The sequence below is a fragment of the Sphingomonas leidyi genome (assembly GCF_011761945.1).
GTDB classification, from domain to species: domain Bacteria; phylum Pseudomonadota; class Alphaproteobacteria; order Sphingomonadales; family Sphingomonadaceae; genus Sphingomonas; species Sphingomonas leidyi.
On sequence record NZ_JAASQV010000003.1, the window covers coordinates 111,538 to 167,067 of the forward strand.

The 55,530-nt window shown below is 67.6% G+C and carries 54 protein-coding genes and 1 tRNA gene (1 of these 55 only partly in view); 22 read left to right on the forward strand and 33 right to left on the reverse strand.

Going from position 1 to position 55,530, the window contains the following annotated elements; all coding sequences use genetic code 11:
* Positions 1-5 precede the first annotated feature (5 nt).
* The 5 genes from FHR20_RS15865 to FHR20_RS15885 all read left to right on the forward strand — a co-directional run bounded on the left by FHR20_RS15865 (position 6) and on the right by FHR20_RS15885 (position 11,516).
* Positions 6-6,203, forward strand: coding sequence for a BapA/Bap/LapF family large adhesin (locus tag FHR20_RS15865; RefSeq protein ID WP_341786465.1), 6,198 nt, complete (start codon positions 6-8; stop codon positions 6,201-6,203).
* A gap of 120 nt (positions 6,204-6,323) precedes the next feature.
* The gene (locus tag FHR20_RS15870; RefSeq protein ID WP_243857478.1) at positions 6,324-7,634 is read left to right on the forward strand and encodes a TolC family protein; all 1,311 of its coding nucleotides are present in this window, start codon (positions 6,324-6,326) and stop codon (positions 7,632-7,634) included.
* A complete protein-coding gene (locus tag FHR20_RS15875; RefSeq protein ID WP_167300617.1) occupies positions 7,631-9,754 on the forward strand; it encodes a type I secretion system permease/ATPase in 2,124 nt (707 codons plus the stop codon). The genes FHR20_RS15870 and FHR20_RS15875 overlap by 4 nt, the downstream gene beginning before the upstream one ends.
* Positions 9,751-10,938, forward strand: a complete 1,188-nt coding sequence (locus tag FHR20_RS15880; RefSeq protein WP_167300618.1) for a beta-barrel domain-containing protein — start codon at positions 9,751-9,753, stop codon at positions 10,936-10,938. Before FHR20_RS15875 ends, FHR20_RS15880 begins: the two co-directional genes overlap by 4 nt.
* Before the next feature lie 134 nt (positions 10,939-11,072).
* Positions 11,073-11,516 carry a winged helix DNA-binding protein gene (locus FHR20_RS15885; RefSeq protein ID WP_341786466.1) on the forward strand — a complete coding sequence of 148 codons (444 nt, stop codon included), beginning with the start codon at positions 11,073-11,075 and terminating at the stop codon, positions 11,514-11,516.
* Between the two features lie 97 nt (positions 11,517-11,613).
* Here FHR20_RS15885 and FHR20_RS15890 read toward each other — a convergent pair whose 3' ends face one another.
* The 4 genes from FHR20_RS15890 to FHR20_RS15905 all read right to left on the reverse strand — a co-directional run bounded on the left by FHR20_RS15890 (position 11,614) and on the right by FHR20_RS15905 (position 16,633).
* The gene (locus FHR20_RS15890) at positions 11,614-12,909 is read right to left on the reverse strand and encodes an ABC transporter ATP-binding protein (RefSeq protein WP_167300619.1); all 1,296 of its coding nucleotides are present in this window, start codon (positions 12,907-12,909) and stop codon (positions 11,614-11,616) included.
* A gap of 17 nt (positions 12,910-12,926) precedes the next feature.
* The gene (locus FHR20_RS15895; protein WP_167300620.1) at positions 12,927-14,681 is read right to left on the reverse strand and encodes an ABC transporter permease; all 1,755 of its coding nucleotides are present in this window, start codon (positions 14,679-14,681) and stop codon (positions 12,927-12,929) included.
* A 267-nt stretch (positions 14,682-14,948) separates the two neighbouring features.
* Positions 14,949-15,596, reverse strand: coding sequence for a response regulator transcription factor (locus FHR20_RS15900; protein WP_167300621.1), 648 nt, complete (start codon positions 15,594-15,596; stop codon positions 14,949-14,951).
* Positions 15,593-16,633 carry a sensor histidine kinase gene (locus FHR20_RS15905; RefSeq protein WP_167300622.1) on the reverse strand — a complete coding sequence of 347 codons (1,041 nt, stop codon included), beginning with the start codon at positions 16,631-16,633 and terminating at the stop codon, positions 15,593-15,595. Before FHR20_RS15905 ends, FHR20_RS15900 begins: the two co-directional genes overlap by 4 nt.
* A gap of 144 nt (positions 16,634-16,777) precedes the next feature.
* Here FHR20_RS15905 and FHR20_RS15910 point away from each other — a divergent pair, with 144 nt between their 5' ends.
* A complete protein-coding gene (locus FHR20_RS15910; RefSeq protein WP_167300623.1) occupies positions 16,778-18,361 on the forward strand; it encodes a putative bifunctional diguanylate cyclase/phosphodiesterase in 1,584 nt (527 codons plus the stop codon).
* Between the two features lie 159 nt (positions 18,362-18,520).
* On the opposite strand, the gene FHR20_RS15915 is transcribed toward FHR20_RS15910, so the two are convergent.
* Positions 18,521-18,610, reverse strand: a tRNA-Ser gene (locus tag FHR20_RS15915).
* Positions 18,611-18,732: 122 nt separating this feature from the next.
* On the opposite strand from FHR20_RS15915, the gene hspQ reads away from it, so the two are divergent.
* The 6 genes from hspQ to FHR20_RS15945 all read left to right on the forward strand — a co-directional run bounded on the left by hspQ (position 18,733) and on the right by FHR20_RS15945 (position 21,706).
* Positions 18,733-19,113 carry a heat shock protein HspQ gene (hspQ, locus tag FHR20_RS15920; RefSeq protein WP_167300624.1) on the forward strand — a complete coding sequence of 127 codons (381 nt, stop codon included), beginning with the start codon at positions 18,733-18,735 and terminating at the stop codon, positions 19,111-19,113.
* A gap of 118 nt (positions 19,114-19,231) precedes the next feature.
* A complete protein-coding gene (gene rplU / locus FHR20_RS15925; protein ID WP_086130413.1) occupies positions 19,232-19,609 on the forward strand; it encodes a 50S ribosomal protein L21 in 378 nt (125 codons plus the stop codon).
* Positions 19,610-19,634: 25 nt separating this feature from the next.
* A complete protein-coding gene (gene rpmA, locus FHR20_RS15930) occupies positions 19,635-19,904 on the forward strand; it encodes a 50S ribosomal protein L27 (protein ID WP_086130412.1) in 270 nt (89 codons plus the stop codon).
* Positions 19,905-20,078: 174 nt separating this feature from the next.
* On the forward strand, positions 20,079-20,636 hold the full coding sequence (locus FHR20_RS15935) for a GNAT family N-acetyltransferase (RefSeq protein ID WP_243857480.1): 558 nt from the start codon (positions 20,079-20,081) through the stop codon (positions 20,634-20,636).
* 105 nt (positions 20,637-20,741) lie between these two features.
* Positions 20,742-21,350, forward strand: coding sequence for a TetR family transcriptional regulator (locus FHR20_RS15940; protein WP_167300625.1), 609 nt, complete (start codon positions 20,742-20,744; stop codon positions 21,348-21,350).
* Positions 21,347-21,706 (forward strand): hypothetical protein, encoded by a 360-nt coding sequence (locus FHR20_RS15945; protein WP_167300626.1) that lies wholly within the window; start codon positions 21,347-21,349, stop codon positions 21,704-21,706. The genes FHR20_RS15940 and FHR20_RS15945 overlap by 4 nt, the downstream gene beginning before the upstream one ends.
* Before the next feature lie 13 nt (positions 21,707-21,719).
* Here the strand turns inward: FHR20_RS15945 and FHR20_RS15950 are convergent, their stop codons facing one another.
* The 3 genes from FHR20_RS15950 to FHR20_RS15960 form a co-directional block, all read right to left on the reverse strand.
* Positions 21,720-23,684 carry an ATP-binding protein gene (locus tag FHR20_RS15950; protein ID WP_167300627.1) on the reverse strand — a complete coding sequence of 655 codons (1,965 nt, stop codon included), beginning with the start codon at positions 23,682-23,684 and terminating at the stop codon, positions 21,720-21,722.
* 45 nt (positions 23,685-23,729) lie between these two features.
* On the reverse strand, positions 23,730-24,920 hold the full coding sequence (gene spt / locus FHR20_RS15955; RefSeq protein WP_243857537.1) for a serine palmitoyltransferase: 1,191 nt from the start codon (positions 24,918-24,920) through the stop codon (positions 23,730-23,732).
* A gap of 77 nt (positions 24,921-24,997) precedes the next feature.
* Positions 24,998-25,240 carry an acyl carrier protein gene (locus FHR20_RS15960; protein WP_167300629.1) on the reverse strand — a complete coding sequence of 81 codons (243 nt, stop codon included), beginning with the start codon at positions 25,238-25,240 and terminating at the stop codon, positions 24,998-25,000.
* Positions 25,241-25,565: 325 nt separating this feature from the next.
* Here FHR20_RS15960 and FHR20_RS15965 point away from each other — a divergent pair, with 325 nt between their 5' ends.
* Positions 25,566-26,636 carry an alpha/beta hydrolase family protein gene (locus FHR20_RS15965; RefSeq protein WP_167300630.1) on the forward strand — a complete coding sequence of 357 codons (1,071 nt, stop codon included), beginning with the start codon at positions 25,566-25,568 and terminating at the stop codon, positions 26,634-26,636.
* Positions 26,637-26,704: 68 nt separating this feature from the next.
* Positions 26,705-28,330: an NAD(P)/FAD-dependent oxidoreductase gene (locus FHR20_RS15970; RefSeq protein WP_167300631.1), complete on the forward strand. Its 1,626-nt coding sequence runs from the start codon at positions 26,705-26,707 to the stop codon at positions 28,328-28,330.
* On the opposite strand, the gene FHR20_RS15975 is transcribed toward FHR20_RS15970, so the two are convergent.
* Complete coding sequence (locus FHR20_RS15975; RefSeq protein WP_167300632.1) at positions 28,327-29,298, reverse strand: DMT family transporter; 972 nt, start codon at positions 29,296-29,298, stop codon at positions 28,327-28,329. The two genes, FHR20_RS15970 and FHR20_RS15975, sit on opposite strands and share 4 nt — an antisense overlap.
* 88 nt (positions 29,299-29,386) lie before the next feature.
* On the opposite strand from FHR20_RS15975, the gene FHR20_RS15980 reads away from it, so the two are divergent.
* Positions 29,387-29,884 carry an Lrp/AsnC family transcriptional regulator gene (locus tag FHR20_RS15980; protein WP_208413685.1) on the forward strand — a complete coding sequence of 166 codons (498 nt, stop codon included), beginning with the start codon at positions 29,387-29,389 and terminating at the stop codon, positions 29,882-29,884.
* 13 nt (positions 29,885-29,897) lie between these two features.
* Here the strand turns inward: FHR20_RS15980 and FHR20_RS15985 are convergent, their stop codons facing one another.
* From FHR20_RS15985 to FHR20_RS16010, 6 genes are all read right to left on the reverse strand, one after another.
* Positions 29,898-30,206: a DUF1905 domain-containing protein gene (locus FHR20_RS15985; protein ID WP_167300634.1), complete on the reverse strand. Its 309-nt coding sequence runs from the start codon at positions 30,204-30,206 to the stop codon at positions 29,898-29,900.
* 257 nt (positions 30,207-30,463) lie between these two features.
* Positions 30,464-31,369: an NAD(P)H-binding protein gene (locus tag FHR20_RS15990; protein WP_167300635.1), complete on the reverse strand. Its 906-nt coding sequence runs from the start codon at positions 31,367-31,369 to the stop codon at positions 30,464-30,466.
* Positions 31,366-32,472 (reverse strand): glutamate 5-kinase, encoded by a 1,107-nt coding sequence (gene proB / locus FHR20_RS15995; RefSeq protein WP_167300636.1) that lies wholly within the window; start codon positions 32,470-32,472, stop codon positions 31,366-31,368. Before proB ends, FHR20_RS15990 begins: the two co-directional genes overlap by 4 nt.
* A 67-nt stretch (positions 32,473-32,539) precedes the next feature.
* A complete protein-coding gene (gene lptG / locus FHR20_RS16000) occupies positions 32,540-33,637 on the reverse strand; it encodes an LPS export ABC transporter permease LptG (RefSeq protein ID WP_167300637.1) in 1,098 nt (365 codons plus the stop codon).
* Positions 33,634-34,848: an LPS export ABC transporter permease LptF gene (gene lptF, locus FHR20_RS16005; RefSeq protein WP_208413686.1), complete on the reverse strand. Its 1,215-nt coding sequence runs from the start codon at positions 34,846-34,848 to the stop codon at positions 33,634-33,636. The genes lptG and lptF overlap by 4 nt, the downstream gene beginning before the upstream one ends.
* Before the next feature lie 128 nt (positions 34,849-34,976).
* Positions 34,977-35,636: a hypothetical protein gene (locus FHR20_RS16010; protein ID WP_167300638.1), complete on the reverse strand. Its 660-nt coding sequence runs from the start codon at positions 35,634-35,636 to the stop codon at positions 34,977-34,979.
* Positions 35,637-35,737: 101 nt separating this feature from the next.
* On the opposite strand from FHR20_RS16010, the gene obgE reads away from it, so the two are divergent.
* On the forward strand, positions 35,738-36,787 hold the full coding sequence (gene obgE / locus FHR20_RS16015) for a GTPase ObgE (protein ID WP_167300639.1): 1,050 nt from the start codon (positions 35,738-35,740) through the stop codon (positions 36,785-36,787).
* A gap of 96 nt (positions 36,788-36,883) precedes the next feature.
* Here obgE and FHR20_RS16020 read toward each other — a convergent pair whose 3' ends face one another.
* Entirely contained in the window at positions 36,884-37,987 is a 1,104-nt protein-coding gene (locus FHR20_RS16020; RefSeq protein ID WP_167300640.1) for a fatty acid desaturase family protein, read from the reverse strand.
* Between the two features lie 149 nt (positions 37,988-38,136).
* Here FHR20_RS16020 and FHR20_RS16025 point away from each other — a divergent pair, with 149 nt between their 5' ends.
* Positions 38,137-39,294, forward strand: coding sequence for a GNAT family N-acetyltransferase (locus FHR20_RS16025; protein WP_167300641.1), 1,158 nt, complete (start codon positions 38,137-38,139; stop codon positions 39,292-39,294).
* Between the two features lie 135 nt (positions 39,295-39,429).
* Here the strand turns inward: FHR20_RS16025 and FHR20_RS16030 are convergent, their stop codons facing one another.
* The 5 genes from FHR20_RS16030 to FHR20_RS16050 all read right to left on the reverse strand — a co-directional run bounded on the left by FHR20_RS16030 (position 39,430) and on the right by FHR20_RS16050 (position 41,876).
* Entirely contained in the window at positions 39,430-39,708 is a 279-nt protein-coding gene (locus tag FHR20_RS16030) for a hypothetical protein (RefSeq protein ID WP_167300642.1), read from the reverse strand.
* A gap of 95 nt (positions 39,709-39,803) precedes the next feature.
* Complete coding sequence (locus FHR20_RS16035; protein ID WP_167300643.1) at positions 39,804-40,076, reverse strand: hypothetical protein; 273 nt, start codon at positions 40,074-40,076, stop codon at positions 39,804-39,806.
* A gap of 223 nt (positions 40,077-40,299) precedes the next feature.
* On the reverse strand, positions 40,300-41,076 hold the full coding sequence (gene xth / locus FHR20_RS16040; RefSeq protein WP_279589443.1) for an exodeoxyribonuclease III: 777 nt from the start codon (positions 41,074-41,076) through the stop codon (positions 40,300-40,302).
* 14 nt (positions 41,077-41,090) lie between these two features.
* Positions 41,091-41,432 carry an iron-sulfur cluster insertion protein ErpA gene (gene erpA, locus FHR20_RS16045; protein ID WP_167300644.1) on the reverse strand — a complete coding sequence of 114 codons (342 nt, stop codon included), beginning with the start codon at positions 41,430-41,432 and terminating at the stop codon, positions 41,091-41,093.
* A 39-nt stretch (positions 41,433-41,471) separates the two neighbouring features.
* A complete protein-coding gene (locus FHR20_RS16050) occupies positions 41,472-41,876 on the reverse strand; it encodes a VOC family protein (RefSeq protein ID WP_167300645.1) in 405 nt (134 codons plus the stop codon).
* A gap of 127 nt (positions 41,877-42,003) precedes the next feature.
* Here FHR20_RS16050 and FHR20_RS16055 point away from each other — a divergent pair, with 127 nt between their 5' ends.
* Positions 42,004-43,293 carry a hypothetical protein gene (locus tag FHR20_RS16055; RefSeq protein ID WP_167300646.1) on the forward strand — a complete coding sequence of 430 codons (1,290 nt, stop codon included), beginning with the start codon at positions 42,004-42,006 and terminating at the stop codon, positions 43,291-43,293.
* An 82-nt stretch (positions 43,294-43,375) separates the two neighbouring features.
* Here the strand turns inward: FHR20_RS16055 and FHR20_RS16060 are convergent, their stop codons facing one another.
* The 5 genes from FHR20_RS16060 to FHR20_RS16080 all read right to left on the reverse strand — a co-directional run bounded on the left by FHR20_RS16060 (position 43,376) and on the right by FHR20_RS16080 (position 48,998).
* Positions 43,376-44,566, reverse strand: a complete 1,191-nt coding sequence (locus FHR20_RS16060; protein ID WP_167300647.1) for a M23 family metallopeptidase — start codon at positions 44,564-44,566, stop codon at positions 43,376-43,378.
* A 123-nt stretch (positions 44,567-44,689) separates the two neighbouring features.
* Complete coding sequence (locus FHR20_RS16065) at positions 44,690-45,490, reverse strand: ferritin-like domain-containing protein (RefSeq protein ID WP_167300648.1); 801 nt, start codon at positions 45,488-45,490, stop codon at positions 44,690-44,692.
* A gap of 1 nt (position 45,491) precedes the next feature.
* Entirely contained in the window at positions 45,492-45,827 is a 336-nt protein-coding gene (locus FHR20_RS16070; RefSeq protein WP_167300649.1) for an energy transducer TonB family protein, read from the reverse strand.
* Complete coding sequence (locus FHR20_RS16075) at positions 45,827-46,300, reverse strand: peroxiredoxin (protein ID WP_167300650.1); 474 nt, start codon at positions 46,298-46,300, stop codon at positions 45,827-45,829. The genes FHR20_RS16070 and FHR20_RS16075 overlap by 1 nt, the downstream gene beginning before the upstream one ends.
* Positions 46,301-46,310: 10 nt before the next feature.
* The gene (locus FHR20_RS16080) at positions 46,311-48,998 is read right to left on the reverse strand and encodes a bifunctional [glutamine synthetase] adenylyltransferase/[glutamine synthetase]-adenylyl-L-tyrosine phosphorylase (protein ID WP_167300651.1); all 2,688 of its coding nucleotides are present in this window, start codon (positions 48,996-48,998) and stop codon (positions 46,311-46,313) included.
* A gap of 74 nt (positions 48,999-49,072) precedes the next feature.
* Between FHR20_RS16080 and FHR20_RS16085 the strand changes: the two genes are divergently transcribed.
* Entirely contained in the window at positions 49,073-49,246 is a 174-nt protein-coding gene (locus FHR20_RS16085; protein ID WP_167300652.1) for a hypothetical protein, read from the forward strand.
* Positions 49,247-49,320: 74 nt separating this feature from the next.
* On the opposite strand, the gene FHR20_RS16090 is transcribed toward FHR20_RS16085, so the two are convergent.
* The 3 genes from FHR20_RS16090 to FHR20_RS16100 form a co-directional block, all read right to left on the reverse strand.
* Positions 49,321-49,980, reverse strand: a complete 660-nt coding sequence (locus tag FHR20_RS16090; RefSeq protein WP_086130388.1) for a sigma-70 family RNA polymerase sigma factor — start codon at positions 49,978-49,980, stop codon at positions 49,321-49,323.
* 95 nt (positions 49,981-50,075) lie between these two features.
* The gene (locus FHR20_RS16095; protein WP_167300653.1) at positions 50,076-50,213 is read right to left on the reverse strand and encodes a hypothetical protein; all 138 of its coding nucleotides are present in this window, start codon (positions 50,211-50,213) and stop codon (positions 50,076-50,078) included.
* Positions 50,214-50,284: 71 nt separating this feature from the next.
* A complete protein-coding gene (locus FHR20_RS16100) occupies positions 50,285-51,082 on the reverse strand; it encodes a response regulator (protein WP_167300654.1) in 798 nt (265 codons plus the stop codon).
* 283 nt (positions 51,083-51,365) lie between these two features.
* Here FHR20_RS16100 and FHR20_RS16105 point away from each other — a divergent pair, with 283 nt between their 5' ends.
* The 3 genes from FHR20_RS16105 (at position 51,366) to FHR20_RS16115 (ending at position 53,562) form a co-directional block, all read left to right on the forward strand.
* Positions 51,366-51,533, forward strand: a complete 168-nt coding sequence (locus FHR20_RS16105; protein ID WP_275915807.1) for a NepR family anti-sigma factor — start codon at positions 51,366-51,368, stop codon at positions 51,531-51,533.
* 10 nt (positions 51,534-51,543) lie between these two features.
* Positions 51,544-53,118, forward strand: a complete 1,575-nt coding sequence (locus FHR20_RS16110) for a sensor histidine kinase (protein WP_167300655.1) — start codon at positions 51,544-51,546, stop codon at positions 53,116-53,118.
* Positions 53,119-53,427: 309 nt separating this feature from the next.
* The gene (locus FHR20_RS16115; RefSeq protein WP_167300656.1) at positions 53,428-53,562 is read left to right on the forward strand and encodes an entericidin A/B family lipoprotein; all 135 of its coding nucleotides are present in this window, start codon (positions 53,428-53,430) and stop codon (positions 53,560-53,562) included.
* Between the two features lie 54 nt (positions 53,563-53,616).
* Here FHR20_RS16115 and tatC read toward each other — a convergent pair whose 3' ends face one another.
* The 4 genes from tatC to scpB form a co-directional block, all read right to left on the reverse strand.
* Complete coding sequence (tatC, locus tag FHR20_RS16120; RefSeq protein ID WP_167300657.1) at positions 53,617-54,405, reverse strand: twin-arginine translocase subunit TatC; 789 nt, start codon at positions 54,403-54,405, stop codon at positions 53,617-53,619.
* Positions 54,402-54,962, reverse strand: a complete 561-nt coding sequence (tatB, locus tag FHR20_RS23175; protein ID WP_167300658.1) for a Sec-independent protein translocase protein TatB — start codon at positions 54,960-54,962, stop codon at positions 54,402-54,404. Before tatB ends, tatC begins: the two co-directional genes overlap by 4 nt.
* A 56-nt stretch (positions 54,963-55,018) precedes the next feature.
* Positions 55,019-55,252, reverse strand: coding sequence for a twin-arginine translocase TatA/TatE family subunit (locus FHR20_RS16130; RefSeq protein ID WP_086130383.1), 234 nt, complete (start codon positions 55,250-55,252; stop codon positions 55,019-55,021).
* A gap of 72 nt (positions 55,253-55,324) precedes the next feature.
* Positions 55,325-55,530, reverse strand: the final stretch of a protein-coding gene (gene scpB / locus FHR20_RS16135; RefSeq protein ID WP_167300659.1) for an SMC-Scp complex subunit ScpB. The gene runs 400 nt beyond the window's last position; only the last 206 of its 606 coding nucleotides appear in the window; its start codon lies off the right edge, out of view; the stop codon is at positions 55,325-55,327.

Below are 55,530 nucleotides of genomic sequence, written 5' to 3' on the forward strand. Positions count from 1 at the left end.
CGCCGGTGAGCGTCACCGCGCCCGATATCACCCCGCCCGCCGCCCCCGTGGCGAGCGTCTCGCCGGACGGTACGGTCGTGACCGGCACCGGCGAGCCCGGCGCGACGGTGACCGTCCATGACGCCGCCGGCAATCCGCTCGGCACCGGCCCGGTCGCGGCCGATGGCAGCTTCAGCGTCACCCTGACCACGCCCCAGGCCAATGGCCAGCTGCTGGAAGTCTCCCAGACCGATCCGGCAGGCAACGCCTCGCCCGACGTGGCGGTGCACGCACCCGACATCACGGCGCCGCTCGGCCTCACCGCTGCGGTGAACGGCGTCGGCACGGTGGTGAGCGGCAGCGGCGAGGCGGGCGCGACCGTCACCGTCCGCGACCCCTCCGGCATCGCGATCGGCACGGCCGTAATTGCCGCGAACGGCAGCTACAGCGTCACCCTCACCACTCCGCAGACCAACGGCCAGCTGCTCCAGGTCACCCAGACCGACCCCGCCGGCAATGCGTCCACGCCCGTCCCGGCCGCCGCGCCCGACCTGACCCCGCCGGCACTGCCGACCGCGACGGTCTCGGCCGACGGCACGACGGTGACCGGCACTGGCGAGGCGGGGGCGACGCTCGTCGTGCGAAGCCCGGCCGGTACGGTGCTCGGCACCGTGACGGTGGCCGCCGACGGCAGCTATTCGGTCACGCTCTCCGTCCCCCAGACCAATGGCGAAGTGCTGACCGTTCGCCAGACCGATCCGGCTGGCAATCCCTCGCCCGACCTGCACACGACGGCGCCCGACATCACCGCGCCGACCGGGCTGACCGCCACGGTCAACGGCACCGGTACGATCGTCACCGGCACCGGCGAGGCGGGGGCGACCGTGATCGTCCACGATCCGCTCGGCACCGCGATCGGCACTGCGGTGGTCGCCGCCAACGGCGCCTATGCGGTGATCCTCACCACGCCCCAGGCCAACGGCCAGCTCCTCGAGGTCACCCAGACCGACACCGCCGGCAACCTCTCCGCTCCGACGCCGGCGCTGGCCCCCGACATCACTCCGCCTGCCGCTCCGGCTCTCGCGATCAGCGCCGACGGCACCACCGCGACGGGAACGGGCGAACCGGGTGCGACGGTGACGGTCACCAGCGCCTCGGGCGCCGTGCTCGGCACCGGCCCGGTCGCAGCCGACGGGCACTTCTCGATCACCCTCGCCACGCCCCAGGCCAATGGCGGCACGGTCAGCGCCACCCAGGCCGATGCGGCGGGCAACGTCTCGCCTCCCGGCACCGCCAACGCGCCCGACATAACGCCTCCCGCAATCCCCGCCGCCACCCTCGATGCCACCGGCGCAGTCGTCTCCGGCACGGGCGAGCCGGGAGCGACGGTCGTGGTACGCGATCCCTTGTCGACGGTGATCGGAACAGCGACGGTGACTGCGGCGGGGACCTTCTCGGTCGTCCTCTCCACGCCGCAGATCGACAGCCAGGTCCTGAGCGTGACGCAGACGGATGCAGCGGGGAACACCTCCCCGGCATTGTCGCTCACCGCACCCGATCTCACCGCTCCGCCCGCGCCCGTCGGGACGGTCGCAGCGGATGGCGCTTCGATAACCGGCACGGGCGAAGCGGGGGCGACCTTGGTCATCACCGATCCGACGGGCCTGCACATCGGGACCGTCGTCGTGGCTTCGGACGGCACCTTCACCACCACGCTCGTCCCGCCGCAGACCAACGGGCAGCTGCTCGGCCTCGTCCAGACGGACGCCGCCGGCAATGCCTCGCCCCAGGGGAGTGCGGTCGCCCCCGACCTCGTCCCGAACGATTCCCCTGGGGCACCCACCGCGACGGTGGCGGCCGATGGCGCGACCGTGTTCGGCACCGGCCAGGCCGGCGCCACGGTGAGCGTGACCGGCCCCAATGGCGTCGTGATCGGCACCGCAACGGTCACGCCCGGCGGCACCTATGTGGCGATACTCACCACCCCCCAGCTGAACGGCGAGACGCTGCACGTCACCCAGGCCGATGCGGAGGGTGACGTCTCACCGCCGGCCACGGCAATTGCGCCCGACCTGACGCCGCCGGTCGCACCGATCGCGGCGATCGATGCCACCGGCACGATCGTCACCGGCACCGGCGAGCCCGGTGCAACGGTTCGCGTCGCCGATGCGGGCGGCACCGTGCTCGGCACCGCGACCGTCGGCGCCAATGGCAATTACACCGTCGTGCTCGGCACGCCGCAGACCAACGGCCAGCTACTGTCCGTCACCCAGGCGGACGCGGCAGCGAACGTCTCGCCGGCCGTGCCGGTCACGGCGCCGGACACCACGCCTCCCGCTGCTCCCACCGCCACCGTGTCGCCGGACGGCGCCACCGTCGTCGGCACCGGCGAGCCCGGCGCGACGGTGACGATCACCAATGCAGCGGGCACGCCGATCGGCACTGCCACCGTCGCGCCCGGCGGCACCTACACGGCCACGCTCGCGACGCCGCAGACCAATGGCGAGACGCTTACCGCGATCCAGCGGGATCCGGCGGGCAATGCCTCGCCTTCGGTCACGGCGACGGCGCCAGACACCACGCCGCCGGCCGCCCCTGCCGCCACTGTCGATGCGACCGGAACGATCGTGACCGGCACCGGCGAGCCCGGCGCAACGGTGACGGTGCGGGATCCCGGCGGCGTGCCGATCGGCACCGCCGTGGTTGCAGCCAATGGCAGCTATACCGCCACGCTTTCCACTGCCCAGCTCAACGGCCAGCTTCTCCAGGTCACGCAGGCCGATGCCGCGGGCAATGTCTCGCCAGCGACGCCGGCCACGGCACCCGACATTACGCCGCCGCTCGCGCCGGCCGGCACGGTCTCCGCCGACGGCACTGCCGTCACCGGCACCGGCGAGCCCGGCGCCACCGTGCATGTGCTCAACGCCGCCGGCACCGAGATCGGCACCGCCACGGTCGCCGGCAATGGCAGCTTCACCGCGCCGCTTACCCCGGCACAGCTCAACGGGCAGGTACTGACGCTCAGCCAGACCGATCCGGCGGGCAATCATTCGCCGAACGTCACGGCAACCGCACCCGATCTCACGCCGCCCGCCGCGCCCGTCGCGACGGTCAGCGGCGACGGCACGATCGTCACCGGCACCGGCGAGCCCGGCGCCACCGTCACCGTCCGCGACCCCTCGGGAACCGCGATCGGCACTGCGCTGGTCGCCGCCAACGGCGCCTATGCCGTCACGCTGACCACGCCCCAGGGCAATGGCCAGACGCTGCACGTCACTCAGGCCGATGCCGCGGGCAATGTCTCGCCCGCCACTTCGGCGCTCGCGCCCGACTTCACGCCGCCGCTCGCGCCGGCCGGCACGGTCTCCGCCGACGGCACGGCGGTGACCGGCACCGGCGAGCCCGGCGCCACCGTGCATGTGCTCAACGCCGCCGGCACCGAGATCGGCACCGCCATCGTCGCCGGCAATGGCAGCTTCACCGCGCCGCTTACCCCGGCACAGCTCAACGGGCAGGTACTGACGCTCAGCCAGACCGATCCGGCGGGCAATCATTCGCCGAACGTCACGGCAACCGCGCCCGATCTCACGCCGCCCGCCGCGCCTGTCGCGACGGTCAGCGGCGACGGCACGATCGTCACCGGCACCGGCGAGCCCGGCGCCACCGTCACCGTCCGCGACCCCTCGGGAACCGCGATCGGCACTGCGCTGGTCGCCGCCAACGGCGCCTATGCCGTCACGCTGACCACGCCCCAGGGCAATGGCCAGACGCTGCACGTCACCCAGGCCGATGCCGCGGGCAATGTCTCGCCCGCCACTTCGGCGCTCGCGCCCGACTTCACGCCGCCGCTCGCGCCGGCCGGCACGGTCTCCGCCGACGGCACGGCGGTGACCGGCACCGGCGAGCCCGGCGCGACCGTGCACGTGTTCAACGCCGCCGGCACCGAGATCGGCACCGCCACGGTCGCCGGCAATGGCAGCTACACCGCGCCCCTCACGACGCCCCAGGCCAATGGCGAGACGGTGACCGTCACCCAGAGCGATCCGGCCGGCAACCTCTCCCCCGCCACGACGGTGACCGCACCCGACATCACCCCACCCGCGCCGCCCGCCGGCGTGGCGATCAACGGCGAAGGCACCGTCGTCACCGGCACCGGCGAGGCAGGTGCCGCCGTCGAAGTGCGCAGCGCGGGCGGCACGCTGCTCGGCACCGGCACGGTCGCGGCGAACGGCAGCTTCTCCGTCTCGCTGAACGATCCCCAGACCGCGGGTGAAACGCTCAGCGTCGCGTTGCGCGATCCCGCCGGCAACCTCTCCGGTGCGGTTCCGCTCATCGCGCCCTTCGACATCGAGGCGTTCAACAACACGGCCGACGCTTCGATCGATCTTGTGCCGGTCACCACCAACGAGAATCTGGGCAGCGCCAGCTATCTCGCCCTGGTCTCGCTGGGGCTGCTCAATCTCGATGCGCAGGTGCTGGCGACACCCAATGTCCAGTTCACCGTCGCAGCCGGCAATTCCCTTGCCGCGTCCTTCACCTATGACGCGACGCTCGCGATCGGCGTGCTGAGCGGCTACAGCGTGGTGGTCCAGCGCTTCGACGGCACCAACTGGGTCGCGGTGAGCGGCCCCGGCAACAGCTCGCTGCTCCAGCTCTCCCTGCTCAACGGCAATCTCGTCGCGACCGACACGCTCGGCCCGGGCGAGTATCGCGCCTTCGTCACCTTCGACGGCGCCGCCGGCGTGGGCCTGCTCGGCGGCCTCGCGGTCACGGGCGTCAACAGCGACTATACCCATGTCGGCGCCGTGCAACCGAGCGCGGCCGCGGGCAATGTGATCACCGATCCGGGCCCGGGCGGGGCGGTCGACGTCGTCAGCCCGCAAACGGTCGTCCAGAGCGTCACCGTCAACGGCGTGACCACCAATGTGGCTGCAGGCGGCACCTCGATCCATGGCGACTGGGGAACGCTCGTCATCAACCCCAATGGCAGCTATACCTACACGCCCGATGCCAATGCCGCGGCGATCGGCCATGCCGACACGTTCACCTACACGCTGGTCAACCCGACCAGCGGCGAACTGGAGAGCGCGACGCTGACGGTCACGATCGGCAGCCCGGACATTACCGGTACGCCCCTGGCGGTCGACGACGCGGCGATCGCCACGGCGACCTTCGAGCACGTCGTCACCACCATTCTGGCGGCGATCGACTCGAGCTTTGCCACGCCCACCGCGCTGATCATCACCGGCGCGCAGACCGGCTCGGTCCATGACAGCTTCACCGTCGGCGCGAACAGCACCGCCGATGTGACGCTCTCCGCGATCCAGTCGAGCGGGCTCAGCGTGCTGCCCACCTATACGATCACCGTCACCAACGCGCAGGGCACGGTCGTCGGCACGGTCACCCAGACCTCGGTCGCCAATCTCGGGCTCGGCACCGGCGTCGCGCTGGTGCTCCACGACCTGCCCTCCGGCACCTACAACTACACCGTGTCGAGCACCAACCTGCTGGGCACCGGCTATGGCACCAACGTCTATGTCGGCGAGACGGTGACGCATCTCGACCAGTACAGCCTCACCGGCAGTACCGCCGTGTCGGGCGAACTGCTCGCCAACGATACGTTGGGCACCGACTTCCCGGTGGTACGGGTCCAGATGGGCGGCAATTTCGTCCAGGTGGGCGATACGCCGCTGACCATCACCGGCGCCTATGGCACGCTGACCGTCACCGAGACCGGCCATTATACCTACCAGCCGAGCGCCTCGCTGACCTATTCGGGCACCGATCCGGTCGACAGCTTCACCTATCAGCTGGTCCAGCCCAACGGCACGGTCGCGACGGCGCATCTCGACGTGACGGTCGACATCAACAACGGCGTCGCGCCCACGGCGATGATCTTCGAGGCCCCTTCGCTGGCGGATACCGTGCCGCTCGCGATGTTCTCGGCCGAATCCGCGACGGCGCCGACGGCGGCGGCAACGACCGATCACGCGCCGGTCGCATACAGCCTGAGCGACAACCAGGGCAGCGTCGAGGATCTGCTCGGCCAGTTCCTCCACGATCGCCAGGCCGCCTCCGACGCGTCCGCTCCGCCTGTCGCCGCGAGCGCCGCTCCCGCCGCGCCGGACATCGCCGCGGCGCCCATAGCCGACGATCCGCTACATTATCTCGTAACCGCGAACGACCTCGAACAGGATCGCCACCAGTTGAATCATGTGGTGTGAGATATCACTCCGAACTCGGAGTCGATTCTCGAAAATCGTCCATGATTCCAAAAGGGTGATTAACTTACATCGTAAGACGACACGCAATGCGGACAGGGAGGCTGTCGCTTGGGAGAAAGGTTGCGACGAGGCCCGCTCGGCGGTGCGATCGGCATCATGGCGATCGGAACGCTGGCAGCCTCCCTGGCCGGCACGGTGTACGCGCAGGAAAGTGCCGGGCTCTCGCTCGAGGCGGCGGTCCGCCAGGCCGTGGCGTGGCATCCGAACATCGTCTCCGCAGCGGCCACGCTGGATGCGCGCGGCGCGGATGTGGACGTCGCGCGGGCCGGCTACCTGCCCCAGATAAGTGCGGGCGTCGGCACCGGCTACGACAATCGCCTCGGCTCGAGCTGGCGGCCGCGCCCCCAAGTCTCCGCCTCGCAGATGCTCTATGATTTCGGCAAGGTCCGCAGCGCGGTGGACTATGCGCAGGCGGGCACGCGCGTCGGCCGCGCCGATCTGCTCCTCGCGATCGACGGGCTCATCCACGATACCGGCTATGCGATCGTGGAACTGCAGCGCAACGCGGCGCTCCACGACATCGCCGAGGAACAGCTGGCGCGGATCCGCGAGATCAGCGGGCTGGTCGCCGATCGGGTCGCCAAGGGTGCGTCCACCCGGTCGGACGGGCTTCAGGCGGAATCGCGGGTTGCCGCCGCCAAGGCGACGCTGGCGCAGATCGATGCCGAGCAACGACGCTGGGGCAGCAATCTCGCCTTTCTTCTCGGCGACGAAAAGGCCCGGGCGCCGGTGAGCGCCGACATGCCCGACTGGCTGATGCGCAGTTGCGCCGCCGGGCTGGCCGATTGGAGCACGGTGCCGGCAGTGATGCGCGCCGACGCCCAGCGCGAACAGGCCGCCGCGCAGCTTCACCGCAGCCGCGCCGATCGCCTGCCCACCGTATCGCTCGCGGGGGACGCGGCCGCGGACATCGGGTCGCCCTTCTCCGATCGCAGCGCCTACAGCTTCGGGCTCAGCGTCTCGAGCAACATATTCGGCGGCAACGCCACCCGCGCCCGCGTCCGCAGCGCGGATTATTCGCTCGCCGCCGCCGATGCCGCCTCGCGCCAGGCGCGCAACGAAGCGAGCCAGCGGCTCGCCGAGGCCCGGCAGCAGATCGGCAGCCTTACCCGGCTGCTCGACACGCTCAACCTGCGCGAGGCAGACATGGCGGAAACCGGACAACTCTACCGCGCGCAATATCTCGAAATGGGCACGCGGACGCTGGTCGACCTGCTCAATGCGGAACAGGAACTGCACCAGGCGCGGTTCGACGCAGTCAATACCGAGCATGACCTGCGCCGGCTGCAGCTCGACTGCCTCTATTATTCCGGCCGATCGCGCGATGCCTTCGGCCTGACGGGCACGCGCCTGCGGGGCGTGACGCTGTGAGCGGCGCGTCGGCCGAGACCTGGCTCGACATCCTTTGCCAGGCGGCGCGGCACTATCGCCTGCCCGTTTCCGAGCAGCGCGCCCGCCTGGCGGGGCTTTGGGACATCGCTTCCCCCGAGGAAAGTCGCGTGCGTGCCCTCGCCCGGCCCCTGGGCCTGGCTCTCCGCTTCGCCGATCCCGGTTCCGTGCGGCTGACGAGCTGGCGCCTGCCGGTGATCGCCTGCCTCGCCGATGGCGAGCTCGCCCTGATTACCGCCCTTGCCGGCGACGGAGAGGCGGTGTTCACTGTCGCCGGCGAGGCCGGCATGGCCGCGCGCCGCCCGCTCGCCGAGCTGCTCGCCGCCGCGACCCTGATCGTCGTGCCACGCCCCGCCCGCTCCGCCGCCGACGCGCGCGTCGATACCTATATCCGGCCCTATGAGGAGCATTGGCTCCGCCGGATCCTGCTCCAGGACGCGCGCGCCTATGGCCATGTCGCGGTCGCCTCGGTGGTGACCAACCTGCTGGGGCTCGCGGGCATCCTGTTCTCGATGCAGGTCTATGACCGCGTCATTCCGGCCCAGTCGATGCCGACGCTCGTCATCCTCTTCCTGGGCGTGCTGCTGGCGATCGCCTTCGACTTCCTGCTGCGCAAGCTGCGCGTGGCCATCACCGACGTTCTGGGGAAGCGGGCCGACCTGCGGCTCTCCGATCTCGTCTTCGGCCATGCGCTGCGCGTCCGCAACCGGGAGCGGCCGACTTCGACCGGCACCTTCATCTCCCAGCTGCGCGATCTCGACCAGGTCCGCGACATGCTGACCTCCACCACCGTCTCCGCGGTGGCGGACCTGCCCTTCTTCCTGCTCTTCCTCGCGATCCTCGCCTTTATCGGCGGGACGCTCGCGCTCGTGCCCCTCGTCGCAGTGGCATTGCTGCTGGTGCCCAGCCTGCTCGCGCAGCGGCGCCTGCGCGTCCTTGCCACCGAATCGATGCGGGAAAGTTCGCTGCGCAACGCGCTGCTGGTCGAGGCAGTCCAAGGCATAGAGGACATCAAGGCGCTGCAGGCGGAGGAGCGCTTCCAGCGCCAGTGGAATCACTACAACAGCGTCGCGGGCGAGGCCCAGCTTCGCCTGCGCGGGCTGACCGCCAGCCTCTCGACCTGGTCGCAAAGCGTGCAGAACGGCGTCTACGCGGCAGTGATCTTCGTCGGCGCGCCCATGGTGATCGCCGGCGACATCACCACCGGTACGCTCGTCGCCACTTCGATGCTCGCCTCACGCATGATCGCGCCGATGGCCCAGATATCCGGCCTGCTCGGCCGCTGGCAGCATGCGAAGCTGGCAACCCAGAGCCTCAACCAGATAATGGGGTTGCCGACGGACAGCCCCGACGCCGAGCACCGCATTCCCCTCGCCGCGGTCACCGGCAGCTTCGCGCTGCGCTCGGCGGTATTCTCCTATGCCGATCCCAATGCCCCGCCCGCCCTGACCGTGCCCGGCCTCGACATCATGGCTGGCGAGAAGGTGGCGCTGCTGGGCCGCAACGGTGCCGGCAAATCGACTCTGCTCCAGGGCCTGTCGGGCATGCTCCAGCCGGTCTCCGGCGAAGTCCTGCTCGACGATCTCGCGCTGCACCAGATCGATCCCGCCGATGTGCGCCGGGACGTCTGCCTACTCACCCAGAACAGCCGGCTCTTCCACGGCACGCTGCGCGAGAACCTGACGATGGGCGCTCCACACGCAAGCAACGTGGAAATAATGGCGGCTCTCGAGATGGTCTGCGCACAGGATTTCGTGCGGCGGCTGCGCGACGGGCTCGAACATGTCGTGCTGGAAGGTGGGCTGGGCCTGTCCGGCGGGCAGGTCCAGTCGCTGCTTCTCGCCCGCCTGCTGCTCAGGCGCCCGGTGGTGGCGCTGCTCGACGAGCCCACCGCGGCGATGGACGAACTCGCCGAGCGTCACTTCATCGCGAGCTTCCGCGAATGGAGCCGGGATCGCACGATCGTCGTGGCGACGCACCGCATGCGGGTGCTCGAGCTCGTGGACCGGGTGATCGTCATCGACCATGGCAGAGTGGTGCTCGACCAGCCCAGGGAAGCCGCGCTCGACGCGATGCGCGGCGCCAGGACGCAGGCAGCATGAGCGCGGCATTCAGCGCCGACGACCGGCTGTTCGACGAGGAAGGGCGCGGCCGGCTGCGCGATGCGTCGCGCATGTCGTGGGTATTGGCGGCGATGGTAGCCGCCTTTCTCGCCTGGGCCTGGTTCGCGAAGCTCGATGAAGTGGCGACCGGTACCGGCAAGGTGGTGCCGACCAGCCATGAACAGATACTCCAGTCGCTGGAAGGCGGCATCCTCGCCAAGCTGCACGTGCGCCAGGACGATATCGTCAAGCCCGGCCAGGTCCTCGCTCAGCTCGATCCCACCCAGGCCGGCTCGACGGTCGAGGAAAGCGCCGCGAAATATCGCGCCGCGCTCGCAGCCCAGGCACGGCTCCAGGCCGAAGTGGATGAGACTCCGCTCCGCTTCTCCAGGGAGCTGGACGGCTATCCCGCGCTCAAGGCCGAACAGCAGCGCCTCTACGAAACGCGCCGCCGCAGCCTGGCCGGCTCGACCGGCCTGATCGACGAATCGCTGGCGCTGATCAATCGCGAAGTCGGGATCGGGGAGTCGCTGATCGCCACCGGAGCGGCGAGCAATGTCGAGGTGCTGCGGCTCAAACGCCAGCGCGCCGACCTCGATCTCAAAAAGGCCGATCTGCGTTCGCAATATCTGGTCGAGGCACGGCAGGATCTCGCAAAGGTGAGCGAGGAAGTCGAAGCGCTCGCCCCCGTGGTGCGAGGCCGGTCGGACACGCTGCAACGGCTCACCTTGCGTTCGCCCGTGCGCGGCGTGGTCAAGAATATCGAAGTGTCGACGATCGGCGGCGTCGTACCGCCCAATGGCAAGGTGATGGAAATCGTCCCGCTCGACGACCGGCTGCTCATCGAGACGCGCATCTCGCCGCGCGACATCGCGTTCATTCGTCCGGGCCAGCGCGCCAGCGTTAAGATCACCGCCTATGATTATTCGATCTTCGGCGGACTCGAAGGCGAGGTCAGCAGCATCTCGCCGGACACGATCCGCGACGAAGTGAATCCCGACATCTATTATTATCGCGTATTCGTCCGCACCCGCTCGGACGCCCTGGTCAACAAGGCTGGTCGCCGTTTCCCGATCGTACCCGGCATGATCGCCACCGCGGACATCCACACCGGAAGCAAGACAATACTTCAGTACCTGCTGAAGCCGCTCAATCGCGCCCAGGAGGCACTCAGAGAACGTTAAATCATATAATATGTAAATTACGATGTTGATTTGATTTACGATATTTTGACGATCTAATTTACTATGATGTATTTAGAATATGATGCTATACATTGCAGATATGATATCATTCCTTCTTGTATTTGGATGATAGTGTGACGAATAGCGTAAGCATTGGGGACGGATCCCTGCTCGACCTCGCGCGCCAGCTGCAACGCATGCGCGCCAAGGCAGCGAAACTCTTTCCGCGCGACGTCTTTCGCGATTCCGCATGGGACATGGTGTTGGAACTGTTCATCGCCGGACAGCAGCAGCGTGTCGTCTGCGTGAAGGAGCTCATTTTCGTCTCCGGCGAGACATCGACCAGTGCCCTGCGCCGGATCGATCGCCTAGAGGCGGCTGAATTGCTCCACCGGTCGCACGATCCCGACGACCATCGGCGCATGGCCGTGACACTGACGGACAAGGGCGATGCGGCGATGCGCGCCATGCTGCACAGCCTCTTCCCGGGCGATTCCTCCTCCATCACCGAGAAACGCGCGCACGGTGCCGACAGGCCGGCGCACGAGTTGCATTCCTCATCGGCCAGCCTCTTTTGACCGCGCCGGACCGAAGAAGGGCGAGGTCCGTGCCGTCACCGCCCCGGAGCGGGGACTCGCCGATCTCCAGCCGGGCCAGGCCCGACACGGGCGAGCGCTAGGACGGATCGTCGAGGCTGAAGCGGTCCGCCGCTTCGTCATAGGCGAAGGCTTCGGCATAGCGCCCCCACTGGATCACCGACTTCAGCGTCTGCTCGGCATATTCCTCGGACATGAAATCCTCGATCTCGTCGCGGAAGCGGCTCGCCGGCGCTTCGTGGCTGGCCCGGTCGTCGAGGATGCGGCGGATATGTCCGGCAAGCGGCACATGGCGCAACAGATGCTGGGCGAAGAGCTGCTTGCGCGCATCCACCTCCGCATCGACATAGCGCCGCGCCGCCGGCAGCAGCCTGAGGTCGCCGCCGCCCAGCTCCGCAAAGCGCAGCAACTGAAGCACCTCCGCGATCGGGAACAGCTCATCCGCTTCATATTGCAGCTCGCCGGCGAGATCCGACAGCGGCGCGCTGCCGGAATAGGGCTCGGCCGCCACTGCCTCCATCAGGCCGGCGAGCGTGTTGGTGGAGACGCGCGGCAGCGCCATGCCGATGCCGGTGCCCGGGAACAGCCCCTCGCGCGGATGCCCCACCTCCGTCCGCGCGGTCATCCGGGCATAGATATCGTCGACCAGCGCCTGAAATGCCGGATCCTGCCGGTTCCGCGGCTGCGGCAACGTCACGCTGATCTCGGCGACCACCCGCCCCGGGTTCGACGAGAAGACGAGGATGCGGTCGCACATCAGCACGGCCTCCTCGATATTGTGCGTGACGATCAGGATCGACTTGATCGGCATCCGCCCTTCCGACCAGAGGTCGAGCAGGTCGGTGCGCAGCGTCTCGGCGGTAAGCACGTCGAGCGCCGAGAAGGGTTCGTCCATCAGCAGGATGTCCGGGTCGACCACCAGCGCGCGCGCCAGGCCGACGCGCTGGCGCATGCCGCCCGACAACTCCTTCGGATAGGCACTCTCGAAGCCGTCGAGGCCGATCAGATCGATCGCCTTGAGCGCGCGCCGGCGCCGCTCCTCGGCGGCGACGCCCTGGGCTTCGAGCCCCACCTCGACATTCTGGAGCACGGTGAGCCAGGGGAAGAGCGCGAAGGTCTGAAACACCATCGAGACGCGCGTATCGGCATGCGGGAAGCGGACCTCGCCCGATGTCGGCCGGATCAGCCCGGCGATCGACCGCAACAGCGTCGACTTGCCGGAGCCCGAGCGACCCAGCAGTCCGACGATCTCGCTGTCGCCGAGAGTCAGTTGGACATCGTCCAGCACGAGGAGGCCGGCTCCGCTCGACTTGCCATAGACATGGCGGACGTCGCGGACCTCGACCAGGGGCAGCGTTTCAGTGCGCGTGTTCATTGGGATACTCCCGATGCTCAATCGAGGCGGAGGCGGCGCTCGGCGTACCGGTACATCGGCCGCCACAGCATGCGATTGAAGGCGATGACGAAGATGCTCATCACCGCGATGCCCAGGGCGACGCGCGGATAATCGCCCGCTTGCGTGGCATTGGCGATGAACGACCCGAGCCCGGCGGCTTCGAGATGCTTGTCGCCCCAGCTCACGGACTCGGCGACGATGCTGGCGTTCCACGAGCCACCCGAGGCAGTGAGCGCGCCGGTCACGTAATAGGGGAAGATCGCCGGGATCGCGACACGCCGCCACCATTGCCAGCCGCGGATGCCGAACATCGCCGAGGCTTCCTTCATGTCCGTCGGGATCGCGCTCGCGCCCGCGATGACGTTGAACAGGATATACCATTGGGTGCCGAGCACCATCAGCGGCGACAGCCAGATATTCGGATCGAGGCGCAGGCCGAGAATGGCGATGACCGCGAAGGGGAACATCACGTTCGCCGGAAAGGCGGCCAGGAACTGCGCCACCGGTTGCAGCCGCTCGGCCCAGGCGGGCCGGAGGCCGATCCACACGCCGATCGGCACCCAGATCAGGCTGGCGATCGCGATCAGCAGCACCACGCGCAACAGCGTGAGCAGGCCCAGCCCGAAGACGGTCGCCCCATCCTCCCAGGTCAGGCTCTGGGCGATGTAGCGGGCAAGCGTCCAGAAGGCCGCCAGCACCACGATGGCGACCAGTGCCAGCCACAGGCCATCGAGCGCCCGGCGCGCCGCGGGTGCGATGCGCAGCGGCCGCATCGCCGGCGTGCGCGGCAAGGGGAAGCTGCACAGCCGGCGCAGCGGCGTGGCGATCGCCGCGCCGAGCCGGTTCAGCCAGCGGGTGCGGCGGACGAGGTCGTAGAGCCAGGAGCGCGGCTGCTGCTGCGAGGCGGTCTGTTCGAAGCGGAACTTGTCCGCCCAGGCGACGATGGGGCGGAAGACGAGCTGGTCGTAGAGCAGGATGACGACCGCCATTGCCCCCACCGCCATGCCGATCGCGCCGAAATCCTCGCGGTCGATCGCAAGGGCAAGCCAGGATCCGATGCCGGGCAGCGTGATGGTGGTATTCCCCACGGTGATCGCCTCGGACGCGACCACGAAGAACCAGGCGCCCGACATCGACATCATCATGTTCCAGACGAGCGCCGGCAGCGCGAAGGGCAGCTCCAGCCGGACGAAACGCCGCCATGCCGAGAAGCCGAACTGCCTCGAGACCTCGTCCAGGTCCCCGGGCACGGTGCGCAGCGACTGATAGAAGCTGAACGCCATGTTCCAGGCCTGTGCCGTGAAGATCGCGAAGATCGCCGCGCATTCCGCACCCAGCTGGCTGCCGGGAAACAGCCCCAGGAAGAGCGTGACGGTAAAGGTGAGGAAGCCCAGCACCGGCACCGACTGCAGGATGTCGAGCGCAGGCACGATGACAAGCGCCGCCTTGCGGCTCTTCGCAGCAAGCGTGGCGACCGCGAAGGTGAACAACAAGGACGCGCCGAGCGCGGCGAACATGCGCAGCGTGGTGCGCAATGCATATTCGGGCAGCATCGCGGGATCGAGCACCACCGGCGTGCTGCGCAACTGCGCCAGCGGCGCGCCCATCTCCCCGGCGCCGTGGAATACGAGCACCGCTCCCGCCGCAAGCAGGATGAAAACGATCAAATCCGCCCAGGATGGCGCTCCGCCCCCGCGCACCCAGCGCACCAGCGGGCGTCCACCTCTGGTATCCTCGAAAAAGAAGACCATGGCTCACCTTATGATCGGCCATCTCGGCCGCCACGGGCGAGCGCTAGAAACTAGGCCCGGCCGGGCGCCCTCGACGGCGCGTTAGATCGACTACTGTCGCTCGGCATTTGCTGGCGTTCCTCGAATGGCCTCGGCCCCGCGAAAGCGGGGTGAGGCGTGGCGGGCGGATACCAACTGGGGATCGGCCCCGCCAGTGGGGAATTCTGCGGCGCACCGAAGCAAATCGGATAGTCGGAATATACCATGGTATATCCAACCGCCCCACCCCTATTCCGAAGGCGGGAACAGGCGATCGTGGATGCGCACCAGATCGGGCAGCGATCGCGCGTTCATCTTGCGCATGACCTGGCCCCGGCGCACCTTGACGGTGACCTCGCTCACTTCGAGCCGCGCCGCGATCTGCTTGTTGAGCAATCCCTGCGCCACCAGTTCCATCACTTCCCGCTCTCCATTGGTGAGCATGTGGTGGAGCCCGCGCAGCTGCGCGAGGCCCGCCTCCTCGCGGCGCCGGGCCCGGTCCCTGGCGATTCCCGCGTTGATCGCGTCGAGCAGCGCCTGTTCGTCGAACGGCTTGGCCAGGAATTCGATCGCACCGGCCTTCATCGCGCGAGCGGCCATCGCGATGTCGCCATGGCCGGTAATGAAGATCACCGGCAACAGGATGCCGAGGCCCTTCATCTGGCGCTGGAAGTCGAGGCCGCTCTGCCCGGGCATGCGAACGTCGAGCACGAGGCAACCGGGCGCCTCGGGCAATGCGTGCGCGAGAAAGGCCTGCGTAGAGGCGAACGCCCGGCATCCGATGCCGACGGACGCCAGCAGATCCTCGAGCCCCGCGCGGACCGAGGCGTCGTCGTCGACGATATGGACGATCGGCGCCGGACCGTCCTCGGCAGGGGCAATTGCTTCGATCGTCATTGCCTCGCTCCCGAAATCGGCAGGCTCACGCGGAAAATGGCGCCGGAAGGGGCATTCGCGGCAGCCCAGATACGCCCGCCATGCGCTTCGACGATAGCCCGGCTGATCGTCAGGCCGATGCCCGTGCCGCCTTCCCTGGTCGTCCAGAACGCCTCGAACAGCTGTTCCCGGGCGCCGGCCGCGAAGCCCATGCCGGAGTCCGCGATCGTCATGACGACCGACGGATCCTCGGCCGTGGTGGCGATCGCGATCCGCCGATCGGCCTCCGGCACGCGCGCCAGCACCTCGATCGCGTTGAGCAGAAGATTGCCGACCACCTGGAGAAGCTGCACCCGGTCCGCCAGCACGACCGGCAATGTTTCCGCCAGCTCCAGCGTCAGGCTGATGCCGCCACGATCGAGCTCGCCCTGGGCGAACAGGATCGCTTCGCCGATCGTCTCGTTCAGATCGACGCGTTCGCGCCTGGGCGCTTCATGCCGGGCGAGGCTCCGCACGCGCTGGATCACCGCGGCCGCGCGGTTCGCGTCGCCCAGGATGCGTTCCGCCGAACCGCGCGCCTTTTCGACATTGGGCGGATCCTGGCCCAGCCATCGGAGGCAGGCGTTGCCGCTGCTGACGATGCCGGCCAATGGCTGGTTGACTTCGTGCGCGATCGAAGCGGTGAGTTCGCCGAGCCCGGTCACCCGCGCGATCCTGACGAGCTGTGCCCGCGCTTGGTGCGCCGCAGCCTCGGCCGCGACCACCCTGAGCGCAAGCCAGGTCGTGATGCCGATCGCGGACGTGCTGATCGCCATGTTGACGATCCCCGCCTCGCGAGAGCCGCCGGCGGTCAGCGCGGAACTCACCAGCGTGAGCAGAATGCACAGCCCGGCGAGCGCGATGACGTTGCGGCGGGGAAATCGCCCGATCGCCAGCAGGATGATGGCAATGTAGAATATGGCTGCCGCGATCTCGAGGTCGGTGACCGTGTCGGCGATGAAGATGCCGGCCATGAGCGCCGCGATCGCCACCGCCTGCAGCCATGATTTCCATTGCATTGGGGAATCTGCCCGTTTCGAATATGCCTGCATATATGCCCGATATGCCCGGGTATCGACATCGATGCCGCAAAACGCAGCCGAAGATCGCGGCAATGCTTTGACAAGCAATGGCCGATACTATCCGGGCCCGAGAGGTTTCGCATGCATTGGCCCGCGATCCGGAGTTTCGTCATTCGCCACCGTTTCGCCATTCGCGACCTGGGGCTGGTCCTGGCAGCGGTAGCGGCACTCGCCTATTGCGCATTCGCCTTCGACCTGTTCGAGAATGAAGGCGGCCTCACCGTTCACAAGGCCGAGATCGAGCTCGACGAGGCGCTGCTGCTGGGCGTGGTGCTGGCGCTGGGCCTCCTGCTTTTCGGCGCCCGCCAGTATCTGCGCCAGAAGCGCGAGATGGCCCGCCGGCTGTCGGCGGAAGGCGAAGTCCGCAGGCTCGCCTATCAGGACGTATTGACCGGCCTGCCCAACCGCCGGAAGTTCGACGATGCGCTTGCTGCGGCGGTGGGAGCGCCTCCGCGGGCAGGCGCTTCGCATGCCGTGCTCCTGCTCGACCTCAACGGCTTCAAATCCATCAACGACGTGCACGGGCACGCGGCCGGCGACGAGCTTCTGATCGTCATTGCCCAGCGCCTGCTCGGCGCAATCCGCGATGGCGACATGGTCGCGCGTTTTGGCGGCGACGAATTCGCGATCCTGGCCACCCATCTCGCCGATCCCGAAGCCGCGACCAACGTCGCGCTTCGCGTGATCGATGCGCTCGACACGCCCGTCCATGCGGCGGGCGCCACACACCGCGTCGGCGCCGGCATCGGGATCGCGCTGGTTCCGGTCGACGCCACGAACGTCGAGGAAGCGATGCGCAAGGCGGACGTCGCGCTCTATCGCGCCAAGGCCGAACGACGCTCGGCGCTTCGCTTCTTCGAGCCCCAGATGGACGTGCGGATCCGCGAGCGCGCCGCAATGGAGGCGGCGTTGCGCCGGGCGCTCGACGAAGAGCGAATCGATATCGTCTATCGCCCTGCCTTCGATCTTCGCACGCACGCGGTGGTCGGCTTCGAAGCGGCGCCGCGCTGGATCGACCCCGAGCATGGGGAAATCCCGATCGAGCGGTTCCTGGCCATCGCCGACGAAGTCGGCCTGATCCACGCGCTGGGCGAGCGCGTGCTGCGCCTGGGCTGCGCCGCGGCGGGTTCCTGGCCCGCGAGCATCACCCTGTCGATCGACATTCATGCAAGCCAGCTCAGGGACAATCTCCTCGCCGCCCGGATCCTGCGCATCCTGGGCGAGGCAGGCATCGCGCCCGCCCGGCTCGAGGTCGACGTGACCGAAAGCGCGTTCGTCGCCGATCTGGACAATGCACGCGCCGTGCTCGGCAACCTCAGGGCCGCGGGGGTTCGCATCGCGCTCGACAATTTCGGCACCGGCTATTCGAGCCTCTATCATCTGCGCAGCTTCCGCCTCGACAAGGTGAAGATCGACCGCAGCTTCGTGCAGGCAATGACGCGCGAGCGCGAAAGCGCCGGGATCGTGCAGGCGCTGGTCGGCCTTGGCCATGGCCTCGGGCTCACCATCGCCGCGGAGGGCATCGAAGCCAGCGACCAGGAAGGCGCCCTGCTGGGCACCGGTTGCGAACAGGGCCAGGGAGACCTGCTCGGCGCGCCCCTGGACGCAGCGGCCGCTGCCGCATTGTTCGAGCACAGGATATCGGGAAGCACGACACAGGCGTGACGCATCGATCCGCAGGTCCGCGCATCCGCGCCGGGGGATCGGGAAGGCCCCGGAATCAGGACCGATTGGGATTTGCGGCAGAGCGCAGCGGAGACGGTTCGCCCCCGTCAGGGCTCGCAAGCGCGAACCCGGGCTTGTGCAAGGCCCTGGAGCAGGAACTGGCGGAGAGGGTGGGATTCGAACCCACGTTACGGTTACCCGTAAACCGCATTTCGAGTGCGGCGCATTCGACCACTCTGCCACCTCTCCGCGAGGCGATTGTGCGCGGAAGGGTTCCGCGTTGGTCGCTGTGAGCGGGGGCCCCTAGCGCAGCGTTTCGGATACTGCAAGCGCATCCTTGTACCTGCGCGAAGAGATATTAGATTGAAGGCATGACTCAGCTCCCCGGCGCCCCGATTCCCTATGAACCCGGACTTCCGATGCCGCCGGTCGCCACCGCCCGCTTCGCCATCGGCGAAGTGGTGCGCCACCGGCAGTTCGAGTTCCGCGGCGTGATCTTCGACGTCGATCCCGTATTCGCCAACAGCGACGAATGGTACGAGGCGATTCCCGAGGACGTGCGCCCGCGCAAGGACCAGCCCTTCTACCACCTGCTCGCCGAGAACGACGAATCGAGCTACGTCGCCTATGTCAGCCAGCAGAACCTGGTGGCCGACGATAGCGAGGAACCGGTCGACCATCCGGCGATCAACGGGCTTTTCGAAGGCTATGCGGCCGGGCGCTACACGCTGAAGCGGACCCACCGTCACTAAACTGCCCAATATGGGTAGTTACCGGTTGACTTCTGATCCCGCCTCCCTTAGCTGCGCCCTTCCTCCTGCCGGGGTGCAACCTTGGCGGGCACAAGCATTTGAACCAGAGAAGAGACCGATGTTCGCTATCGTGCGCACGGGCGGCAAGCAGTATCGCGTTGCCGCGGGAGACAAGATCGTGGTCGAGAAGCTCGACGGCGAGGCCGGTTCGACGGTCACGCTGGGCGACGTGCTGCTCGCCGGCGAAGGTGGCGAGCTGAAGTCCACCGAGGGCCTCACCGTCTCGGCCGAGATCGTCGCGCAGGCGAAGGGCGAGAAGGTCATCGTCTTCAAGAAGCGCCGCCGGCACAACTATCGCCGCAAGAACGGCCACCGCCAGAACCACACCATCCTGAAGATCACCGCCATCGGTGCGCAGGAAGAGAAGAAGAAGGCCGCGCCGAAGGCGAAGAAGGCCGCCGCTGCCGAGGGCGAGACCCCGGCTGCGGAAGCGTAAGCCAGAGATACGAGGAGTATAGAGCATGGCACATAAGAAGGCAGGCGGCTCTTCGCGTAACGGTCGTGATTCGGCCGGCCGTCGTCTCGGCGTGAAGAAGTTCGGTGGCGAGCTCGCGGTTGCGGGCAACATCCTCGTGCGCCAGCGCGGCACCAAATTCTATCCGGGCGTGAACGTGGGCATGGGCAAGGACCATACCCTTTTCGCGCTCGTGGACGGCCGCGTGTCGTTCAAGGAAGGCAAGCTTGGCCGCAAGTTCTGTTCGGTAGACATGATTGCGGAGGCTGCCGAGTAACATCGGGCAACCGACCGGGTTGTCCACCAGGACGACCCGGGTTCGACGAACGAACCAGCTGAAAAGGGAGACGGGTCGCCCCGGCTCCCTTTTTTATTTCCTCCCTGACACCACGGCGCAACAACCTCGTCACAGTAGCGTGGCGTGGGGCGTCGCAGGACCAAGGAGATGGTCATGTTCGTGCGAACGCAAAGACTGACATTACGGCCCGGCTGGCCCGAGGATGCCAATGCCCTGGCGCAGGCGATCGGACATGAGAGCGTGGTGCGCAACCTCGCCATGCCGCCCTGGCCCTATCCGCTCGAAGCGGCCGAAACGTTTCTCGCCGGTTTCGGCAACCCGGTCGAACCCAAGTTCCTGGTGTTCGAGCATCGCTCTGGCGCGGTCCGCCTGATCGGCGGCATGGCGGTGGGCACGTGGAAGGACGAACCCAACGAGCTCGGCTATTGGCTGACCCCGGATGCCTGGGGCCATGGTTTCGCGACCGAGGCCGGGCGGGCCGTGCTGCGGGCCGCGCGGGCGCGGGGCGTTCGCCGCATCACCGCCGGCCATTTCATCGACAATCCCGCCTCGGGCCGGGTGCTGCGCAAGCTGGGTTTCCGCCCGACCGGCCAACTCGTCACCATGTATTCGCGCGGCCGCGGCTGCGATGTGGCGAGCGCGCGCTACGAAATCGACCTCTCGGAGGGCGATTGCGGCGGCGGCGATGCGGATGACCGAATGGCGGCATGATCGTCCTCCCCGGGCCCGCCCCGGGGAGGATCGCTTGATGTCTGTGCTTTCCCCCTTGGAAATCATGCCCTAAGCCGGGGGTTTCCGGGGACGACACAGCAGAAGATGACCGCCGCACCACGCAAACGCCTTTCTCCCGAAGAATCCCGCGACGCCGCGCTCGAAGCCGCGCGCGCGCTGCTGCTCGAGGCGGGACCGCAGGCCGTGACGCTCAAGGCGGTCGCCGCGCGGATCGGGCGAACCCATGCCAATCTGCTCCACCATTTCGGCTCGGCCGCGGGGCTGCAGAAAGCGCTCGCCGCCAATATCGCCTGCGGCGTGACCAGCAAGATCAGCGCCGCGGTGATGCGCGCGCGCGCCGGCGACCATGACGACCACGAGGTGGTGAACCTCACCTTCGACGCGTTCGACAAGGGCGGCGCCGGCGCGCTCGCGAGCTGGATGATCCTGACCGGCAATCAGGATGCGCTGGACCCCATATTGGAAGCGATCCACGGACTGATGGACGAACTGGCCGAGGGCCATGACGACAAGACCCATTCGCTGCACGAGGAGACGCTCCAGCTCGTCCTCATGGCGGTGGGCGATGCGCTGCTCGGCGCCCCGATGGCGCGGGCGCTCGGCCTGCCGCGCGACAAGGCACGCCAGATGGCCGTCGCGCAGCTCTCGCGGACGATGGCCGAACATCATGGCGACATGGAGAAGCCGCAATGATCCTGTTCTCGCTGGCGCTGACCCTATCCGCCGTGCCGGACAAGACCTGCAACCTTTCGGCGCAATGGGGCACGAAGCTGCCCAGGAAGAGCGCCGATGCCTATGCGGTTCGCGACAATGGCGGTCAGGCGCTATGGGGCTTCATCCGCGCCAGCGACACCGCGCTGGAGGATTTCGCCAGCGGCGCCGGCCGCGAGACTCCGCACCGGCCGATCATCCTCTATGCCGCGGACACCGATTGCGCGGTGGTCGAACGCTATGCCGCGATCATCGAAGCCGCCGCCAATTGCGCGCCGGACTGGTGTGTAGTGAGCTACAAGCCGGCCCCATCCACGCGGCAGAAATCCGACAGCTAGCGCGCCGGGCGGATCACTCCGCTGCCGCCCGCCCGCTCCTGCGCGCTTCCTGCGCCATCGCCTCGGCCACCGCAGCGGCAAGGCCGGCAATGGTGAAGGGCTTGCGGAGCACGGTGCGCCCCTTGAAGATCGCCGCATCCGCTTCGCCGGCAAAGCCGGTTACGAACAGCACCGCCACCCCCTCGATCCGCTCGCCCAGCGCGGCGATCATCTCGGGGCCGGTCCGGCCAGGCATCAGCACGTCGGACACGATCAGGTCGAGCGACGGCAAGGTCGCGATCGCCCCCGGCGCGGCCAGCGGATCGTCGCAACCGACGGCACGATGGCCAAGCTCGCCAAGCGCGCCCAGCGTCGCGGCGAGCACGCGCGGATCGTCTTCCACCACCAGGACATCGAGCGGCCGCGCGCCCTTCTCGGAGGCGTCTTCGGCGGCGGGAGCCGCCTCGGGAACCGCGCCCTCGCCGACATGGCGCGGCAGGTACAGCACCACCTGCGTGCCCTTGCCCGGCGCCGTATCGATGCCGATTTCCCCTCCCGACTGACGGACGAAGCCGAAGATCTGGCTGAGCCCCAAACCCGTCCCCTTGCCCACCGGCTTGGTGGTGAAGAAGGGCTCGAACACGCGTTCCAGCACCTCGGGCGTCATTCCCATGCCCGTATCGCCAACTTCGATCGTGACATAGTCGCCCGCCACACATTCGCCGACCTCGTTCTCGGCCAGGGTGATCCCCCCGGTGACGAAGCTGAGCGTCCCCTGCCCCTCCATCGCATCACGCGCATTGACGGCGAGATTGAGCAGCGCGTTCTCGAGCTGATGGCGGTCGACCCAGATCCGCCAGCCCTTGCCCGCATCCTCCGTCTCGACCGCGATGCCGTCGCCCAGGGTGCGGTCGAGCAGTTCGGTCATGCCGTCGATCAGCGCGCCCGCCTCCACCGCTTCCGGCAACAGCGGCTCGGCCCGCGAGAAGGCCAGCAGGCGGCGGGTGAGCGCGGCGGCGCGGTTCGCGCCTTCCATCGCATTCTCGATATGCTTCTGTGCATCGGGCCCGCCCGTGTGCAGGTGGCGCTTGGCAAGCTCCAATCCGCCGAGAACCACGGCGAGCATATTGTTGAAATCATGCGCGATGCCGCCAGTAAGCTGGCCGACCGCCTCCATCTTCTGCGCCTGGCGAAGCTGTTCCTGCGCCGCCTCGCGTTCGCCCGCCTCGGCGCGCAGCTGCTCGGTCGCCTCGGCCACCGCCTCCTGCAGTTCGGCGGCTCGCTCGCGCTCGGCGTCGGCCATGGCATCGGCGACCGCGCGCTCGCCCTGGGCCTCGATCGCCATCCAGCCGAGCAGCACCGCGCCGAGCACGATCAGGATGCCGAAGCCGGTGAGGAGGCGTGAAGCAAAGCCCGAATTGGCAAGCAGGTCCGCGGCCGCCTTGCTGCGGCCGTGGAGCGTGACCCGCTCGGAATCGACCACTTCGTTGAGCACTTGCTCCAGCTCGCTGCGCGCCGGGCTGGAACGGACCTGGTAATAGCTGCCCCAGGCATCGCTGTGCCGCTTATAGGCCGAATAGAGTGCGGTGTTGGCCAGTTCCTTCCCGCGCGCGTCGAACGCCCGCTTCAGGCGGATCATCCGCGCGCGCTGATCGCCATTGTCGGCGGTGAGCTGCCGGAGCCGGGTGAGCTGCTCCGTCGCTCGTTCCCATTGCGCGCCATATTGCTGGCCGAGCTTGCGATCGGCGCTGACGACATAGCGGCCCAGCGCCGCCTCCGCCCCCGCAATCGCGCCGGAGAGCTGGTTGGCGCGCATGATGACGTCGAACGTGTGCTGCTGCCGCGCGATCGCCTGATCCCGCTCCGCATCGGTCCGCTGCTGGATCACCGCCACTGCCGCAAGCACAGCGATCCCGAGCAGCGCGAGCGCGCCGAGCAGCATGAACCGCCAGTTCGTCGCCCGGACAGCACGCTCCAGGGCGTTGTTGACCTCACTCATTACGCGCTCGATTTTAGTCGAGCCTGCGGGCGCTGAAAAGCGCCCTCAGCCAATAACGCCCACCGCCTGGCCCGCAGCCCGGAACAAGCCCAGTACGCGTTCGATCTGCTCGGTCGAATGTTCGGCGCAAAGCGAGCAGCGCAGCAGATAGGTCCCCGCCGGCGTCGCAGGCGGACGAGCCATGTTGACGTAGACGCCGCCGTCCAGCAGCGCCTGCCACATCATCACCGCCTGTTCCTGGTCCTCCAGGATCACGGCGATGATCGCGCTGTCCGGCGCCTCGGTGCCGAGCCTGAAGCCCATCGCCTTGAGGCCGCCGTGCAGCGTGCGGGCATTTTCCCACAGATGCGCGCGCTTGTTGTGGGCGTGCATCAGCTTGCGGATCGAAGTCGCCGCGGTCGCCACTACCGAGGGGGGCAGCGAAGCGGTGAAAATATAGGGGCGGCAGGCCAGGCGGATCGCCTCGAACTTGGGATGGTCCGAGATGCAGAAGCCGCCGACGGTACCGACCGACTTGGAGAAGGTGCCGACGACGAAATCGACCTGGCCCTCGAGCCCCTGATCCTCATAGACGCCGCGGCCATTGGGGCCGAAAAAGCCCATCGAATGCGCCTCGTCCGACAGGACCATGCAGCCATGCTTCTTGGCGACGGCGACCATTTCCTTCAGCGGCGCGATGTCGCCGAGCATCGAATAGACGCCCTCCAGCACCACCAGCTTGCCGGCCTCCTTGGGCAGGCGGCCCAGGCGCTTGTCCAGATCCTCCACGTCATTGTGACGGAAGCGGACGATCTCGGCATTGCCCTGCTTGCAGCCGTCATAGATCGACGCGTGGCTGTCCGCGTCGAGGATGACATATTCGCCCTTCCCCACCAGGGTGGAGATCATGCCGAGATTGGCCATATAGCCGGTCGAGAAGACGATCGCGCCCGAGACGCCATAGAATTCGCGCAGCGCCTGCTCGACTTCCATGTGATCCCGAAAGGTGCCGTTGAGCATGCGGCTGCCATTGGTGCCGGAGCCGAACGTGTCGAGCGCGTCCTTGCCGGCCTGGATCACGTCCGGATCGAAGGTCATGCCCATATAGTTGTAGGTGCCGAGCAGGATCGTGTCCTTGCCCTTGATCACCGCCTCGGTGGGCGACTTCACCTGCTCCATCACGATCGCGAAGGGATCGGTGACGCCGCTGTCGAGCAGCGCCTGGCGCTCGGCGATCAGGCCGTCGAACTTCGACATCAGGTCGCGCTCGGGCGCGACCTCGGCCGGGTTGGCGGGAAGCGCGTCGGCGGTGTTCAGGCTGTCGGTCACGTGGATCAGCCCTTGAGCTTCTGGACCGCGTCGACCAGCTGGCCGACATTCTCGATCTCGGCCTGCATGTTCATCGTGATGATGATGTCGAACTCGTCCTCGATCGCCGCGACGAAATCCATCACGGTGAGGCTGTCCCACTCCAGGTCCCCGGCGAAGGTGGTGCTATCGGTCAGCGCGACGCCCTTCTTGTTGAAGGGCTCGATCTGGGCGGTGACGGTCTCGAAGACGGTGGCGCGGTCGGTCATGGGGTCCCTCTAGTGATATCGTCCCGCAGTGCCAAGCGATTGCGGCGGAAACGCGCCGCTGTCGAGGCAGGCCGCGGGGCGCGGAAGTTTAGGAAACATACACTACGGGGGCATCGATTCCGGCCCCTGCAACACCCCGCCTCCCGACCGATGGCAGCGATTTGAAGCGCCGTTCGCATGCGGAAGAGGGAAACAGACGAAATCCTACATTGCAAGGCGATGTCGCGGGGACGCTTGCCCAGCCACGCTTGGAGTCCGTGAAGCAGCGTGATACGTACATAAATCAGCAACACAGTTCGTCGGGGGGGATTTCATGGGGGATCACATGCTTTCGCGCCGCTCTGCCCTTTCCGCGGGAGCCGCTGCCGCGCTCGCGCCGGCCGCGCTGGCACCCGCGGCGCAGGCACGAGGCACGCGGGACGCCGCGCTGATCGGCCTGCTCGGCCCGATGCCGGCCCGCCCCCGTCCGCAATTCACCGTGCTCGAGACGACTGCCATCGAAGGCGGCCAGCGGCTCAAGATCGAATACCTCGCCGAAGCTGCCTATCCGCTGCTCGGCGAACCCGAGGACCGGGTGCGTGCCTATCTGCTGGTGCCCTCGCATGGCGCCGGGCAGCGGCTGCCGGCGATCCTGGCCTTCCACCAGGACGGACCCCAATATAACATCGGCAAGGCGGAGCCGGCCGGCCTGGCGGGCGATGCGAACCTCTTCTATGGGCTGGACCTGTTCCGTCGCGGCCATGTCGTGCTCTGCCCGGACCGCTTCTACCATGCCGAGCGCCGCCGCGGCGTCGATCCCGCCGCTCCGGCCGACAATGCGCGGGACAGCAAGCTGTACGATCACCGCGTGGGACAATTGTTGCTGCGCGGCCGCAATTCGATCGGCAAGGACGTGTTCGACGCGATGGTCGCGACCGACCTGCTTGCCAGCCTGCCCTATGTCGATCCGGCGCGGATCGGCGGGATCGGCCATTCGGCGGGCGGCATGGCGATGGCCCATTGGATGGCATGCGACAAGCGCGCCAAGGCCGGCATCTCGTCCTGCGGGCTTTTCGAAATCCTCAACTTCTACCGCGAGGACGCAGTGAAGCGGCGTTCGGCCTCGGTCGCGCTGCCGGGGCTGGCCGCTGTCGGCAGGTCCGCCGACTATCTCGCGATGATCGCGCCGCGCAACATCCTGCTCACCCGCGGGCGCTGGGAATGGGGCACCAAGGACGAATGGCGCGAGGCGAGCCTGCGCCATGTCGCCGAGACCGAGGACATGGTCGCGCATGCCCGGGCGCGGGGATCGGGCAATTCGCTCGAGGCGATCTATTTCGACGAGGCGGGGGGCAAGCACGACTTCCCGCCCGCCATGCGCGAACAGGCCTATGCCTGGCTGAAGACGCGACTCTAGCCCGCCCGGCCCCATCGTCGCCGACGGTGGGATTTGAGGCGCGGCGCAGTTGGCGCTAGAGGCGCGCGATGCTTCGTCTCTCCGGACTCCATCTGCCGCTCGACCACACGCCGGAGGCCCTGCCCGAGGCGATCGCGAAACGGCTGGGCATCGCACCCGCCGAACTGAAGAGCCATTCGGTCTATCGCCGCGGCAACGACGCGCGCCGGCGCAACGCGATCCAGCTGGTCTATACCGTCGATGTCGCGCTGGCCGACGAGGCGGCGGTGCTGGCGCGCTTCCCGGGCGACAAGGACCTGCGTCCCACGCCGGACATGGCGTACCATTTCCCGGTGACGGCGCCCGCCGGCTGGAACGGCCTCCGCCCGGTGGTGATCGGCGCAGGGCCGTGCGGCCTGTTCGCCGGACTGATCCTGGCCCAGATGGGCTTCCGACCGATCATCCTCGACCGGGGCAAGGTGGTGCGCCAGCGCACCAAGGACACCTGGGGCCTGTGGCGCCGCGCCGAGCTGAACCCCGACAGCAACGTGCAGTTCGGCGAAGGCGGCGCCGGGACCTTCTCCGACGGCAAGCTCTATTGCCGCGTGAAGGACCCGCGCTTCCTGGGCCGCAAGGTGCTGGAGGAGTTCGTGAAAGCCGGCGCACCCGACGACATCCTGTGGGAAGCGCACCCGCATATCGGCACCTTCCGCCTCGTCACCATGGTGGAGAGCATGCGGGCGACGATCGAGGCGCTCGGCGGCGAATATCGCTGGGAGACCCGAGTCGATGATATCGAACTGGAGCGCACTCCCGACGGCAACCAGCGGGTGCGCGGGCTGCACCTGGGGGACGGCAGCTTTCTCGAAGCCGACCATGTCGTGCTCGCGGTGGGGCACAGCGCCAGGCCGACCTTCGAGATGCTCCACCGGCGCGGCGTGCATATCGAGGCCAAGCCCTTTGCGATCGGCGTGCGGATCGAGCATCCGCAGAGCTGGATCGACCGCGCGCGCTTCGGCAGATGCGCCGGGCATCCGGACCTGGGCGCCGCGGCATACAGCCTGGTCCACCATTGTTCGAACGGACGCAGCGTCTACAGCTTCTGCATGTGCCCGGGCGGGCGGGTGGTGGCGGCGACCAGCGAGGAAGGCCGGGTCGTCACCAACGGGATGAGCCAATATTCGCGGGCGGAGTTCAATGCCAATTCGGGGCTCGTCGTGGCGATCGATCCCGCGCGCGACTATCCGGGCGGGCCGCTGGCCGGGATCGCACTGCAGCGGCACTGGGAGGACCTGGCCTATGTCGCCGGGGGCTCCAACTATCACGCGCCGGGGCAGCGGGTGGGCGACCTGCTCGCCGGCCGGGCTTCCATGGCGCTGGGCGAAGTCATCCCCTCGTACAAGCCCGGGGTGAAAATGACCGACCTGTCCGAATGCCTTCCCGGCTTCGTGATCGAGGCGTTCCGCGAGGCGCTGCCGGTGTTCGGCCGCCAGATCGCCAATTACGACCATCCCGATGCCGTGATGACGGGCGTGGAGACCCGCACCTCCTCGCCGGTGCGGATCACCCGCGGCAAGGATCATCAGAGCCTGAACGTGGCGCGCCTGTTCCCGGCGGGCGAAGGGGCCGGCTATGCGGGCGGCATTCTCTCGGCGGCGATCGACGGGATCAAGAGCGCCGAGGCGGTGGCGCGGAGCATGATGGGGACGGCCTAGGGCCGGAGCCCGGTCGAGGCCTTGATTTCCTTCGCCATCCCCGGCCGCCGATGCGCCGCCACACAGCTCACCACGCTCGCCACCACCAGTACGAAGGCCAGTGCCTCCGCCACGGTGGGGCCGCGATGCTCCCAGGCAAAGGCGTAGAGCAGGGCGAACAGCGTCTCGAAAGTGATCATCTGCCCGGCAAGGGTGAGCGGCAGCAGCCGGCTCATCTTGTTCCACAGCGCATTGCCGACGATCGAGGCGAAGATCGCCACCCCGGCCGACACGGCGACAAACAGCGCCCACTCCCCTGCCCCATGGCCCCGCGTGCCGAGCAGCAGCGCCAGCGGGATCAGCAACAGGCTCTGGGCGCCGGTGGCGATGCCGATGAGCAGGCTCCAGTCGTGCGACGAGACGGTCCTCACCCGCGCGAGCATATGGTTGTTGCCCACCGCAAACGCACCCCAGGAGGCAAGCGCGCCGAGCGCGCAGAGCAGGCCGGCGAGCTGCGCGGCGACCGGGCGGGCGGAAGGCAGGAACAGCGCCTGCCATCCGATGCAGGCCGTACCCGCCCCGCAAAGCAGCAACGACGGGGCTAGGCGGGCGAGCGGCACGGCCCCTTCGGCGCGGCTGCCGACGATGGTCACCACGACGGGGAGGAAGCCGATCACGAGTGCGGTGATCGCGGCGCCGCCGAGCTGCACGGCACTGGCGAGGAGGACATAGTAGAGCGTGTTGCCGGCGAGCCCGAGCCAGAACAGTGCCCGCCATTCCGCTCCCCCAATGCTTGCAGAGACCGTGCGCCAGCGCGGGGTGATCAGGGCGGCGGAGATCAGGCCATAGGCGAGGTAGCGGCCGATGGTCAGCTCGAGCGGACCGAAGGCGCGGGCCAGTTCGGGCGCGAGGAACACCAGGCCCCAAAGCGCACCGGCAGCCGCTCCGCACAATACGCCCAGCATCGTCGATCCGCGTTCGCCCGGCATGGAAATTCCCTTCGCAGCGGGAAATATCATCACCGGAATGGGCTGTGCGCTCTTGATTGACCGGCCGAATGCAACAAAAACTCGCCGAATGGCCAATGGACAGGGCAAATCCGCACGGATTCTCGACAGCTTCGACCGGGCGATCCTGCGAATCGTGCAGGCGGACAACAAGCTGCCGCAGCGGCAGATCGCCGCGGCGGTGAACCTCTCGGCGGCGGCGGTACAGCGGCGGATCGCGGCGATGGAGGCGGCGGGCGTGATCGCGCGCAACGTGGCGATCGTCGATCCCGATGCGGTACCGCTTACCATCACTTCCATCGTCGAAGTGCAGCTGGTCGACGAGCGCATGCCGACGGTGGAACGGGCGCGCCGCCTGTTCCTCGACACGCCCGAGGTGCAGCAATGCTATTACGTCACCGGCGGCGTGAGCTTCACGCTGGTGATCGTCACGTCGGACATGCGCGCCTATTCGGCGTTGACCCGGCGGCTGTTCGCCGAGAACGAATGCATCGCCAGCTATCGCTCGCTGATCGCGCTCGACCGCGTGAAGGCAGACACCGCGATCGTCATCCCGCCCCTGCCCTGACCGGGGGAAACGCTCAGACTTCCAGCCGGACCGTCACCTCGTCGCCCGCCGAAAGCCCGGCACGGCGGCGGATGTCGGCCTTTACCGGGAGGAGATAGCCCCCCGATTCCCTGTCGGGGAATAGCGACGTCTTCCAGTGCGTGCCGCCGATGCTGGCAGTGACGCGGATCGATCCGAAGCGGCTGGCGCGGCCGAGCGCGGCGAACCGGATCTCGGCGGCGACCGGGCCCTTCACCGGGAGGAAATACCAGCCCGCGGCCGAGGGGTCGGCCGGGCGCCAGGCGAACAGCCGGTCGGTGGTCTCGAACGTCTCGCCGTCCATCGGCACGTATCCCCTTCAGACCGGTATCCCTGTTTCGTCATCCTTGCCGGAAGGGGATAGGTGCCCCGTCCACCCGGCGCGCCCTAGGGCGGATCGACATTTGGGCGCGACGAGAGCCGGACCGCCCTTCTCGCTCCCCGGCGAAGGCCGGGGCCCAGTTGCGACATCGTTCGAGGGGTTCGCATATCTCGATAGCACCCCGACGCTGGGCCCCGGCCTTCGCCGGGGAGCGCCAGTCTCGTAAATGTCGATCGGCCCTAGAGCAGGCCCTGCTGGCGATACCAGGCCGCCGTGGCCGCGAGGCCTGCCGGTGTTTCCACCTGCGGCGTCCAGAGGTTCGCCGGCGGGCGCCGGGCGGCATCCACCACCCAGTCCTCATGACAGAAATAGGCCACGCGATCGGGCGTGAGCTTCGCCTTGCCACCCCGCACCAGCCGATCGAGATGCGCCCCCGCCATCAGCAGCGTGCGCGGCAGGGCGAAGGACGCGACCCGCTTGCCGAGCGCGGTGCCGATCGCGGCGGCGAATTGCTGGTGGCTCCAGCCGGTCTCGGTGCCGTCATCGGCGTCGAGGATCTGGTTGCACCCGTCGGTGGTGGCGAGCGCCAGCAGGAGCCGGCCGAGGTCGCCGACCTCGATCAGCGAGATGCGGCCGCCGCGCGGCATCAGCGCAAGGCCCTTCTTCGCCAGCCGGAACAGCTCGAGCATCTCGAGGTCGCCCGGACCATAGATGGCCGGGGGGCGGACGATGCTCCAGTCGAGGCCCGAAGCCATGACGAGCGCATCCCCCTCCGCCTTGGACCAGCCATAGGCCGATAGCCCGGGCTCGCGCGCGGCGAGCGAGGAAACATGGACGAAACGGTGGACGCCCTGCGCCCGCGCCGCTTCCAGCATGCCCCGCGTGCCGTCGATATTGCCCGCCGCGAAGCCGGCGCGGTCGGGCGCGTTGACGACGCCCGCGACATGGATGACGGCGCCCGCCCCCTCGCACAGCTCGGCGAGCGCGGCGGTATCCGACAAGTCGCCCCGCACCCAGGCGATATGTTCCCGTTCTGCCTGGGGACGGCGCGTGAGGGCGCGGACCTGGTAGCCGGCTTCGAGCGCGAGGGCGATCAGGCGGGTGCCGACGAAGCCGGTGCCGCCGGTAAGGGCGATGGTGGTCACAGCAGCGCCATATGGCTCCGGTGCACCAGTGTCGAGCGCGGGGCATAGCCGAGCAGCTCGGCCTGCGCCTCGTTGCGGTGGCCGAGGATGCGGGCGGCGTCCTCGCTGGGATATTCGGCCAGGCCGCGGGCGAGCGCCTTGCCGTCCGGCCCGGCGATCACGACCAGGTCGCCCCGGGCGAAATCGCCCTCGATCCGAGTGGCGCCGGCGGCAAGCAGGCTGCGGCCCTGCCCCAATGCCCTGGCCGCACCGGCATCGACATGGATGGTGCCGGACGCGGTGATGCCGCCGGCCAGCCACGCCTTGCGCGCGGGGGCCGTCCTCTCCGCCACGAACAGCGTGTGCCTCGCCTCCGCGCCGAGCGGGTGCTCGATCCGGCCGGATGCTATCGCCAGATGCGCGCCGGCGGCATTGGCGATGCGCGCCGCCGCGATCTTCGAGATCATGCCGCCCGATCCCATGCCGGAGGCGGACCCCCGGTCGGCCATGCCCTCCACCGTGCCGTCGATCCGCTCGACGCGGGGAATGTGCACCGCGCCGGGCAGCACGGGGTTGCGGTCGTAGAGCCCGTCGACATCGGAGAGCAGCACCACGCCGCCCGCCCCCGCGGCTTGCGCCACGCGGGCGGCGAGCCTGTCATTGTCGCCGAACCGAATCTCCTCGGTGGCGACGCTGTCATTCTCGTTCAGCACGGGAACGACACCGAACCCGAGCAGGCGATCGAGCGTGGCGGCGGCGTTGAGATAGCGGCGGCGGTCCTCGAGATCGCCCAGCGTGACCAGCATCTGCGCCGCGACGAGCCCATTGGCGGCAAGCACATCGGCCCAGACGCGGCTCAGCTCGATCTGGCCGGTGGCTGCCGCGGCCTGGGCATCCTCCAGGCTGGCGCGACCGCCCTTGGCAAGCCTGAGGCGCCGCGCGCCGAGCGCGATCGCACCGGAAGAGACCACCGCGACCTGTTGCCCGGCGCGGGCCCGGGCGGCGATGTCGCCGGCGATGCCTTCCAGCCAGGCACGGCGCACGCCGCCGTCCGGATCGACCAGCAGGGCCGAGCCGATCTTGACGACGATGCGCGGGAAGGAGGCGGGCGGGAAGAGCGACATGGCCGCCGCTATATGGCCCCCCGCTCCGCCTAGCCAGACAGGAACGCTTGGGCGCTCCGTTGCGCGCCTATTCCTCGGTCCTGAGCAGCACCGCCTCGCCGATCATCAGGAACAGCAGGAACGGCGCCCAGGCGGCGAGGAACGGCGGATAGGCGCCGAGATTGCCCATCGCGAGCGCGAAATTGTCGGCGACGAAATAGAGGAAACCGAGCGCCATGCCGATCACCGCGCGGACGAACAGCTTGCCCGAACGCGCAATGCCGAAAGCCGAGACCGCACCCAGCAACGGCATCAGGATCGCCGAAAGCGGCCCTGCCAGCTTGTGCCACAGCGCGCCTTCGAGCGCCTCGGTCTGGCGGCCCGCCACCTTCAAGTCGCCGATCGCCTGGTAGAGCGCGCCGAACGCCATGGAATCGGCATCGACATGGGCGAGCGTGAACTGGTCCGGCCGGACATTGCGGCCGATCACGATGCTGCCGACCTTGGCCTTCTGGCCGGTAGCGACGATGAAGCGCTCGGCATTGTCGACGCGCCAGCCATCGCCGGCGCGCACCGCGTGCGGCGCGGTGAGGATGCTGACCAGCGAACGGTTCTGCCGCTCATAGACGGTGACGCCATAAAGCTGCGCCGCATCGCCGCGCCCGCGGACCTGCTGCACCTGGATCAGGTTGTTGTCGCCCTTCACCCACACATTGGCGCGATCGCCGCGATCGATGGGCAGCGGAGCATAGGACACTTTCTTCCACTGCTCGAGCGTCGCGGTGGCTCGCGACACGATGCGATCGTTGAAGGTGAAGGAGATCGCCGCCACGGCGATCCCGGTGAGCAGCAGCGGCGCGAGCACCTGATGCGCCGACAGGCCGGAGGCCTTCATCGCGATCACTTCGCTGTTCTGGTTGAGCTGGGACAATGTCAGGATCGAACCGAGCAGCACCGAATAGGGCAGGAAGGTCGAGGCGATCTGCGGCACGCGCAGGCTGACATAGCGCCAGATCTCGGCATCGCCGTTGCCGGCATATGCCAGGATCGCGCCGCTTTCCGTCAGCAGGTCGAGCGACTGGAGGATGAGCACCAGCGCACCGAGAATGGCGAAGGTGCGCGTCAGGAACATGCGCGCCATGTAGAGCGACATGGTCCGCGACGGGAAGAAATTGGCCCAGGTCATGCCGCAGCTTCTTCCTCTCGGCGGAGCCGGCGGCGACGGCCCGGCAGGCGGCGCGTGATCGCCTTGATCATCTTGGAGAAGGCCTTTTCGAGCCCGCCGATCGGCTGCCCCCCGGGCACATAGGCGATCTGATAGTACATCCAGATCACCAGCCCCGCGAACAGCATGAACGGCCCCCAGAGCGCGATCAGCGGATCGACCCGGCCGAGCTCGCCGATCGACTGCCCATATTCGTTGACCTTGTGATAGGTCACGATCATCACGATCGACAGGAACACGCCCAGCGCCGAGGTGGATCGCTTGGGCGGCACGCCCAGCGCCACGGCGAGGAACGGCAGCAGGAACATCGACGCGACTTCCGCCAGGCGGAAGTGGAAGGCCGAACGGCTGCCCTCGCGATCCTCGTCGCTCGCCTGCGGATTGCGGCCGATCACGGCGAGCTCCGGCAGGGTCCGTTCGATATTCTTGCCGCCGCGGTTCCGGAACTGCTCATATTTGGGCAGCGGGATCGGCAGGTTGTGGGTGGTGAAGGTCAGCACTCGCGGCTCGGGCGAGTTCCTGTCGTGATGGACGAGCGTGCCGTTCTGCAGGCGGAAGATGATCACGTCCGGATCGTCCGAGCGCAGGAACTGGCCGCTCTGCGCCGTGACCGCCACCGGGGTGCCGTCCTTGGTCATCATCTGGACGAAGATGCCCGAAAGCCTGCGGCCCTCGTCCTTGCTCTCCTCGATGCGCATCGTCATCTTCGCGCCGAAGCTGGTGAACTCGCCCACCTTGATCGAAGCGCCCAGCGCGCCCGAGCGCAGCTCGAAGCGCAACTGCTCGTAATTGTAGCGCGACCAGGGCTGGATGAAGCCGACGATGGCGAGGTTCAGCGCCGCCAGCGCGATCGCGAACATGAAGGGCACCTTGAGCAGGCGCGTGTAGCTCATCCCCACCGCGCGCAGCACGTCGAGCTCGGACGAAGTGGCGAGGCGGCGAAAGGCCAGCAGGCAGCCCAGCATCAGCCCGATCGGGATGCCGAGCCCCAGATATTCGGGAAGCAGATTGGCGAGCATGCGCCAGACGACGCTGACCGGCCCGCCCTCGGTCGCGACGAACTCGAACAGGCGCAGCATGCGGTCGAGCACCAGCAGCATCGCCGATATGAGCAATGTCGAGATCAGGGGCACCGCGATCAGCCGCGCCATGTACCGATCGATCGAGTTCATCTGCGCGCGACGGTTGCCTTGGTTTCTTCTCGCCGGCGCATCCCGGCGCCGCCTCAATGAACCAAGAGCCTATACTCCCGGTTCCGGGCAGCGCCAGCAGGAAAGTTGCGCGCCGGGAAAGTTGCGCGTCAGTAATGCGAGCCGGGATTCCGCGGGGTCACCTCGGCGCCCTTGGGATCGAGCCGGCCCTTGTCCGGATCGACCATCGGCTTCGCCGCGGCCGCCTGCGCCTCGTGCTGGCGCATCTGCTCGCCCTCGCGCTGCGCTTCCGCATAGCCCGGGCGCGCGCGCATCTGGCGGTCGAGGTCGAGGAACCGCTCCGCCGCGCTGGCCACCTTGCCGGTCTCGACCTGCACGATGAGCTCGTCGAGGATGCGCGCCATCGCCTCGCGCATCTTCGGGTTATAGTCGGCGATCGCGGCCCTGCCCTTGAAATCGGCATTGAACGACAGCCTGGTCTTGCGGCCGTCGTCGAGCGGCGCGAACTGCAGCTTCATGTGCAGGAACTCCGTCCCGCCATGGCTCACGCGATAGTCGATCTCCTTCGAATCGACGCTGGTGACCTTGGGCCAGCTCAACCCCTCGCCGGGGCTCACGTCCGGCCCGTCGCCTTGCGGGCCATGACCGGTCCAGCCGTGCTTCGCGCCGTTGAGCGCCAGGTCGAAGCCACGCCAGGTATCGTGCGGAGTCGCGTTCACCGTCCGCACGATGTCCGCGTTCCGATAGGTCGACATCGCATAATAGCCGCCGCCCAGCAGCGCACACCCGATCAACGCCTCGCGAATCATTGCTTGTGCCCCTTGTTCCCCCGGGGCGATTTTCCCGCCTTGCCGTAAATAGTCCGTCACCATGGGGTGACGGATTTGCGACACTCGCCTATGGGGCGGCGATGCATTTCCTCGACCAGGCAAAGATCTTCGTCCGCTCCGGTTCGGGCGGCCCGGGCGCCGTGAGCTTCCGGCGCGAGAAGTTCATCGAATATGGCGGCCCCGATGGCGGCAATGGCGGCAAGGGCGGCGACATCATCTTCGAAGCCGTTGCCGGTCTGAACACGCTCATCGACTTCCGCTACACCCAGCATTTCCGGGCGCCGCGCGGCCAGGGGGGCTCCGGCTCGAACCGCACCGGCGCAGGCGGCGAGGATCTGGTGATCAAGGTGCCGATCGGCACCCAGATACTCGCCGACGACGAGGAGCGCACGCTGCTGCTCGACCTGACCGAAAAGGGCCGGCGCGTCGTCTTCCTGCGCGGTGGCGACGGCGGGCGCGGCAATGCCAGCTACAAGACCTCGACCAACCGCGCGCCGCGCCAGCACGGCACCGGCTGGCCGAACGAGGAGGCCTGGGTGTGGCTGCGCCTGAAGCTCCTTGCCGATGCGGGCCTGGTCGGGCTGCCCAATGCCGGCAAGTCGACCTTCATCAACCAGGTGACCAATGCCCAGGCCAAGGTGGGCGCCTATGCCTTCACCACCACGCGCCCGCAGCTGGGCGTGGTGCGGCACAAGGAGCGCGAGTTCGTCGTCGCCGACATACCCGGCCTGATCGAAGGTGCGGCGGAAGGCGCCGGCATCGGCGACCGCTTCCTGGGCCATATCGAGCGCTGCCGCGTGCTGCTCCACCTGATCGACGCCAATGATCCCGACGTGGCGGAGAGCTATCGCGTGGTCCGCGGCGAGCTGGAGGCCTATGGCGCCGGACTCGTCGAAAAGCCCGTGGTGGTCGCGCTCAACAAGATCGATACGCTGGACGACGAGCTGATCGCCGCGCTCTCCGCCGAACTGGAAGAAGCGAGCGGCGGGCCGGTGATCCCGATCTCGGGCGCGAGCGGCGTCGGCGTCGACTGGGTGCTCGACAAGCTGCTCGAGGAAATCGGCACCGACCATGGCAAGGTGGCGGACGACGACGAAGGCGAGGAAGCCATCGAATGGTCGCCGATCTGAGGGACTAGTCGGGAGAGCTTCGGGTTCGGGAGGCGGACAAACGAAAAGGCCGGGCATCGCTGCCCGGCCTTTCTCGTCTTCAGCCCGTCCGCCGGTTCAGCGGGCGCCCATGGTGCTGGCGGCAAGGCGGTGCATCAGCCCGCGCAGCGTGGGGTAATTGGCCTTGTGATAGGCCGAGGCTTCCTCGAGCGCATCCGACAGGCGGCGATGCGCCTCGTTCAAAGCATGATAGGGCAAGCTCGGCAGCAAGTGATGCAGTGCGTGGTAGCGCAGGCCGATCGGCGCCCAGAGATAGGCGAAGAAGCCCGGCGTCGGCACGTTGACGCTGTCCAGATACTGGGCCGTCACGGTGAGCGGCTCGCCGTCATTCTCCCACAGGTGCGCCACCAGCGTGCGGACCTGGTTGATCACCGCCACGCCCGCGATCACCGCGAGATAGATGCCGAAGTCGCGCAGCGGGATCACGCCGGTCGCGACCAGGGCGAGCAGCGCGATCGAGAAGACGCTGGCGCCCAGCTCCTGCCAGAACCACTGGCTCCGGAGCTCGCCCTCGGGCGCGCGGCGCTCGAAGGCCGGGTTGATCTTGAGGCCCGAATATTTGGCGACGACGACCCGGCGCAGCTTCGGAAGCACCGCCGAGAGCGGCGCGAGCACGGCGAAGCGGACCAGCATCGCGACCGGCATCAGCACCGCGGCGAGCAGGAACACCGGCAGCGTCCACGGCTTCATCAGCGCGAGCGGCAGATATTCGGGATCCTCGACCGTGCCGTAGCGGGTGCGGGCATGGTGAAGGTTGTGCACGCCTTCATAGGTGAAGCTGGGCACCAGGATCGGAATGCCGACCAGCAGGTTCCAGCCGAGCCGGAAATTGGGGAGCAGCGCGTGCTTCACATGCGTCAGCTCGTGGATGAACAGGCTGGCGCGATAGAGCGCGAGCACCGCCACCGCGCCGGCAAGCACCGCCAGCAGCGCCGACGGGGCGAGAATGGTCGCGGCAAGCGCGGCATAGCCGATGCCCGCGGAAAGCAGCATGTCGGTCCAGTAGATGCGCGGATTGGGCGCATGCAGGTCGCGCGTGAGCTCGGCCGCGGCGCGCAGCATCGCGCGATCGTCGGGCACGCCGGAAAGCTTGATACGCGCACTGGCCGGCGTCGCCGCCGGCGCATCATCGTGAACCTTGAGGGCAAGCGATTTCGTCATGATGTCCGCCATTGGCCTCAGATAGTGGCTTTATGGTGGCATTCCAGCGGTTAGGTGCCGCCCTGCCCGCCGCAATTGCCGCGCTTGACACTGGCTCCGCGGCGAAGGACTGCATTGCGCTGGATCAAACCAACAGAAGGGCTTTTCCCTTGCCCAGCGGCCCCCTCAGCATCCGTCCCGTTTCGTCCAAGCGCGACATCAAGCAGTTCATCGAGATCGCCTATCGCCTGAACGGCGACGACCCGAACTGGGTGGCGCCGCTGCGCGACGAAGTGGCCGGGACGATCAACCCGAAGAAGAATGGCTGGTTCAGCCATGCCGAAGCACAGCTGTTCCTTGCCGAGCGCGACGGCGAGCCGGTGGGCCGCATCTCCGCGCATATCGACTTCCTGGCCCTCGATATGCCGCCCGAAAAGGGATTCGGCCCCGGTACCGGCTTCTGGGGCATGTTCGAGGCCGAGGACCAGAATGCCGCCAAGGCGCTGATCAACGCGGCCGAGGACTGGTTGCGCGGCAAGGGCATGACGCGTGCGTTCGGCCCGGTGAGCCTGTCGATCTGGGAGGAGCCGGGCCTGCTGGTGAAGGGCCACGACCATTCCCCCACGGTGCTGATGGGCCACCACCCGGCGAAATATCAGGGCTGGATCGAGGCGGCCGGCTACAAGGAAGCCAAGAAGCTGCTCACCTACGAACTCGACGTGAGCAAGCAGTTCCCGCCGCTGATCAACCGCATCGTCGAGAATGGCGAGAAGAACCCCAAGATCCGCATCCGCAAGGTCGACAAGTCAAAGTTCGACCGGGAGGCCGCAATCATCATGGCGATCCTCAACGATGCATGGTCGGACAATTGGGGCTTCATTCCGCTCACCCAGCCCGAGATCGACGATGTCGGCAAGAAGCTGAAGCCGCTGGTATTCGAGGACCTGATCCTGATCGCGGAGCTCGAGGGCGAGCCGGTAGCATTCATGGTCACCCTGCCCGATCTCAACGAGCAGCTGAAGCCGCTCAAGGGCTCGCTCCTCCCCTTCGGCTGGGCCAAGCTGCTGCTGTGGCTGCGCAAGCCCAAGGCGCGGACGATGCGCGTGCCGCTGATGGGCGTGGTGAAGCGGCTCCAGGCGTCGCGCATGGCGAGCCAGTTGGCCTTCATGATGATCGAATATATCCGCCGCGCGGCAGTGGCCAATTATGGCGCGACCCGCGGCGAGATCGGCTGGGTGCTCGATGACAACCAGGGCATGAACGCGATCGCCGACGCGATCGATTCCTGGGTGAACCGCGAATACGCGATCTACCAGAAGCCGCTCTGAGCGCCGCCGCGGACGGCAAGCCGGCCCGCCCCCGAGGGATCGCGGAGCGAGCCGGCGCCGGCCGGAACCGGCTGGAGGAAGTCGCGCCACGGCGGCACGTTGCACTTAATCCGCCGCGGGCGCCCTCCGGGGGCCTCAACGTCGCTTCATCGCCTCGATCGGATCGACGCCGAGGTCGAGCCACTCGCTGCGCGTGCGGCAATCGCGCCTCAGGATCCGCGAGCTGGTCGTTTCGGTGTTCATGCAATATTTGCGGGTGTCGGCCTTGGCGGCCTGTGCCGGCGATTGCTCCTGTTCCTGCTTCGCCTTGGCGGGATCGTTTCCGGCAGCGGCAGCAGGGGAGACGGCGCCAGCCGCGAAGGTGGCGCCCGCCAGCAGGACAGCGGCGGCGGAAAGGATGGACTTGCGGGTCATGGCTGGATTCCTCGATGATTGGGGGCTCGCCGGCGAAGGGCGCTGCGCGGTCGACGCGCCGGCCCGTTCGCCGCGAAGGGCGCGGAACGATCCGCTCAGTTCTTCTGGACTTCCTTGACCGGATCGACGCCGGTGCGGGCGATCCACTCGGCACGCGTATGGCATTCGCGCTTGGGCATCAGCGTGCCGGTCGACGTCCCCTGGACGCAGTAGCGCTTCTGCGCTGCCTTGTCCGACTGGTCGTCGGTCTTCTTGGCCTCCTTGGCCGGATCATTGGCGCGGGCGAGCGCCGGCGATACGGCGCCGGCAACCAGCGTGACGGTGGCGGCAATCGCCAGGAAGGCGGACTGGATGGGCTTGCTGTTCATATCCTCAACTCCTTTACCTGCAGACATGACAGGCGCTCCTTCCCGCCTGTGCCTCATGCTTCGCAATCGGCGTGCCAAGTTTCAGAGTTAAGCAATTTCAATGGTTTAGCCGTTCATGACAGCGTGATGACGTGCCATAACACAGCAATACACACCAGATTTTGGGATTTGTCCGGGATGCGCGTCCGGAAGCGGACACCGCCCTTGTCCGGAAACGGTCAGTCTAGCGGAGGCTGACCCAGGTGGGCGCGTGATCGCTGGCCTTCTCGCGGCCGCGATATTCCTTGTCGACGCCGGCCCCCAGGAACCGATCGGCGGCAATCGGGCTCAGCAGCAGATGGTCGATGCGGAAGCCCGCGTCGCGCTGCCAGGCCCCCGCCTGATAGTCCCAGAAGGTCCAGATGCCGCCGCCGGGAAAGCGGGTACGCAGCGAATCGGTCCAGCCCTGTGCCAGCAGCGCGCGATAGCGCTCGCGACTCTCGGGCTGCATGAGCGCGTCGGTCGCCATGGCGCGAACCGAGAAGGTGTCGTCGTCATTGGGGATGACGTTGTAGTCGCCGGCCAGCACCACCGCCCGCTCCTCCGCGAGCAACGCCTGCGCACGATCGGCGAGGCGCTCCATCCATTTCAGCTTATAGTCGAATTTGGGGCCAGGCTGCGGATTGCCGTTGGGCAGGTAGATGGACGCGACGACCAGGTCGTCGCCGATCTCGGCCTCGATATAGCGGCTATGCGCATCCTCCGGATCGCCCGCCAGTCCACGCTGGCGCTCGACGGGCTGCCGGCCCCTGGCCAGTATCGCGACGCCGTTGAATCCCTTCTGACCGTGCCAGACGGCGCCATAGCCCGCCGCTTCGATCTCCCTGACCGGCAACGTCTCGTCGGCGCCCTTCAGCTCCTGGAGGCAGACGACATCCGGCTGCTGCTCGGCAAGATACTCGAGCAGGCGCTCCATGCGCGCCTTGATGCCATTGACATTGTAGGTGACGATCTTGGGCAAAGGGGGCCTTCCGCTCAGACCGAGAAGCTGGTGCCGCAGCCGCAGCCTGAAGCCGCGTTGGGATTCTGCACGGTGAAGTGTGCGCCGCCGAGATTGTCGACGAAATCGACATTCGCGCCCCGCACCAGATCGAGGCTGATCGAATCGACGACCAGCCGGACGCCGTCCAGCTCGGCGACTTCGTCGCCGTCCTCCACCCTATCCGCGAAACCGAATTTATACTGGAAGCCAGAACAGCCCCCGCCCTCCACCGACAAGCGCAGGATCGCAGGCTTGCCCTGCTTGGCCGCGATCGCAGCGACGCGCGCAGCGGCGGATGGAGTCAGGCCGATCTCGGGCTGAAGGAGCGCTACCATGGCACCGAGATAGGGAGGCGGCGCACGCGAGGCAATGCATCAGCGCGCCCCGCTTCCCGCTGCGCGTTCTTCCCAGGCAAAGTCGTAGAATATCCGGAGGCGGTTTCCATCCGGATCGCGCGCGAAGAATTCGTAGAGCTTGTAGGGCTTCGCCGCGGGGGGCGCATCGATGGCAGCACCCGCCGCTGCCCATTCGGCATGGAGCGCGTCGATCTCGGCACGGTTTGCGAGATTGAGCCAAAGCACGACCGGCGGCCGATTGCCGAGAGGATCGCGATAGGCGGCGCTACTCAGGAACGCCCGAGTCGCCCCGCGCGAGACGCCGGCAAGGCCGAGCTCCCTATCCGACCAGTCGACCGCGAGGCCCAGCCGGTCGCGGTAATAGGCGAGCGCGGCGGGCAGATCGGAGACGGGAATCTCGGGGCAGAATGCGGGAAGGTCCATTTTCGTTTCGCCTTCGTCTCGGTTGCCGCGGCATGCGCGACGAATGTGCCGGCCAGCCCGCGCGCAAGGGCGTAGATCGAACTGGCTGCATTCTGCAGCATGACCCCGTTCGCCAGAGGAGCAATATATGATCGTTCGCGCGTTCGACTTCTATACCGGTGCACAACAGGCGGCATGCCTTGCCGGTACCGGCACCGGCCCCGCCGATGATGTCTCCGTCCCGCTGCAGGCAGCCATCGATCATGCCAAGACCCTGACCACGCCCCATTTCATCCTCGATCCCGGCAGGCATTTCACGGGCGACAACACGATCGTGTTCGACCTGCCCGACGGCGCGACCCTGACTTGGCTGGGAAGAATCGCCTCCACCGCCACCGCCAAGCCGGCGGTCGTCATTGGCAGCGAGGCCGGGAACCGGTCCAACCTGTCCGTAAGCGGTGTAAAGATCTATCGCGACACCCCCTCGCCCGATACCTCGGGAGCGCCGGGATCGGGCGGCGGGAGCACCGGGGTGCGGCTGGTGAATCTGGTGCATTCCAACCTTCAGGTCACCAGCGTCCTCGGCTTCAGCATCGGCCTGCACTGCATCGGCATGGGGCACGGATTCGCCTATAACGTCGTGACGTTCGAATCCCTCGCGGACAACCGGACCAACCACCGCCTCAGCCAATCCGGCGGCGGCTATTGCAATGAAAACAACTTCATCTGCGGCGCCTATAATCACAATTCCCAATATCCGGCGGTCTCGACGACCAACCTGCTTGTCGACAACGGCGAAACCGAAGCCTTTGCCTTGAACAACAACGTCTTCCTCAAGCCTTCCTTCGAGGACAATGCGAGCCCGGCCGGCGGAGTCGTCGCCGCAACGATCAACGGCGAAAGCAACATGCTGATCCAGCCGCGCGTGGAGAATCCCGGAGGACAGGCGACCTATCAGATCCAGTTCACGGCGAATTCGCGGGACTGCTGGATCCTCGGCGCGGGCTTCGGCCTGGGCCAGGCCAATATCTCCGACCTGGGCGGGCGCAATTGCTACACCACCGCCGAAGGCCAGGTGCTGACGCGCTCGACGGCGCCGGACCCGAGCAAGTCGGTACTCACGCTGCGCAGCACCAATTCGAGCGCCGCGCGCGCGCTGAAGATCGTCGACGCGACCGGCGGCGAGGCCGGCTATATCGATTGTTCGGGCCATATCCACATGGCCGTCTATTTCGATGCTTCGGGGAACCAGCTCCTCTCGACGCGTCGGCACGGTTGGGGCGCGCCCTCCGGCCCCTTCCAGCGCGGGGCATTCGCGCCCTATGTCAGTTCCGGCAACCCAACGCTGGCCGAAGTCGTCACCCAGCTGGAGAAGACCTCCCAGACCCTGGCCGCCCTGATCCAGGACGGTGTGGCGCAGGGATGGATCGGCGCCTGACGCCCAGGAAGGAAAGGGGCCAAAAAAGAAAGGGGCCGCCTTCGCGGGCGGCCCTCTCCTCTCCTGACTCTGGAACGCGCTGTTACTTGTTCGTCGCCGGGCCGCCGACGCCGCCGGCCACGCGGTCCTGCACCGAAGCGAGATACTCGCCGGTCTGCAGGAACGGGATCGGGTTCACGGCCTTGCCATCGACGCGCACCTCATAATGGAGGTGGCTGCCGGTCGAGCGGCCGGTCGAGCCCATCAGGCCGATCAGCTGGCCGCGCTTCACGCGGGTATTGTCGGCGACGAGGATCTTCGAGAGATGGCCGTAGCGGGTCTCGATGCCGCGGCCATGGTTGATCTGGACGAGATTGCCATAGCCGCCCTGCCGGCCGGCATGGCTGATGACGCCGTCGGCCGTCGCATAGATCGGCGTGCCGAGCGCGCCGGGAATGTCGACGCCGGCATGCATCGCGGCGGTGCCGCGGAACGGATCCGAACGGACCCCGAAATTCGAAGTGAAGGTGAGCTTGTCGACCGGCTGCATCGACGGGATCGAGATCACCGTCTGCTCGAGCATGTCGAGCTTCTTCCAGGTGACGAACAGCGCGCGGAACTGGGCATCGGCGGCTTCGGCCGAAGCGTCGCTGCCGCTCGCATTGTCGTTGTCGACCGGCTCATAGGGGCCGCCCATCGCCGGCACCTTCACATAGCGCTCGGGCGAAAGGCCGAGGCGGCGAAGCTCGCTCGCGGTCTGCTGGTAACGGGCTTCACCGGCGGCGCGCGCCTTGCCGGCCAGCGCGATCTGGCGCGCTTCCACGCGCTTGAGCGGCGCAAGGACTTCATTGGCGACGGCGCTGGTGCGCTGCGAAGCGCCCGGCAGCGGCTGTTCGATCACCTTGCGATCGCCCTTGCCGGTGAGCGTCGCGCTGATCAGCGCCTGGTGCTGCTCGACGCGCGCGGCCTGGAGGCGCGCGGCCTCCTTGGCGGCGGTGACGTCGGCCTGCATCTTCTCGACCTGCTCGCGCATCCGGGCGACCTGCGCTTCCGGCGAAGCGGGCGTACCGGTCACGCCGCTGATCGCGATCGCGCCCACGGCGGCCTGGGCCACGCCATAGGCGGAGAACAGCACGGTGACGGTGGCGACGCCGGCGAGCAGCGCCTGGGTGCGGCCCGCGATGCTGAAACGCTTCAGGTCGCGGCCGTCATGGAAAATAAAATCGCGGGTAGTGAAAAAAGCACGGAACCGCTGAGCCGCGGTAGTGGTTTTGATGTTCGACGCCTTGGCCATGATTCCCCGGCAAGTTTCATGGAAGCAAGCACCGAAACGCGACCCGGTTGCCGTACTTCAATTGTCACCACGTCGCAGGAAGCAGCCCCTCCGCCTCTGGACGGTGGCTTGTGGCCCGAGGAATCAGTCCACGGCAAGAGGTTGGTAATAATCGCGGGACAAACCGGCTGAGTCGCGCGCCGAGTCGTTGAACGGAGGCTTAAGCAAGCCGCCGAAATGGCGCGTCACCAACGCCTGCCAGGTTGTTTCGGGCGCGAAACCCTTTTCGCGGCACGCTGATTCGAACCACCGGGTCCCAGCGCGAACGTGCCGCACCTCGTCGTTCAGAATACGTGTGAGGATGCGCGCCGTAACTGCATCATCTGCCGCCAGAAATCGCTCGATCGTTGCCGGCGTCACGTCGAGCCCGCGCGCCTCCAGCACCATCGGCACCACCGCCAGCCGGGCGAGCGGATCATGCGCGGTCTCGGCCGCCGCGTCCCACAATCCGTCATGCGCGGGCATCGCGCCATAATGGCTGCCGAGGTTTCGTAGCCGCCGGTCGAGCAGGGCGAAATGCATCGCTTCGTCAGCGCCGACCTGCATCCAGTCATCCGTGAAACCGCGCGGAAACCGCTCGCCGAAGCGCCCCGCGGCGTCGAAGGCCAGATCGATCGCGGCGAATTCGATATGGGCAAGCGCATGGATCAGCGCGATGCGCCCGCGTTCGGAGCCGCCCTTGCCGCGCTTGGGCATGCGGTTGGGCGGGAGCAGCTCCGGCTTGTCGGGGCGTGCGGGGCGATCGGGCATCGCCACGTCGAATGCGAAGGCCAGCCGTCCCAGCCGCCAGTCCCGCGCGGCGGCGCGGGCGGCCTTTACCTTGTCGGCCGGCGCCGCGGCGGCAAGCACCGCGCGGCAGGCCTGGGCAATGGTGCGCCGGGTCATGTCAGATGCGGCCGGCACCGGGTGCGCAACTCTGAGGGATCTGGGGCGCCGGGACATCACCGAACTGCACCGGCATCGGGAACCAACGGTTGCGTACGCCTTCCTCTCCCGGTTGCGCGGCGGGCCATCTGAGTTCGCGTACCCAGGCGAGAACCGCCCTGTCACGCGCCGCATCGCCCTTCGAATCGAGCAAGAAGGCGTCCACCCTGCCCTCGGCATCGACCTTCACGCAGACCAATGCGGCCGTGTTCAACAGTACGCGCGGTATTGGCGGCAACTCCTGCGCCTGCACGGCCGCAGGCGCCAACGCCGCGATCGAGGCGAGCAGCCGACGCATCACCGCGCCTGCATTTCCTTGATCGATTCGAGCACGTCCACCGCATGGCCGGGCACGCGCACCCGGCGCCAGGCGCGGAACAACTTGCCCTGGTCGTCGAACAGGAAGGTCGAGCGATCGATGCCCATGTAGCGCTTGCCGTAGAGCTGCTTCTCCACCCATACGCCGAACGCTTCCATCGCCTTGCCCTCGGTATCGGTCGCGAGCGGCACGGTGAGGTCGTATTTGTTGATGAACTTCTGGTGCTTGATCGGCGGATCCTTGGAAACGCCCAGCACCTCGGCGCCCAGTGCCGCGAACTCGGGCAGCAGCGCCGAGAAGTCCTGCGCCTCGCGCGTACAGCCCGAAGTATCGTCCTTCGGATAGAAATAGAGGACGAAGGGCTTCCCCACCTTGTCCGCGAGCGCGATCGCCTCGCCTTCGGTCCCGTCGAGATCGACCGCGGGGATCTTGTCGCCTTCCTCGATAGCCATCTTCTTCTCCTCAGGCCGGGCCGCGCACCGACGCCCAGCAATCGCGGACCTCCTGCCGGGTCCGGTCGAGCTGCGCAACCACCTCGTCCCAGCCCTCGAGCCCGAGTGCGCGGGCGATCAGCGCCTGGGTGGCGCAACCCGGCGGCTGCGCATCGGGCGCGACGAGCCGCATGGTGACCAGCAGCCGCGTGAGGAAATCATGCGCGGGACGCATGCCAGGGGGCAACAGCCCCTGCCCCGCCAGCGCGTCGATCGCCAGCCCCAGCCGCGGCTCGAAGCCGGCATGGCGGACGAGCTGCGTCACATGCACCGCGAACTCCAGGTCGACCAGCCCGCCATCGAGCAGCTTGGCGTCGAGCGGCCCCTTTGGCGGCTTGTGCGCCGCCATGTCGGCACGCATCCTGACGGCCTCGGCCCGAATGTCGCGATCCGGCCGCTCCCCCCGGAGCACCGCATCGATGATCGCCTGGACCCGGGCCCGCGCGGAGGGCGAGCCGAAGACCGGGCGGGCGCGGGTGAGCGCCATGTGCTCCCAGGTCCAGGCATCCTGACGCTGATATTTCTCGAAACCGTCGAGCGACACGACCAGCGGGCCCTGCGCGCCCGACGGGCGCAGCCGGGTGTCGACTTCGTAGAGCGGCCCGGCGGGCGTCGGCACCGAGAGCGCCGCAGTGACGCGCTGGCCGAGCCGGTTGTAATAGGTCACCGCGCCGAGCGGCTTGGCGCCGTCGCTTTCCGCCGCATAATCGCCCGTGAAGAGATAGACCAGGTCGAGGTCCGAGGCATGGGTGAGCGCCTGCCCGCCCATCCGGCCGAGTGCGAGGATCACCAGTTCGCTGTCGGGCACCGCGCCATGGTTGCGCGAGAATTCGGCCACCGTCGCGGTGGCCAATGTCTCGATCGCCGCCTCGGCGACGCGGGCATAGCCCGTGGAGACCTCCAGCGGATCGCCTGCCCCCGCGACGATCTGCGCGCCCAGCGCGAAACGCTTCTCGTTGACGAAGCGCCGGACGAACTCGAGCTGGAACTGATAGTCGGAGCCCGGCTCCCAGCGGCGCATGCCGGCGGCGAGCGTCTCGATATCGGGAACCGGCGCCAGCGCAGTCGCGTCGATGAGCCCGTCGAGCAGTTCGGCGCGCCGCCCCAGCTGCTCGGCAAGGGTGGGCGCCAGCGCGAGGATCGCGCCGAGCAGCTGGGCAAGGCCCGGCTGGGCTTCGAGCAGGCGGAAGAAGTTGATCGCGCTGGGCAGGCGCGAGAGCATCGCATCGAAGCGGGTGATCGCATGCACCGTGTCGGGCGCGCGGGAAAAAGCGTCGATCAGGCCGGGCAGCACCGATTCCAGCGCTTCCCGGGCAGCGGGGGTGCGCAGCGCCGGATAGGTGCCGGCACGCCAGCCCTGGACGATCCGCGCCGCGCCGTCCGGCCGCTCGAACCCGGCCGCGCCGAGCTTCGCCTCGAGCGGCGCGCTCTCGCTCGGCAGCCGCTGCTCCTCCTCGCCCGCCAGGCTGTCATAGACCGCGCCGACACGGATGACGTGCGGCCTGAGCAGATCGGTGAGCGCGGCGCCGTCCGCCAGCCCGTGAAGCCGGGCGACATTGTCGAGCGAGTCCGGGTTTTCGGGCAGCTGGTGGGTCTGGCGATCGTCGACCATCTGCAGCCGGTGCTCGATCGTGCGCAGCGCGATATAGGCCCGCGTGAGGTCCTGGGCCTCGTCGACCCCGATCCGCCCCGCCTCGGCCAGCGCGGCAAGCGCGTCACGGGTAGCGGGCGCGCGCAGCGACGGTTCGCGGCCGCCATGGATGAGCTGGTGGATCTGGGCGAAGAACTCGACCTCGCGGATGCCGCCCCGGCCCCGCTTCAGGTCGTAGCCCGGGCCGAACGCCTGGGCCTGCGAATAATGATCGCGGATACGGCGGCTGATGTCGCGGATCTCGCGGATCGTGCCATAGTCGAGCGCGCGACGCCAAACGAAGGGACGGATCGCGTCGAGGAAATAGGCGCCAAGCGCACGGTCGCCGGCACAGGCCCGCGCGCGGATGAAGGCGGCGCGCTCCCAGGGCAGCGCCTGGCTCTCGTAATAGGAGATCGCCGCCTCGACCGGCAACGCGATCGGCGTCACTTCGGGCGAGGGGCGCAGGCGCAGGTCGACGCGCAACACATAGCCGTCGCCGTCGCGGGCCTGGAGCAGCTCGACCACGCGGCGGCCGATCCGCACCGCCGCTTCCTGCACGTCCTCGCGCGGGCGACAGGGCAATGTCTCCGGATCGAAGAGCAGGATGGGATCGATATCCGACGAATAGTTCAACTCGCGGCTGCCCTGCTTGCCGAGCGCGATCGCGGCGAATCCGCGCGGATCGGCATCCGGGGTCCGTTCGAGGATCGCCGTGCGGATGGCACGATCCAGCGCCTCGTCGGCGAAATCGGTGAGCAGATGCGTGACGCGGGTGAGGTCGAACCGGCCCGATAGATCGCCCAGGGCCACGAGGAGCGCGAGCCGGCGGCGCTCGATGCGCAGCCGCGCCCCTTCGCTCATTTCGCCCGTGACCGCCCGCGCCGCCGCATGGGGATCCGCAAGGGCGGCTTCGAGATCCGCGACCAGGGCCGCTTCGCGCGTGAGCAGGTTGTCGAGGAAGGGCGCGTGCGCATGCGCCCGCGCGACGGCGTCGGCAAGATCGGCGGGAAGAGGCGTTTCAGTCACGGAATCAGCCACCTGCGAAACGGTGCATTGCAAAAAGTCAAGCAACAAAACGAGAATTGAATTGTTCTAGCAACATGAACCAGACGACTTCAGCCTCGGCCAACGAAGCCCGGCAGCCCGCATATCGGGTCGAGGCGCCGCGCGCCAGCGACGCGATCGGCCTGGCGCTGCGCGACGCCTATGCCCGCGACGCGGGGCTGCCGGACGACATGGCGGCGATGCTCCGCCAGCTCAACCGGCCGCGCTGAACCTTGCATATCGAATATTGAGAAGGCCGCGCTCCCCCCGGGGAACGCGGCCTGAATTTTGCGCGGTGTCCGGCTTACTTGGCCGAGAGGTCGCCGCGATCGCGGCTGAGGTCGTCCACTTCGCCCATGATCGTGTCGAGCGCCGTCTTGCCCTCGGCAGTGCCCGGCTCGAGGCGCCGCGAAGGCAGCTGGCCTTCGCTGAGCAGATGTTCGAGCGCAACGCGCCCGCGCGCGACGCGGCTCTTGATGGTACCGACGGCAACCTGGCAGATCTCGGCCGCCTCTTCATAGGCGAAGCCGCCGGCCCCGACGAGGATCAACGCCTCGCGCTGCGGCTGGGGAAGATGGAGCAGCGCGCGCTGCATGTCCGAAAGCTCGACATGCCGGTCCTGGCTCGCCGGCGCGGCGAGCAGCCGGTCGGCGACCAGATCGTCCCACTCGCCCTTGAAGCGCGCGCGGCGCATCTGGCTGAGATAGAGATTGCGCAGGATGATGAAGGTCCAGGCGCGCATGTTGGTGCCCGCCTGGAAGCGCTTGCGCGCGGCCCAGGCCTTGAGCAGCGTCTCCTGCACCAGATCGTCGGCGAGATCGCGGCTGCCGGAAAGCGAACGGCCAAAGGCGCGCAGATGCGGGATGACCATCGCGAGCTGTTTCTTGAACTCGGGGTCGGAGAGCGAGACATGCTCCTGCGGCGCCTCGGTTCCCTTGTCCTCGGGCTGTTCGGACTGACTCATTCGATCCCGCTTTTTTGCGTGGGCCGCGTGGAAGCGGCCTGTTCCAGAGATAGGCTTGGTCGCCGCGATTGCCAGCATATTCATGCCGTGCGCGGTCAGAAGAGAAGGATCACGGCGAACGCGACGATAACCAGCACCAGGCCATAGCCCAGTACGTAGCGCGTCATGTGCGGCGTAGCGCCGGCGCGGGCCTGCTCGGTGTCGAGATGGATGGATTCATCATTCTCAGCCATGCCATCTACAACCCGCGAAAACCGTTTTGGGTCCGTATCATGTGGAACCCGCGCCGGATTTTTCGCGAGGATCAGGCGGGCACGGTCGCCTGATCGAAGAACAGCGCCTGGCTGATCGTCGTCTTCACGGTTTCCCGCTGGAACGGCTTGGTGATCAGGAAGGTCGGCTCGGGCCGCTCGCCGGTGAGCAGCCGCTCGGGGAAGGCAGTGATGAAGATCACCGGCACCGAGAATTCGGCGAGGATGTCCTTCACCGCATCGATGCCCGAGCTGTCGTCGGCAAGCTGGATGTCGGCGAGGACCAGCCCGGGCCGGTCCTCCATCGCCAGCGCCACCGCTTCGTCGCGCGTGACGGCAACGCCAGTCACCTCATGGCCAAGATCGCGCACGATCTGCTCCAGGTCCATCGCGATCAGCGGTTCGTCCTCGATGATCATCACCCGGGTGCGCGTCTGGCGCTCGATCTCGGCCACGGCCTCGCCCACCAGCTTCTGCACCTGTCCCGCATCCTCTTCGATCAGATACCCGGCATCCTCGATGCTGAAGCCCTCGACGGTGGTGAGCAGCAGCGCCTGGCGCGACAGCGGCGTGAGGCGCGCAAGCCGCTTCCGGGCGATCGCCTCATTCTCGTTGGCGGCATCCGCGACCGCATCCTCTTCCTCGAGATGCGTCGACTGCCAGATCGCCTGGAAGGTGCGGTACAGGCCGAGCCGCGGATCGACTTCGCGGGGAAACTGGTCCGGCGCCGCGACGATTGCCTCGAGCGCCGCGCGCACATAGCGATCGCCTTCGGCCTGGCTGCCGGTGAGCGCGCGCGCATAGCGGCGGAGCAACGGAAGATGCGGCGCAAGTTGCTGTCCAAGCGACATGGTCGAACTATTCTCCTACGAGTGCGGAACGGATTGTTTCATCCCCGTTCCGAGCTATTGCAATCCTCATTCGTGCCACCCGAAGGAAGCCCCTCCCCGGATATTGCATCGCCTGTGGAACAAACGAGGCGCTATTTGGTTTCATGGCAGATGCTGCGTAGTGTTGCCGCTCAGCCGCCGGCCCCATGCGACCGGTGGCTTTCGTTCAATTCCGGAAGTTGCATCCGGAACAGGTCGCTTTTAGTCCGGGCCGTGGGTAACGCTACGGCGCAGGGGGGAATTGGTGCGTTCCGCGGATGAGAAAATGAAAAAACCGCCCAAATCCGATGGCGGAAAGGAAACCGGTCGCCCCGGTCGCAATGTCGGCGTCGCGCTGCGTCAGGCCTATGACGAGGCCTTGGGCGAAGCCGTTCCCGACGATCTGCTCGACCTGCTGAAGAAGCTCGACTAGTCCGGAGTCCATGGACATCGCAGACGAAGAACCGCGCGCCAGGATTCGTCCGGCCGCGGCGCTGGTGCAATTGCCCACCGGCGCCAAGGTCTTCCTCTACCTGATCCTCTGCCTGTTGCCGCTGGCATTGATCGCATTGTTCACCACGCTGCAGAGCACCCGAAACGCGGATACCGAAGCGCGCGCGCGGCTGGGCGCCGCGGCCAGCGAAAGCTCGGGCGTGCTGCGCGACATCCTGGTCAACCATGTGAGCCAGCTCGCCGACGCGCTGGCCGCGCTGGAGGCCAACCCCCACGACGTTCCGGCCTGCACCCGCCTGGCGGGCACCTTCGCCACCACGGCGGGAGCGCGTTTCTCGATCGCCGACGGCGAGGGCCGCGTCATCTGCGGCCAGCGATTCCGTGCGGAGGACAGGGAGAGACTCCAGCACCGCCAGGTGCGGACCACGCTCGAGGCCGACGGCATGACGCTGCGTATCGGCGGCCGGACCGGCAGCACCGCGACGGCATTCTATTCCAAGGCCACGCTCGCCGCAGTGGCCCAGCCGAGCGGCTTCGTCCCCGAATATGGCGCGGCGCTGATACAGCGCGGCGATCGGCTGGTGCTGCGCAAGCTGGAGGGCGCGGGACCGCTCGATCGTCGCGAGACCATTCCCAGCAATCTGGGCATCGACGGACTCGAACTCGAAATGTCGATGCTGGGCACCCCGATCACCTCGCCGATGATCATCAACACCGTGGTGCTGGTGCTGATGTGGATCGCCGCGGCGGGCATCAGCTGGTTCGTCGTCGACATCCTGCTGATCCGGCCGCTCCGCCGCCTGCGTGCCAGCGTCGGCGCCTACAAGCCGGGCGAAGTCATCGACATCGAGCGCTTCGGCGACATGCCCGCCGCGGAGATTCGCGAGCTGGGCGATACCTTCCGCGATATCAGCCGCACCGTGAAGGAGCACGAGGCCGACCTGGCCGAGGGGCTGGTGCGCCAGACCAAGCTCACCCGCGAGGTCCATCACCGGGTGAAGAACAATCTTCAGGTGATCGCCAGCCTGATAAACTTCCACGCCCGCAGCGCCAGGAGCGAGGAAGCCAGCGAGGCCTATGCCTCGATCCAGCGCCGGGTGGACGCGCTCGCCGTGGTCCATCGCCATCACTATGCCGAGCTGGAAGAGAATCGCGGGCTCGACCTGCGCTCGGTCATCGGCGAGCTCGCCGCCAATATCCGGGCCACCGCGCCCGAGCGCGCCCAGGGCCTGGGCGTGACGCTCGACGTCTCGCCGGTGCTGGTGAACCAGGACGTGGCGATCGCCGTCGCGTTCCTGCTCACCGAGATCGTCGAGCTGGCGATGAACTGCAATCCGTCCGCCCAGATACGCATCTCGATCAAGCCGATCGACGACGACGAGCGCAGGGCGCTCCTCCGCGTCTCGTCGCCCGCCCTGGTCGAGAGCCCCGTGATCGAGACGCTGGTGGAGAATCGCTATGGCCGCGTGATCGGCGGCCTCGCCCGGCAGCTGCGCACCAAGCTGCACCACGATCCGCTCAGCGGCGCCTATGAGGCCGCGATCGCGATCACCGGACGCCCCTAGGGACGACTGGCCCGAGCAATAACCTGGATAAAAAAGTTCGAAAAAAATCGAAGGGCGTGGAACCCGGGCCCGCATGGACCGTTCTGCACTTCGGATAGTGACCTTTTGCCCCCCCGCTCTCGCTATCCAAGACATGGGCCCGGAAGCGTCAACCCTCCCCCCCCCGGTGACGCTTCCGGGCCTAAAAATTTCGGGCTACCTGGCACCTTTCCTAGCATTCCCAGATACTTGCTGCGCGAACGGAACGTTTGCGGCGACCTGTGCATTGGTCCTGCGCCCCCAATGGGGCCAGTATTCTGGAGAGTGAAGATGCGTAAGATCATCGCCTGCGCCGCGCTTGCCGGCGCGATGCTGGTTTCGGCCTGCAACACGATCGAAGGCATGGGCCGGGACGTTTCCTCGGCCGGCGACACGGTCGCCAAGGCCGCGGACAACGCCAAATAACCAGCATCCCAAGGCGGAAGAAGAACCCCTTCCTGACGGGAGGGGTCTTTCATGTCAGGCCTCGGCTGGCTCCACCTCGTCCTCGGCTTCGGGTTCGGCTGCCGGACGGCGGCGGCGTGTGAACCAGATCGCCGCCAGCGACAGGAAATAGAGGCCAACCAGCGGGATCGCGAGCAGCAGCTGCGAACCGACATCCGGCGGCGTCAGCACCGCCGCGATCGCGAAGGCGGCGACCACGGCATAGCGCCAGGCGCCCTTGAGCTGTTCGTAGGTGACGATTCCCGCCCGCTCGAGCAGCATCAGCAGCACGGGCAACAGGAAAGTGATGCCGAACGCGAACAGGAACTGCATCACGAAATCGAGATATTTCTCGGCCTCGGGCAATGCCTCCTGCTTGACGCCGCTGTTGCCGAGATCCCCCTGATACCCGAGCAGGAAGTGCAGGGCAGTGGGGATCGCCACGAAATAGGCCAGCGCGGCACCGCCGATGAACAGCACCGGCGTCGCCAGCAGGAAAGGCAGCAGCGCCTTTTTCTCCCGCCGGTAGAGCCCCGGCGCGACGAACTGCCACAGCTGGGTCGCGATCACCGGGAAGGACAGCATCATCGCCGCGAAGAACGCCACCTTGAGCTGGACGAAGAAAGCCCCGAAGACCTGCGTGTAGATGATCTTCTTCTGTCCGGCTTCCGCGAGCGGATGGACCAGGATGCTGAGCACTTCCCGCGAGAAATACATCGAGGCGGCGAACGTCACCAGCAGCGCGGCCACGCAGTAGAGCAGGCGGCGACGCAACTCGATCAGATGCTCGAGCAGCGGCTGCTGGGTATCGTCGATGTCCCTCATTCGGCGGCCTCGGCCGGCGGAACCGCGTCAGGCTTGCGGGTGCGCGGCTTGGCGGCAGGCTTGCCTGCCTCAACCGGAGCGGTTGCGCCGGCGGCGGAAGCCTTGCGCGCCCGGGGCTTCGGCGCGGGCTTGACGATCTTCTCGGCGGCCGGGGCCTCGACCGCCGCGGCGGGCGCCTTGCGGGTGCGCTTGGGCTTGGGCTTGGGCTTGGGCGCGGAGACGCCGGGCGTCTCGCCGGTGATCGCGGGCTGCTCCACCATTACGGGCGGCGCATCCTCGGCAAGATGATGCACCTCCGCCGCGGGCGCGGGAAGCGCCGCCGGCGGATGCTCGGACATGATGCGGGCATTCTCCTCCGCCCATTGCTTCTCCAGCTCGGCCAGCTCCGCCTCCCGGACCATGGCATCGAACCCCGAGCGGAACTGGCGCGTCACCGCACGCGCCTTGCCGAACCATTTGCCCACGAAGCGCATCGCCTTGGGCAGATCCTTGGGCCCGATCACGAGCAGCGCCACAATGGCGACGACCACGAATTCGGGCGCGTTGAAATCAAGCATCGATCAAATCGCCAGAAGCGGCCCCCGGCGCCCTGAGCCGGGAGCGGCGCGGAAGTTCAGAGCTTCTCTTCACGCGCGGCCTCGGCCTCGCGCTGCACGGTAGGCTCGGGAGCCGCCTTGCCTTCGATGCGGGTTGCCGGCTTGTCCTCTTCGTCTTCGGACATGCCCTTCTTGAACTGCTTGATGCCCTTGGCGACGTCGCCCATCATGTTCGAGAAGCGACCGCCGCCGAGCAGGAGGATCGCGATCAAGCCCAGCACGAGCCAGTGCCAGATGCTGCCCATACCCATAACAAATCTCCTTGATTCAAGCTCTATCTAGGCCCCGCGCGCAGCAGCGGCAATGGCCAACGCGGGAGCGCCCTATTCGTCGTCTGTGACAGTTTCGCTTTCGGGTGCCTCGGCGGCGTCGCTTTCGCCCAGCACCTCCATGGCGAGGTCGACCGGATCGAGCAGTCCGGCAGCCTTCAGATCGTCGACCCCCGGCAGGTCGCGGCGGCTGGAAAGGCCGAAATGCGTGAGGAAGCCGCCCGTGGTGGCATACATCAGCGGCCGTCCCGGCACTTCGC

Excerpts from the sequence above, each read along its gene's own strand:
- FHR20_RS15880 (WP_167300618.1), top strand. The coding sequence starts at position 9,751 with ATGAGCGCGGCATTCAGCGCCGACGACCGGCTGTTCGACGAGGAAGGG.
- FHR20_RS15890 (WP_167300619.1), bottom strand. The coding sequence starts at position 12,909 with ATGAACACGCGCACTGAAACGCTGCCCCTGGTCGAGGTCCGCGACGTC.
- FHR20_RS15895 (WP_167300620.1), bottom strand. The coding sequence starts at position 14,681 with ATGGTCTTCTTTTTCGAGGATACCAGAGGTGGACGCCCGCTGGTGCGC.
- FHR20_RS15900 (WP_167300621.1), bottom strand. The coding sequence starts at position 15,596 with ATGACGATCGAAGCAATTGCCCCTGCCGAGGACGGTCCGGCGCCGATC.
- FHR20_RS15905 (WP_167300622.1), bottom strand. The coding sequence starts at position 16,633 with ATGCAATGGAAATCATGGCTGCAGGCGGTGGCGATCGCGGCGCTCATG.
- FHR20_RS15910 (WP_167300623.1), top strand. The coding sequence starts at position 16,778 with ATGCATTGGCCCGCGATCCGGAGTTTCGTCATTCGCCACCGTTTCGCC.
- hspQ (WP_167300624.1), top strand. The coding sequence starts at position 18,733 with ATGACTCAGCTCCCCGGCGCCCCGATTCCCTATGAACCCGGACTTCCG.
- rplU (WP_086130413.1), top strand. The coding sequence starts at position 19,232 with ATGTTCGCTATCGTGCGCACGGGCGGCAAGCAGTATCGCGTTGCCGCG.
- rpmA (WP_086130412.1), top strand. The coding sequence starts at position 19,635 with ATGGCACATAAGAAGGCAGGCGGCTCTTCGCGTAACGGTCGTGATTCG.
- FHR20_RS15935 (WP_243857480.1), top strand. The coding sequence starts at position 20,079 with ATGTTCGTGCGAACGCAAAGACTGACATTACGGCCCGGCTGGCCCGAG.
- FHR20_RS15940 (WP_167300625.1), top strand. The coding sequence starts at position 20,742 with ATGACCGCCGCACCACGCAAACGCCTTTCTCCCGAAGAATCCCGCGAC.
- FHR20_RS15945 (WP_167300626.1), top strand. The coding sequence starts at position 21,347 with ATGATCCTGTTCTCGCTGGCGCTGACCCTATCCGCCGTGCCGGACAAG.
- FHR20_RS15950 (WP_167300627.1), bottom strand. The coding sequence starts at position 23,684 with ATGAGTGAGGTCAACAACGCCCTGGAGCGTGCTGTCCGGGCGACGAAC.
- spt (WP_243857537.1), bottom strand. The coding sequence starts at position 24,920 with ATGTCGAAGTTCGACGGCCTGATCGCCGAGCGCCAGGCGCTGCTCGAC.
- FHR20_RS15960 (WP_167300629.1), bottom strand. The coding sequence starts at position 25,240 with ATGACCGACCGCGCCACCGTCTTCGAGACCGTCACCGCCCAGATCGAG.
- FHR20_RS15965 (WP_167300630.1), top strand. The coding sequence starts at position 25,566 with ATGCTTTCGCGCCGCTCTGCCCTTTCCGCGGGAGCCGCTGCCGCGCTC.
- FHR20_RS15970 (WP_167300631.1), top strand. The coding sequence starts at position 26,705 with ATGCTTCGTCTCTCCGGACTCCATCTGCCGCTCGACCACACGCCGGAG.
- FHR20_RS15975 (WP_167300632.1), bottom strand. The coding sequence starts at position 29,298 with ATGCCGGGCGAACGCGGATCGACGATGCTGGGCGTATTGTGCGGAGCG.
- FHR20_RS15980 (WP_208413685.1), top strand. The coding sequence starts at position 29,387 with ATGGCCAATGGACAGGGCAAATCCGCACGGATTCTCGACAGCTTCGAC.
- FHR20_RS15985 (WP_167300634.1), bottom strand. The coding sequence starts at position 30,206 with ATGGACGGCGAGACGTTCGAGACCACCGACCGGCTGTTCGCCTGGCGC.
- proB (WP_167300636.1), bottom strand. The coding sequence starts at position 32,472 with ATGTCGCTCTTCCCGCCCGCCTCCTTCCCGCGCATCGTCGTCAAGATC.
- lptG (WP_167300637.1), bottom strand. The coding sequence starts at position 33,637 with ATGACCTGGGCCAATTTCTTCCCGTCGCGGACCATGTCGCTCTACATG.
- lptF (WP_208413686.1), bottom strand. The coding sequence starts at position 34,848 with ATGAACTCGATCGATCGGTACATGGCGCGGCTGATCGCGGTGCCCCTG.
- FHR20_RS16010 (WP_167300638.1), bottom strand. The coding sequence starts at position 35,636 with ATGATTCGCGAGGCGTTGATCGGGTGTGCGCTGCTGGGCGGCGGCTAT.
- obgE (WP_167300639.1), top strand. The coding sequence starts at position 35,738 with ATGCATTTCCTCGACCAGGCAAAGATCTTCGTCCGCTCCGGTTCGGGC.
- FHR20_RS16020 (WP_167300640.1), bottom strand. The coding sequence starts at position 37,987 with ATGACGAAATCGCTTGCCCTCAAGGTTCACGATGATGCGCCGGCGGCG.
- FHR20_RS16030 (WP_167300642.1), bottom strand. The coding sequence starts at position 39,708 with ATGACCCGCAAGTCCATCCTTTCCGCCGCCGCTGTCCTGCTGGCGGGC.
- FHR20_RS16035 (WP_167300643.1), bottom strand. The coding sequence starts at position 40,076 with ATGAACAGCAAGCCCATCCAGTCCGCCTTCCTGGCGATTGCCGCCACC.
- erpA (WP_167300644.1), bottom strand. The coding sequence starts at position 41,432 with ATGGTAGCGCTCCTTCAGCCCGAGATCGGCCTGACTCCATCCGCCGCT.
- FHR20_RS16050 (WP_167300645.1), bottom strand. The coding sequence starts at position 41,876 with ATGGACCTTCCCGCATTCTGCCCCGAGATTCCCGTCTCCGATCTGCCC.
- FHR20_RS16055 (WP_167300646.1), top strand. The coding sequence starts at position 42,004 with ATGATCGTTCGCGCGTTCGACTTCTATACCGGTGCACAACAGGCGGCA.
- FHR20_RS16060 (WP_167300647.1), bottom strand. The coding sequence starts at position 44,566 with ATGGCCAAGGCGTCGAACATCAAAACCACTACCGCGGCTCAGCGGTTC.
- FHR20_RS16065 (WP_167300648.1), bottom strand. The coding sequence starts at position 45,490 with ATGACCCGGCGCACCATTGCCCAGGCCTGCCGCGCGGTGCTTGCCGCC.
- FHR20_RS16070 (WP_167300649.1), bottom strand. The coding sequence starts at position 45,827 with ATGCGTCGGCTGCTCGCCTCGATCGCGGCGTTGGCGCCTGCGGCCGTG.
- FHR20_RS16075 (WP_167300650.1), bottom strand. The coding sequence starts at position 46,300 with ATGGCTATCGAGGAAGGCGACAAGATCCCCGCGGTCGATCTCGACGGG.
- FHR20_RS16085 (WP_167300652.1), top strand. The coding sequence starts at position 49,073 with ATGAACCAGACGACTTCAGCCTCGGCCAACGAAGCCCGGCAGCCCGCA.
- FHR20_RS16090 (WP_086130388.1), bottom strand. The coding sequence starts at position 49,980 with ATGAGTCAGTCCGAACAGCCCGAGGACAAGGGAACCGAGGCGCCGCAG.
- FHR20_RS16095 (WP_167300653.1), bottom strand. The coding sequence starts at position 50,213 with ATGGCTGAGAATGATGAATCCATCCATCTCGACACCGAGCAGGCCCGC.
- FHR20_RS16100 (WP_167300654.1), bottom strand. The coding sequence starts at position 51,082 with ATGTCGCTTGGACAGCAACTTGCGCCGCATCTTCCGTTGCTCCGCCGC.
- FHR20_RS16110 (WP_167300655.1), top strand. The coding sequence starts at position 51,544 with ATGGACATCGCAGACGAAGAACCGCGCGCCAGGATTCGTCCGGCCGCG.
- FHR20_RS16115 (WP_167300656.1), top strand. The coding sequence starts at position 53,428 with ATGCGTAAGATCATCGCCTGCGCCGCGCTTGCCGGCGCGATGCTGGTT.
- tatC (WP_167300657.1), bottom strand. The coding sequence starts at position 54,405 with ATGAGGGACATCGACGATACCCAGCAGCCGCTGCTCGAGCATCTGATC.
- tatB (WP_167300658.1), bottom strand. The coding sequence starts at position 54,962 with ATGCTTGATTTCAACGCGCCCGAATTCGTGGTCGTCGCCATTGTGGCG.
- FHR20_RS16130 (WP_086130383.1), bottom strand. The coding sequence starts at position 55,252 with ATGGGTATGGGCAGCATCTGGCACTGGCTCGTGCTGGGCTTGATCGCG.